The following is a 57,671-nucleotide window of genomic DNA, read 5'->3' on the forward strand; positions in this document are numbered from 1 at the left end:
GTCATCCACAGCGAATGCACGTGCGGGCAGATGTGCGCGGGCACGGCGGCGATCGGCTTGGCCGCGTTCGCCTGCGCGAGCGCGCGCTGTTGCGCCAGGCGCAGCTCCTGCGCCTGCTGCGCGTCCAGGCGCTGCGACTGTTCGGCCTGGGCCGCGCGCGCGGCGGCCAGACCGTCGCGCAGGCGCGGCAACGCCGGCGCTTGCGCGTCCACGCGCGCGAGCAGGTCCAGCATGCGCTGGGCTTCGTTCAGCTCGCCGCCGGCCATGGCCTGCTCGCCGGCGATCAGCACGTAGGGCTGCAGTTCCTGCAGGGCATTGGCGACCCGGGCGTCGGCGGGCGTCTTGTCGCGCAGCGCGAGGTAGTACTCGACCGCGTTGTCGCCCGCCGGCGCGTACATGCGCTGGTCGCGCAGGGACTGCGCGGCCAGCGCGCGCAGGCGTTCGGCGTCCAGGCTGGCCAGGGCCGGGCGCGCCGGGACGGCCTCCAGCGACGACGAGGACTGCACGCTCTGCGGCGGCCGCTCGCTGCCGCAACCGGCCAAGCACGCAAGCGCGACGAAGGCCGCGCAGGTCCGAACCCACTTCATGACACGCCCCCTGTAGACGAGGCGCGCAGTCTGGCCAGCGCATGTGACGCCCGTGCGGCACGCGCTGTGCCGGGTCGGCGCAATTGTGTATCGCCGCGCCGAGCCCGTACCCTAGCGCCCATGTCCGGCCTGCCGCCCCTGTCCTCGATCCTGCGCTGCCTGGTCTTCGGCCTACTCATGGCCATGGCCGTGCTGCGGCCGGCGCTGGCCTTCGCCGAGGAAGCGCGCGAGATCGCGACGATCGACGCCGCCCAGAGCGGTGCGAGCCTGGGCGAACACGGCCACGACCATCCGCCGGGCCAGCCCGGCTCCGGCGACGACAACGACAACCGCTGGCACCTGAGCCATTGCTGCGGCCAGCAGGCAGCGATGCTGCCGGCCTACGAACTGCGCATGATCGCGCCCGACGCGCGAGCGCCGATTCCGCCGCGCGCGTTCGCCTTCGTACCCGCGCCGCTGCCGGTACCGTTCCGTCCCCCGATCGCGGGCTGAGGCTTACGCCGGCATTCGCCGGCCGATCCTTCCTGTCTTCGATTCGGAGTACGTCCCATGTGGTTGCGTCCAGCGGCTTCGGCCGTCCTGGCGGCTGCGCTGTGCTTTCCGGCACGCGCGCAGTCGTCCTCTCCCGCCCCGGCCACGCGCCCGGCGGCGGCATTCACCCTCGACGACGCGCTCGCGCGCATCGATGCCTCGCATCCCGACCTGCGCCTGTTCGGCGGTCGCCGCGACGCGCTCGCGGCCGAACTCGACCGCGCCGGCCAGCGCCCGGCCCTGAGCGCCGGCGCGAGCCTGGAAAACGCCTTCGGCAGCGGCCGGCTCAGCGGCCTGGGCGGCGCCGAACTGTCGCTGACCCTGGCCTCGGTGTTCGAGCGCGGCGGCAAACTGGATGCGCGCCGCACCCTCGCGCAGAGCCGCATCGACGCGCTGGCGGTCGAGCGCGAAGGCCGGCGCCTGGATCTGCTGGCCGAGGCCGCGCGGCGTTATCTGGCCGTCGTCGCCGCGCAGCGCCAACACGCGGTCGCCGAGCTCGACATCGGCCAGCGCCAGCGCACCGTCGCCGCCGCGCGCCAGCGCCTGCAGGCCGGCGCCTCTCCGGAGTCGGTGGTGCTGACCGCGCAGGCGGCGCTCGCACGCGCCGAACTCGAACGCGAACGCGCCGCGCAACGCCAGGTCGCCGCGCGCCGGCACCTGGCGGCGCTGTGGGGCGAGCGCGATCCGGTGTTCGCCAGCGTCGCCGGCGATCCGCTGGCGCTGCCGGCGATCGAGGACTTCGACGCGCTCGCGGCGCTGCTGCAGCGCAGCCCCGAGCTCGCCCGCTTCGCCGACGAGGGCCGCATCCGCGAGGCGCGCTTGCAGCTCGCGCGCAGCCAGGCGACGCCGGATCTGGAGTGGCAGCTCGGCGTGCGCCGCCTGCGCGACGGCGACGACCAGGCCCTGCTGGGCAGCGTGTCCCTGCCGCTGGGCGCGACGCGACGCGCGGCGCCGGATATCCGCGCCGCCGAAGCCGAACTGGCGATGCTGGGGATCGAACGCGAAGCGCAGGGCCTGTCGCTGTACTCGACCCTGGCCGACGCGCACGGCCGCTACCAGGTCGCCGCGCTGGAAGTGCGGCGCCTGGGCGAGGAAGTGCTGCCCAAGCTCGCGCGCGCCGAAACTGCGGCCGAACGCGCCTACCGCGCCGGCGCCATCAGCTACCTCGAATGGGCGCAGCTGCAGTCCGAACGCACCAATGGACGCAAACAGCAGTTGGAAGCCGCGCTCGAAGCGCAGCGCGCCCTGATCGAAATCCAGAGGCTCACCGGCGAGGCCTTCGTCGCCGCGCCCGCCGCCTCCAACGCACAAGGAACCGCCCCGTGAACATCGCCCACCTCAGCGCCGCATTGGCCCTGACCCTGCTGCTGGCCGCGTGCGGCGGTGGTCCGACCGCGAGGACCGAACACGCGCACGGCGAAGGCGGGGAACACGCCGAAGCGCAAGCGCCGCGCAAGGGCGAACACGGCGGCCGCGTGCTCGAGCACGAGGGCTACGCCGTCGAACTGGCGATCGCCGAGGACGGCACGCCGCCGAAGTACCAGGCCTGGCTGTACCGCGACGGCAAGCCGCTGCCGGCCTCGGCCGGCAGCGTCGAAGTGCGGCTCAAGCGCCTGGGCGGTGTCGCCGAAACCCACGTCCTGAAACCTCAGGCGGACGGCAGCCTGATGGCCGCCAGCGTGGTCGGCGAACCGCATTCGTTCGATATCGATGTCGTGGCCCGGATCGCCGGCACCGCGCTGCGCTGGGCCTACCCCAGCTACGAGGGCCGCACCCGCATCGACGCCAAGATCGCCCACGACGCCGGCATCCGGGTCGCCCCGGCCGCGGCGGGCGTGATCGCCGACGAGCACGAAGTCCAGGGCCTGCTGACGCCGGTCGAGGGGCGCGTGGCCAAGGTCGCGGCACGTTTCCCGGGCCCGGTGCGGCGGCTCAACGCGAATGTCGGCGACGAGGTACGCGCGGGCCAGGTGCTGGCGAGCATCGAGAGCAACCTGAGCTTGACGACCTACACCGTCGCCTCGCCGATTCCCGGCGTGGTGCTGGCGCGCAACGCCGCGGTGGGCACGGTGGCCGCCGAAGGCGCGGCCTTGTTCGAAGTCGCCGACCTGTCCTCGCTGTGGGTCGATCTGCACGTGTTCGGCGCCGACGCCCAGCACATCCGTCCGGGCGTGCCGGTCACCGTCACCCGCATGAGCGACGGCGCCACCGTCGACACCACGCTCGAACGCGTGCTGCCCGGCACCGCCACCGCCAGCCAGAGCACCGTGGCGCGCGCGACCATCGCCAACGCCGACGGCCTGTGGCGGCCGGGCTCGGCGGTCAAGGCGCGCATCACCGTGGAACGGCAGCCGGCCAGGCTGGTGGTGCCGCTGGCGGCGCTGCAGAGCTTCCGCGACTGGGACGCGGTGTTCGTGCGCCACGGCGACGTCTACGAAGTGCGCCCGATCGAGCTGGGCAAACGCGATGCGCAACGGGTGGAGGTGCTCTCGGGCCTGAACGCCGGCGACCAGGTGGTGGTCGAGCAGAGCTATCTGGTGAAGGCGGACATCGAGAAGTCCGGCGCTTCCCACGATCACTAAGGGCGCCGCGGTCCGCTAGCGCGCCCTTGGCCAGCGGCCCGGCGCAAGCCGTCGCGTCGTTCGCGATGCCCGGCCCCGTATTCCGAGGAACTACTCATGCTCGAGAAAATCATTCGTTTCGCCATCGCCCACCGATGGCTGATGATCGCGCTCACCCTGGCCCTGGTCGGCGTGGGCGCGTGGAGCTTCACCAAGCTGCCGATCGACGCCACCCCCGACATCACCAACGTCCAGGTCCAGATCAACACCGCAACCCCGGGCTATTCGCCATTGGAATCCGAACAGCGGGTGACCTTCCCCATCGAGACCGCCCTGGCGGGCCTGCCGGGGCTGGACTACACCCGCTCGATTTCCCGCTACGGCCTGTCGCAGGTCACGGTGGTGTTCAAGGACGGCACCGACCTGTACTTCGCCCGCCAACAAGTGACCGAACGCATCCAGCAGGTGAAGTCCCAGCTGCCGGCGGAACTGGAACCGGGCATGGGACCGATCGCCACCGGCATGGGCGAGATCTTCATGTACACGGTCGACGCCAAGCCCGGCGCGCGCAAGAAGGACGGCACGCCCTGGACCGCGACCGACCTGCGCACCCTGCAGGACTGGGTGGTGCGACCGCAGCTGCGCAACACCCCCGGCGTGACCGAGGTCAACACCATCGGCGGCTACGCGCGCCAGATCCACATCACCCCGGATCCGGCGCGGCTGGTCGCGCTGGGCTTCACCCTGCACGACGTGGTCGCGGCGGTGGCCGCCAACAACCAGAACGTCGGCGCCGGCTACATCGAACGCAACGGCCAGCAGTTCCTGGTGCGCGCGCCGGGCCAGGTCGCCGACCTGGACGCGATCCGCGACATCGTGCTGGATCGCCGCGACGGCGTGCCGATCCGCGTGCGCGACGTGGCCCAGGTCGGCGAAGGCCCGGAACTGCGCACCGGCGCGGCCACCCAGGACGGCCGCGAGGTGGTGCTGGGCACCGCGTTCATGCTGATCGGCGCCAACAGCCGCGCGGTCGCCCAGGCCGCCGCCGAAAAACTGGCCGTGGCCAACAAGAGTCTGCCGGCCGGCGTGTCGGCCACCCCGGTCTACGATCGCACCGCGCTGGTCGATCGCACCATCAAGACCGTGGCCAAGAACCTGATCGAAGGCGCGCTGCTGGTGATCGTGGTGCTGTTCCTGCTGCTGGGCAACTTCCGCGCGGCCCTGATCACCGCCGCGGTGATTCCGTTGGCGATGCTGTTCACGATGACCGGCATGGTCCGCGGCGGCGTGTCCGGCAACCTGATGAGCCTGGGCGCGCTGGACTTCGGCCTGATCGTCGACGGCGCGGTGATCATCATCGAGAACTGCCTGCGCCGTTTCGGCGAGCTGCAGCACAGCCTGCAGCGCGCGCTGAGCGACGAGGAGCGCCTGGACGCGACCGCCTCGGCCACCGCCGAGGTGATCCGTCCCAGCCTGTTCGGCCTGGGCATCATCACCGCGGTGTACCTGCCGATCTTCGCCCTCACCGGGGTCGAAGGGAAAATGTTCCACCCGATGGCGATCACCGTGGTGCTGGCGCTCAGCGGCGCGATGCTGCTGTGCCTGAGCTTCGTGCCGGCGGCCATCGCCTTGTTCCTGCGCGGCCGCGTCGAGGAAAAGGAAACCCGACTGATGCGCTGGTCGCGCCGCGCCTACGAGCCCGCGCTGGCCTGGGCCCTGCGCCGCCGCGCCTGGGTGATCGGCGGCGCGCTGGCCGGCATCGCCCTGTGCGGCCTGCTGGCCACGCGCCTGGGTTCGGAGTTCATCCCCAGCCTGGACGAAGGCGACATCGCCTTGCATGCGATGCGCATACCGGGCACCAGCCTGGAGCAGGCGATCAAGATGCAGTCCACCCTGGAGGCGCGCATCAAGCAATTCCCGGAAGTGGAGCGGGTGTTCGGCAAGCTCGGCACCGCCGAGGTCGCGACCGATCCGATGCCGCCCTCGGTCGCCGACACCTTCGTGATGCTCAAGCCGCGCGAACGATGGCCGGATCCGCGCAAGACCAAGGCCGAACTGGTCGCCGAGATCGAAACCGCGGTCAAGCGGCTGCCGGGCAACAACTACGAGTTCACCCAGCCGATCCAGATGCGCATGAACGAGCTGATCTCGGGCGTGCGCGCCGATGTCGCGATCAAGCTGTACGGCGACGATCTGGAGCGCTTGCTGGAAACCGGCCAGCGCATCGAGGCAGTCGCCAAGGCCGTGCCCGGCGCGGCCGACGTCAAGATCGAGCAGGCGACCGGCCTGCCCTTGCTGACGATCGTCCCGGACCGGCAGGCCCTGGTGCGTTACGGCCTCAACCCCGGCGCGGTGCAGGACACGGTGGCCACCGCGGTCGGCGGCGAAGTGGCCGGCCAATTGTTCGAAGGCGACCGCCGCTTCGACATCGTGGTGCGCCTGCCCGAGCATCTGCGCCAGGACCCGGCGGCCTTGCAGGACCTGCCCATCCCGCTGGGCGGCAGCGACAACATCGACGAATCCAGCCGCGCCGCCGCCTGGATGTCCGGTGCGCCGCAGACGGTGCCGCTGCGCGAGGTGGCGAAGATCGAGACCGCCCTGGGCCCGAACCAGATCAACCGCGAGAACGGCAAGCGCCGCGTGGTGATCACCGCCAACGTGCGCGGCCGTGACCTGGGCGGCTTCGTCGGCGAGCTGCGCCAGCGGGTCGCGGCCGAGGTCGAGCTGCCGACCGGCTACTGGATCGACTACGGCGGCACCTTCGAGCAACTGATCTCGGCCAGCCGGCGTCTGGCGATCGTGGTGCCGGTGACCCTGGCGATCATCTTCGCCCTGCTGTTCTGGGCCTTCGGCTCGGCCAAGGACGCGGCGATCGTGTTCAGCGGCGTGCCGCTGGCGCTGACCGGCGGCGTGATCGCGCTGGCCCTGCGCGGGATACCGCTGTCGATCTCGGCCGGCGTGGGCTTCATCGCCCTGTCGGGCGTGGCGGTGCTCAACGGCCTGGTGATGATCGCCTTCATCCGCAAGCTGCGCGAACAGGGCGACCGCCTCGACGAGGCCATCGTCGACGGCGCGCTGGGCCGCCTGCGGCCGGTGCTGATGACCGCGCTGGTGGCCTCGCTGGGCTTCCTGCCGATGGCCTTCAACGTCGGCGCCGGCTCGGAAGTGCAGCGGCCGCTGGCGACGGTGGTGATCGGCGGCATCGTGTCCTCGACCCTGCTGACCTTGCTGGTGCTGCCGGTGCTGTACCGCTGGCTGCACCGGGAGGGCGAAACCGCGCCCGCCGCGACACGGGCCGGCTGATCGAGTCGATGCAGCGAAGCCCGCGGCGCCGTGCCGCGGGCTTTGATCGTTCGATACGCGCGGCCGTGGCGGGGTCGGCGGGCGTGAGGCGCGATTACATTCCCGCGGCCACGACGCCGCTGCGTGTCGCGATCGCGGCTTACGCCGCTCCCACAGGAAGCAAGGCGGTTTCGGCGGCCGGGCAGCTACGACGCCGGACAGGGGCCGCCGGCGTCGGCCCAGAGCTTGAACTGGGCGACGAATTCGTCGTGCGGCACCGGCACCGGCAGGCGGTTGCCGCCGGGCTCCCAGCCCCACAGCACCAGCTTGTCCTCGCTGACGTGCTTGAGCAGCGCGGCGAAGTCGCGGCCGCCGTTGCTGCGTTTGTCCTGGATCATTTCGCACAATTGTTTCGGCGGCAGACCGATCCAGGCCATCTTGTGATCCGGCGGCGGCAGCTGCCAGTGCGGCGCGCCCGGCGGCGCATTCGGGCCGTAGCTGGCCGGCAGGTTCTTCTCGCCGTGGCAGGTCGCGCAGGGCAGGCCCGCGGCGCCCTTGCCGTCGGGGCCGCGCACCACGCCCATCGCGTGCGGCAGGCCGGCGTCGAACTGCAGCGGCTGGTCGCCGGGAATGTGGCAGTTCTGGCAACGCGGGTGCTGGAACACCCGCTGCACGGTGGCGAAGGCCGCCACCGCTTTTTCGCGCTGCTCGGGGCTGGGGCGCGGGCCGCAGGCGGTCAGCGCGCAGACCAGGGCGATCGGTAACAGGATGCGCATGGCGTCGTCCTCAGGCCTTCAGTCGCAGCGGCAGTTCGCGCAGGCGTTGTCCGGTCAGCGCGAACACCGCGTTGGCCACCGCCGGCGCGATCGGCGCGGTGCCGGGTTCGCCGGCGCCGCCCATGCGTTCGGTGCTGGGCACGATATGGACCTCGACCTGCGGCATCTCGTGCAGGCGCAGCACCTGGTAGTCGTGGTAGTTCGATTCCTGCACGCGGCCGTCCTTGAAGCTCAAGGCGCTGTGCAAGGCCGCGCCCAGGCCGAAGGCGATGCCCGATTCCATCTGCGCGCGCACGCCCTCGGGGTTCACCGCCAGCCCGCAGTCGATCGCGCACACCACCCGGTGCACGCGGATCGCGCCGTTCTCGACCGAGACCTCGGCGATCTGCGCCAGATAGCTGCCGAAGGATTCGTGCACCGCCACGCCGCGGCCGCGGCCCTTGGCCGGCGCCACGCTCCAGCCGGCCTTTTCGGCGGCCAGGTTCAGCGCGGCGAGATGGCGCGGATGCGCCTTGAGCAGCGCGCGCCGGTACTCGACCGGGTCCTTGCCGGCGGCGTGCGCGAGCTCGTCGATCAGGCTTTCCATCACGAAGGCGTTGTAGCTGTGGCCGACCGAACGCCACCACAGCACCGGGATGCCGGTCTTGGGCGAATGCAGTTCGACCCGGTGGTCGGCGAGGTCCTTGAGATAGGGCGAATCGGCCACGCCCTCGACCGAGGTCGCGTCGATGCCGTTCTTGACCATCGCCGCCTCGAACGGCGTGCCGCCGAGGATGGACTGCCCGACCAGACGGTGCTGCCAGGCCACCGGATAGCCCTGCGCGTCGACCGCGATCTTCGCCTGTTGCAGGTACATCGGCCGGTAGTAGCCGCCGCGCACGTCGTCCTCGCGCGACCACACCGTCTTGACCGGCTTGCCCGCGGCCTTGGCCACCTGCACCGCCTCGGACACGAAATCCGAAGTCGGCGTGGCGCGCCGGCCGAAGCCGCCGCCGAGGAACATGGTGTGGATCTGCACCTGCTCGGGCTTGAGGCCGAGGATGCCGGCCGCGACCTGTTGATCCAGGGTCTGGAACTGGGTGCCGGTCCAGATTTCGCAGCGGCCGTCTTCGACCTTGACCGTGCAGTTCAAGGGCTCCATCGGCGCATGCGCGAGATAGGGCACGTTGTACTCGGCGTCGAAGGTCTTGCCGGCCTTGGCCAGCGCGGCGGCGGCATCGCCGGCCTGCGCGGCGACCGCGCCCGGGGTCGCGGCGAGCTTGCGGAATTGCTCGCGCAGCGCCGCGGTATCCAGCGCCGCGTTCGGGCCCAGGTCCCATTCGATCTGCAGGGCATCGCGGCCCTGCTTGGCGGCCCAGTAGTGATCGGCGATCACCGCCACGCCGGTCGGCACCTGGACCACGTCGCGTACGCCCGGCACGGCCTTGGCCTTGGCCGCATCGAAGGACGTGACCTTGCCGCCGAACACCGGCGCACGCGCGACCACCGCGGTCAGTAGGCCGTCGAACTGCACGTCCATGCCGAACTTGGCGCGGCCGGTGATTTTTTCCGGCGAGTCCAGGCGCTTGGTCGGCTTGCCGATCAGCTTCCAGTCCTTGGCCTGCTTGAGCACCGGCGCGGCCTTCGACGCCGGCAACTTCGCGGCCGCGTCGGCGAGTTCGCCGTAGCGCGCGCGCTGGCTGCCGGCGATGGCCACGCCGTTCTCGGTGCGTACGTCCGCCGCGGCCACGCCGAAGCGCTGCGCGGCGGCCGCGACCAGCAGCTGGCGCGCGGTCGCGCCGGCCTGGCGATAGCGGTCGAACTCCGACCAGGTGCTGGTGGAACCGCCGGTCATCTGCATGCCGAACGCGGTGTGCGCGTAGGCCGGCGCCGCCGGTGCGTGCTCGACCCGGATCTTCGTCCAGTCCGCGTCCAGCTCTTCGGCCACCAGCATGGCCAGACCGGTCCAGATGCCCTGGCCCATCTCCGAATGCGCGATCAGCACGGTCACGCTGTCGTCGTTGCCGATGCGCAGGAAGGCGTTGGGGACGAATCCGCTCGCGGCGGCGGCTTCGGCGGGCGCGGCGTACGCGAAGCGGCGCGCGCCGGGGATCGCGAAACCGATCACCAGTCCGCCGCCGAGCACGGCACCGGCTTTGAGGAACCGACGTCGGGAAGGCTGAGGCACAGCGTTCACGGCACACCTCCGTTATTCGTTGCGAAGCCCGCGGCCGCGCGAGCTCCAGGTCGGCTCAGACCTTGCCGATGCCGGCCGCGCGCTTCACCGCCGCGCGGATGCGCGGATAGGTGCCGCAACGGCAGATGTTGCCGGACAGGGCCTGGTCGATATCGGTGTCGGTGGGCGCCGGCACCTTGGCCAGCAGCGCGGCCGCGGACATGATCTGGCCGGACTGGCAGTAACCGCACTGGACCACGTCGAGTTCGGCCCAGGCGCGCTGCACCGGATGGCTGCCGTCGGGCGACAGGCCTTCGATGGTGAGGATGTGCTTGCCTTCCACGGTCGATACCGGGGTCACGCAGGACCGGCGCGGCGCGCCGTCGACATGCACGGTGCAGGCGCCGCACTGGGCGATGCCGCAACCGAACTTGGTACCGGTGAGTCGCATCAGGTCGCGCAGGACCCAGAGCAGGGGCATGTCGGGTGGGGCATCCACCTCGTGCTCGCTGCCGTTGACATGCAGTTTCATGGATCCCTCGCGGCGGCTGGGGAAAGCCGAACATACGCCTGGCGCCGGCTTTGCGCCATCCAGGGCGCGCGCGCCTGGCGCCTGCAAGAATCGCGCCCGCATTGCAGGCGTCATGCCCAGACCGCATGATCGGGCGGTCGTCCGCGCTCAGGGAACCGCCGTGCCAGACGCTGCGCCCGTTGCCCCCGTCCTGCCTGCCGCCGGCGGCGTGCGCGGCGCCCTGGAAGCCGCGGTGCGCGCGCAGGAGCGCGGCGACTCGGCCAGCCTGGCCGTGGTCCTGGAGAGCGAGGGTTCGACCTACGTCCATCCCGGCGCGCTGGCCCTGTTCGGCGCGCGCGAGGGCCAGGTCGGCTGGCTCAGCGGCGGCTGCATCGAACCCGAGATCGAGGGCCTGGCCGCGACCGCGGCGCGCTACGGCCGGGTCGAGTGGATGGACATCGACACCCGCAGCGACGAGGACCTGTTCGACGGTTCGGCGATCGGCTGCCGCGGGCGCCTGCGCCTGGCGCTGCTGCCGTTGGCCGCGCTGCGCGAACTGCCGGCGCTGGTCGACGAATGGCGGCGCGGCCACGGCGACCTGCGCCTGGACGTCAACATCAACGGCGCCCTGCGCGTGCGCGTCGGCGGCGAGCACCAGCCCTGGACGCTGCCGGTGGCGACGCCGCCGTGGCTGGGGCGCGGCGCCGACGCCTGGCTGCTGGAGATCGCGCGGCCGCCGTCGGTGCTGGTGTTCGGCGCCGGCCCGGAGTCGGCGACGCTGCTGCCGCTGCTGCGTTCCCTGGGCTGGATCACCAGCGTGGTCGAGCGCCGTCCGCGCTGGTCGGCGCAGGCCGCGCACGCCGACTATGCGATCGCGCGAACGCCCGCGCAGGCGCTGGCCGCCGCGCGTCCGCACGACGCCGCACTGGTCATGCACCACCACTTCGAACTCGACCGCGAAGCCCTGGACGCGTTGGCCGCGAGCGAGATCGGCTTCGTCGGCCTGCTCGGGCCCGGCCAGCGCCGCGACGATCTGTTCCGGGTCCTGCCCGAGGCCGCGCGTGCCGCGCTCGTGCCGCGCCTGCACGCGCCGATCGGGCTCAAGCTCGGCGGCGACGGCCCGGAAGCGATCGCGCTCAGCATCGCCGCGCAGTTGCAGGCGCTGCGCCACGCGCCGGCATGAGGCACGCGGCGCTGGTGTTGGCCGCGGGCGGCAGCCGCCGGCTCGGCCGCGCCAAGCAGCTCCTGTGCCGCGACGGCGAAAGCCTGATCCATCGCGCTGTGCGCCTGGCCGCGCAGACCCGGCCGCAACGCCTGCTGGTGGTCCTGGGCGCGCAGGCCGAAATCCTGCAGGCGGCGATCGCCGACCTGCCCGCCGAGATCCGCATCAACGCACAGTGGGAACAGGGCCTGGCCGGCAGCCTGCATTGCGGCGCGGCGGCCTTGGCCGCGCATGCCGGGCCGGTGTTGATCCTGGGCTGCGATCAGCCGGGCCTGGAAGCGCGGCACCTGCAAGCCTTGCTCGCCGGCGCGGCGCTGGCGCGTTCGGGCTGCGCGGCCACGCGCCACGGCGATGCGCCGGGCATCCCGGCGCTGGTGTCAGGCGAACTGATGGCGCAGGCGCGAAGCCTGCGCGGCGACCGCGGCTTCGGGGCGCTGCTTGCGCGCCGGCCGCAGGAGGAACTGGCCTGGCTCGACGAAGCCGCGCTGCGCTGGGACATCGACGTGGAAGCCGACATCGAACGTGCGGTCGCGTCGGGGCTGCTGGATCGCGGCGCGAGCGCCTGAGAGGCGCCCGCGCCGCCCGGAGCGCTCGTCCAACGTTCCGGGCGACGCGGGCTTCACGCGGGCCTAGGGGACCAGCGTGCCGAACACCGCCTGCGAGCGCGCGTCGTAGATGCGCAGCCACAGTCCGTTGCGCGATTGTTCCGCGTAGCGCTGCGCCAGCGGCAGCACCGCTTCCAAAGCGGCTTCGGGGCTGAGGTAGTCCTGCGCCAGCTCCGCGATCGCGGTGGTCAGGGCCCTGCCTTCGTTGCCGTCCCGCAGCTTCAATTCGACGCGAAACATGGCGCTTCCTTGCTCTGTGATGAGGCGTCCCCGGCCCAGCTTCGACATTCCCGTGTCTCGGCGTCCTTCTCCGTGGCGCGGCTCCTGCCGTTGCCTGAGGCCGTGCTGTCGGGGACGCGATCAATGTGCCCTTTTCGTGAGCCGGATACCGTCATCCGAGCGCTCGATCGTTTGTAGGATTTTTCCTACACGGCGCGCGCGGGACGGCCGTCCAGGCGCGGCTGCAGCTCCGCGAAACCGTCGCGCATCGCCTCCAGGAAGGCCTGCACCCGGGCGGTCCGGCGCAGGTCCGGGTGGGTCAGCAGCCACAGGTCCGAACGCAGTTCCGCAATCGGATCGCCGACCCGCACCAGGCGCGCGTCGTCGTCGCACAGATGGCAGGGCAGCACCGCCATGCCGATTCCGACCGCGACCGCGTCGCGCAGCGCGAGCAGGCTGTTGCTGCGCAGGACGGCACGCTCGTGGTAGCCGCGCTTGAGCCCCCATTGCGCCATCGCGATATGCGACAGGCTGTCGTCGGGCACCACCCAATCCTGGTCGCCGAGCTCGGCGCCCGCGCGCAGTTTGAGTGCGCGCGGCCGATACACCGCCGCCGCGATCGTCGCGATCTTGCGGCCGATCAGGCTGTCCGGCGGCTGCCCGCCGGGCCGCAGGGCCACGTCGGCCTCGCGCCGGCTGAGGTCGCGGGTGGCGTTGTCGGCGGCCAATTCCAGCACGATGCGCGGATAGGCCTGGCGGAATCGCGCCAGCAGCGGCGGCATCAGGCCGTACAGCAGCGCCTCGACCGTGGTCACGCGCAGGCTGCCGGCCGGGCGCGCGTCCAGGCCGGAAAGCCGGCGTTCGGTGGCCTCGATGCGCTGCTCGATCTCGGCCGCGACCCGCACCACTTCCTCGCCGGTCGCGGTCGCCGCATAGCCCTCGCGCGCGCGCTCGAACAGGCGCGTGCCGAGCTTGCGCTCGATCTCGTTGATGCGCCGGAACACCGTGGGGTGGCTCACGCCCAGGCGCTTGGAGGCGCCGTTGAGCGAACCGGCGCGGCCGACGGCGAGGATGTAGCGGTAATCGTCCCAGGACAGTGCTTGTTCATTCATGCAATCACCGCTTGCATCCGTATCGGAATGTGTTTCAGCGATGAACATCCTAACCTGCCGCTCGAACGCCCCCAGCGAGCGCCGCCTTCCCCCATTCGGAGTTCCACGCCATGTCGCAACGTCTCGACACCAACAGCCTGCTGCCCGCCGGCCTCCAGGCCCTGGCCGCCCTGCGCAGCGCGATCGAAGCCAGCGGCCTGGAAGCCTCGCTGATCGATCTGGTCAACCTGCGCGCCTCGCAGATCAACGGCTGCGCCTACTGCCTGTGGCTGCACACGCGCGAGGCCATCGCCCACGGCGAAACGCCCGAACGCCTGCAGCTGCTGCGGGTCTGGGACGAAGGCCCCTACAGCGAACGCGAACGCGCCGCCCTGGCCTGGACCGAGGCGGTCACCCGGGTGGCCGAGGCGCCGGTCGCCGACGCGGTCTACGAACGCGCGCTGGCCGCGTTCGGCGAACAGGGCCTGGGCGCGCTCAACTACGCGGTGATCGCGATCAACGCCTGGAACCGGCTAGCGATCCCGTTCCGCAAGGCGCCGCCGCCGGCGCGCGCGGCCAAGCCCGCGCACGCGGCGGCGTAAGGCCCGCGCGCCGAGCCACGCAAGGGCGCGTAGCGCGCCTCAGAACCGATAGCGCGCCATCCGCCCCAGCCGGCGCAGCCAGGCCCAGCGGTCGTAGGCGCGGTACAGCCAGCGCTGCCGCGCGGGCAGGCCGGCCACTTCGGGGCGCTCGGCCAGGCGCGCTTCGTCGACGAACGCCAGGCGCGGATGCCAGGCCTCCATCTCGCGCGGATCGTCGAAGCCCCAGTCGCCGAAGCGCGCGCCGGTGCTGCGCGCGACCCAGGAGCGCGCCAACAGGCGCAGGGCGAAACGGCTGTAGATGTCGCACAGCCATTCGCCGCGCGGGAAACGCTCGATCACGCGTTGCACCAGGTCGCGCGCATCGGCCTCCTCCAGATAGGGGAACAGGCCTTCGCTGATCACCAATGCCGGGCGCCCGCCCGCGATCGGCGCCAGCCAGTCCGGATCGGAGGCGTCCACCGCCAGCATGCGGTAGCTGCCGTAGCGCTCGGGCAGCAACTCGCGCCGCAGTTGGATCACCTCGGGATAGTCGATGTCGATCCAGTCCAGGTCCGAGGGCGGATTGATCCGGAACACGCGCGTGTCCAGGCCGCAGCCCAGGTGCAGCACGATGGTGTCGGGATGCTGCGCCAGCCATTCGCGCGCCCAGTCGTCGAGCACCTTGGCGCGCAACGCGATGCCGGCGATCTGGCCGGTGTTGAGCGGAAAGCGGCCGAAGTCGTAGTCGATCCGGCGCACGATCTCGTCGGCCAGTTCGTCGTGCAGCAGCGGCTGCGCCGAACGATTGTCCAAGGCCTTGGCGTAGAGCGTGATCAGCAGGGTCTGCTGGGCGCCTTGCAATTGCACGTCGTTCCTCCGGCCATGCGGCGAGGCCGCCGCCGCGCGTGCGTTCGCGTCGACATCCGCCTCATCGGCGATCTTGCGACCGGGCGTGTGAGGATCAGGCGTAGACGCGGCGGATGCGGACCGGCATGCGCAAGGCCCGCGCTTGTCCTCCATCGCCAACGCGATCGCGTTGTCGGCGCCTCGCGATCGGCGTAGCATGATGTCCAAGCCCAGGGACAGACCCGGGGCTACTCACCGTGAGGGAGCCTCATGGACTACGACTACCTGGTTTTCATCGGCCGTTTCGAGCCGTTCCACAACGGCCACGCCGCCGTCGCCCGCCTCGCCCTGAGCAAGGCGCGCAAGATCATCTTCCTGGTCGGCTCGGCCGACACCCCACGCACCGTCAAGAACCCCTTCACCGTGGCCGAACGCGCGGTGATGATCCAATCCGCGCTCGCCGACGCGGCCGAGCGCCTGATCGTGCGCCCGCTGCGCGACCGCCTCTACAACGAAAGCCGCTGGATCGCCGGCGTGCAGCGCGCGGTCGCCGAAGCGGTCGCCCAGGACGGCGGCGACGCGCAGGCGCGGGTGGGCCTGATCGGCCAGGACAAGGATGCCTCCAGCTACTACCTGCGCGAATTCCCGCAGTGGCCGCTGGTCGACGTGCAGCACACCGCGACCCTGTCGGCCACCGAACTGCGCCGCTACCTGTACGAAGCCAACCAGCTCGACAGCCACGGCGGCCTGATGCTGATCCGCGCCAACGTGCCCGGCCCGGTGTTCGACATGCTGGAGGCCTTCCGCAAGAACTCGCCGGCGTTCAGGCAACTGGTCGCCGAGCACCAGTTCATCGACACCTACCGCGCGGCCTGGGCCGACGCCCCCTACCCGCCCACTTTCGTCACCACCGACGCGGTGGTGGTGCATTCCGGCCATGTGCTGCTGGTGCGCCGCCGCGCCGAGCCCGGCAAGGGCCTGTGGGCGCTGCCCGGCGGCTTCGTCGGCCAGGACGAGAGCCTGCTCGACGCTTGTTTGCGCGAGCTGCGCGAAGAGACCCGGCTGAAGATACCGGTGCCGGTGCTGAAGGGGTCGATCCGCCACCAGCACGTGTTCGACCACCCCGATCGCAGCCAGCGCGGACGCACCATCACCCACGCTTTCCATTTCGACTTCCCCAGCGGCGAGCTGCCCGACGTGCGCGGCGGCGACGACGCCGACAAGGCGCGCTGGATACCGGTAAGCGTGGCCCTGGAAATGGGCCCGCAGCTGTTCGAGGACCACCTGCACATCCTCGAGTTTTTCCTCGGCCGCGGTTGAACCGCCGGCCGCACCCGCCGGCGGACAGACCGCCGGTTTTCCAGACGCGAAGGAGCTTCCCGTCATGCAATGCCTGAACAACCTGCTGCTCAACACCGACAGCTACAAGGCCAGTCACTGGCTGCAATACCCGCCCGGCACCGACGCCACCTTCTTCTACGTCGAATCGCGCGGCGGCGTCTACGACCGCACTGTGTTCTTCGGCCTGCAGGCGATCCTCAAGGAATACCTGGGCAAGCCGGTCAGCCATGCCGACGTCGACGAGGCGCGCGATCTCTATGCCGCGCACGGCGAACCCTTCAACGAGGCCGGCTGGCGCTACATCGTCGATCATCACGGCGGCCTGCTGCCGCTGCGCATCCGCGCCGTGCCCGAAGGCACCGTGGTGCCGACCCACCAGGCCCTGGTCACGATCGAATCCACCGATCCGCAGGCCTACTGGGTGCCGTCCTACGTCGAGACCCTGCTGCTGCGCCTGTGGTACCCGGTGACGGTGGCCACGATCAGCTGGCATGCCAAGCAGACCATCCGCCAGTTCCTGGAACGCACCAGCGACGATCCCGAAGGCCAGTTGCCGTTCAAGTTGCACGACTTCGGCGCGCGCGGCGTGTCGAGCGCCGAATCGGCCGCGCTGGGCGGCGTCGCCCACCTGGTCAACTTCATGGGTACCGACACCGTCGCCGGACTGCTCGCCGCGCGCACCTACTACCACGAGGCCATGGCCGGCTATTCGATCCCGGCCGCCGAGCACAGCACCATCACCAGCTGGGGCCGCGAGCACGAGGTCGACGCCTATCGCAACATGCTGCGCCAGTTCGCCAAGCCGGGCGCGATCGTGGCGGTGGTCTCCGACAGCTACGACATCTTCCACGCCATCCGCGAGCATTGGGGCAAGACCCTGCGCGAGGAGGTGATCGCCTCCGGCGCGACCGTGGTGATCCGCCCCGACTCGGGCGACCCGGTCGATGTCGTGCACCAGTGCCTGAGCCTGCTCGACGAGGCCTTCGGCCACACCGTCAACGGCAAGGGCTACAAAGTGCTCAACCACGTGCGGGTGATCCAGGGCGACGGCATCAACCCGACCAGCATCCGCGCCATCCTGGAACGCGCGACCAGCTACGGCTACGCCACCGACAACCTCGCCTTCGGCATGGGCGGCGCGCTGCTGCAGCGCCTGGACCGCGACACCCAGAAGTTCGCGCTGAAATGTTCGGCCGCGCGCGTGAACGGCGAATGGATCGACGTCTACAAGGATCCGGTCACCGACAAGGGCAAGGCCAGCAAGCGCGGCCGCATGACCCTGCTGCGCCACCGCGAGTACGGCCATTTCAAGACCGTGCCGGTGCCGGCCGAAGCGGCCACGCTGGAGGACCTGGCGCGGCCGGCCGGCTACGACGACGCCATGGTCACGGTCTGGGAGAACGGGCGCCTGCTGCGCGACTGGCGTTTCGACGAGGTGCGCGCGCTGGCCAACGCCGCGCGCCTGTAAAGGCCGCCCCGCAGCCTTGCGCGGCGTGCCAGCCGCGCAACGCTGCTTCTTTCCGGCGCCGATTGCGCGCCGCCGGGGCAGCGCCGACACTGCCGGCCTGGCCCGCGCGCTGCCGCGCGGGCCGCCGCGCGAGGCCCCCATGGACATGCTGCTGCACCTGATCGAAAGCTACGGCCTGTTCGTGGTCTTCGCCGCCGTGCTGCTGGATCAGGGCGGCGTGCCGGTGCCGGCGTATCCGCCGATCATCGTCACCGCCGCGATCGCGGTGGACCGCGGCGAGAGCCTGCTGGCGATCGTGCTGGTGGCCTCGGCGGCGGCGGTGATCGCCGATTGGCTGTGGTTCGTCGGCGGCCGCCGGTTCGGCAACGCCCTGCTGCGGCTGATGTGCCGGCTGTCGCTGTCGCCGGATTCCTGCGTGCTGATGACGCGCGGGGTGTACGCGCGCTGGGGCGCGCCTTCGCTGATCGTGGCCAAGTTCGTGCCCGGCTTCGCCGCGGTCGCGACCACCCTGGCCGGCGACACCGGCACCAGCACCCGCCGTTTCCTGCTGTTCGACGCGGTCGGCGCGCTGCTATGGGCTTCGGTCGCGGTGGCGGTGGGCGCGGTGTTCCATCGGGCGGTCAACGAGGTGCTGGAGCGCCTGGAAGCGTTGGGCCAGTACGCGCTGCCGGCGCTGCTGGCGCTGATCGCGGCCTTCGTGGCCTACAAGTGGCTGCGCCGGCAGTGGTTCCTGCGCCAGCTGCGCATGGCCCGGATCACGGTCGGCGAGCTCTATCGCATGATCGAGGACGGCACCGGCCCGACCATCCTGGACGTCCGCCGCGCCGAGAGCCGCGCCGAATCGGGCTGGATCCCGGGCGCGATCCTGGTGGCCACCCTGTCCGACGCGCCGTTGGTGCCGGCCGACGAAGTGATCGTCTACTGCGACTGCCCCAACGAGGCCTCGGCCGCGGTGCTGGCGCAGGAACTCAAGCGGCGCGGCTACAAGCGCGTGCGTCCGCTCGCGGGCGGTTTCGCGGCCTGGGCGGCCGAGGGCCACACGATCGCGCGCGACTGAAACGCGCGGCTCAGTCGGCGGCGCGCTCGTACAGCTCCAGCGGCAGTTCGTCGGGATCGGCGAAGAAGGTGTAGCGGCGGCCGGTGTACTCGTCCACCCGCACCGGCTCCACGCTCACGCCATGGCCCTGCAGCGATCGCACCGCGGCCTCGATGTCGTCCACCTCGAAGGCCAGATGGCGCAGGCCGCGCGCCTCCGGATAGGACGGCCGCGGCGGCGGATCGGGAAACGAGAACAGTTCCAGCTGGCTGCCGTCGGGCAGGGCCAGGTCGAGCTTGTAGGAGTCGCGCGCCGCGCGGTAGGCCTCGGCGATCACGCGCAGGCCCAGCACCTGGGTATAGAAGTGCTTGGAGCGCGCGTAGTCGGAGCAGATCAGCGCAACATGATGGAGGGCGGCAATCTGCATGACGGCGGTCGCGATCGGGTGTCCGCCATTCTAGGACGCGCGCGGGCGGCGTCCGGTGAAGCCGGCCTTCACGCCACGATCGGCATGCCGCGCCGGCCGCGCGCGCGTCGCCGTTTGCGACCGCGTCGACATTCCGACTGCCGCGATCTGACACAATTCGCGCAGGACGAGCCGCATCCCCCCGACATCGCCCGACCCTGTTTCGAGACACAGGCTGTCGCAATGCCGTCCAGCACCTTCGCCGCCGAACTGACGCAATCGCGCCTGCGCTTCATCCGGCGCATCCGCCGCATGCGCAGCATCGGCCTGGGGCTGGGACTGCTGTGCGTGGGTTCGGGCCTGTACGCCGCGCAGGCGCCGCCGCCGGCCTGGGCCCTGCTCGCGTTCAATGGCCTGGTCTGGCCGCATCTGGCCTATTCGATGGCGCGCCGGCACGCGCACCCGGACCGGATCGAGTTCCGCAACCTGACCGTGGACTCGGCCATGGGCGGGGTCTGGATCGCGCTGATGCAGTTCAACCTGCTGCCCTCGGTGCTGCTGGCGGTGATGCTGACCATGGACAAGCTCAGCGTCGGCGGCCCGCGCTTCGCCTCGCGCGCGCTGCTGTGGATGATGGCCTGCTGCCTGGTCGTCGCGGCCTTGAACGGCTTCGCGTTCGCGCCCGCCAGCGGGCAGATGGAAATCCTGGGCTCGCTGCCGCTGCTGATCGCCTACCCGCTCGCCATCGGCATCGCGACCTGGGAGCTGGGCCACAAGGTGCGGGTGCAGAACAAGCTGCTGCGCGAGGTCGCGGTGGTGGATTTCGCCTCCGGCCTGGCCAACCGCCGGCATTGGCTGGAAGTGGTGCGCGACGAGCTCGCGCGCCACCAGCGCACCCAGCGCCCGGCCACCTTGATGATGATCGACATCGACCACTTCAAGCAGATCAACGACAGCCAGGGCCACACCGTCGGCGACCAGGTGATCGAGGAATTCGCCGCCCTGCTGCAGCGCTGCCTGCGCGAGACCGACACCGCCGGCCGCTACGGCGGCGACGAATTCGCGGTGGTCCTGCCCGGTTCCGATCTGGCCGAGGCCCGGCACATCGCCGAACGCGTCCTGGCGCAGGTGCGCGAGCGCCTGTTCGCGCAAAGCCTGCACTGCTCGATCAGCATCGGCGCGGCCGAAGCTGGGCCGAGCACGCCCGACGCCGGCGCCTGGATCCGCAAGGCCGACAGCGCCCTGTACCGGGCCAAGGCGGCCGGCCGCGACCGGGTCGAGTTGGCGCAGTAACGCCGCCCTTGGCGGATACTGTCGGCCTCCCCCACCGGAACGCGCATGAGCGTCTACGTCGACGATGCCGTCTGGCCCTGGCGCGGCGAACGCTGGGCCCATCTGATGGCCGACACCCTGGACGAGCTGCACGCCTTCGCGCAGCGGCTGGGGATCCCGCGGCGCGCGTTCCAAAACAAGGCCAGCGGCGCTCACTACGACGTGAACGCCGCGCTGCGCGAGCGCGCGATCGCCCTGGGCGCGACCGCGATCTCGCGCCACCGCGACCGCGAACTGGTACGTGCGGTGATCGCGAACGCCAAGGCGCAGGGACGCGGCGAGCGGCCTTGAGGGGGCAGGTCGGCGCGGCCGCCCGCGCGTTCAGGTCTTGAGCTTGTAGCCGGTGCGGAAGATCAGCCAGATCGCGAACAGGCACAGCAGCAGGAAGGCCGCGGTCATGCCCACGCTGACCGCGATGCTGACGTCGGACACGCCGTAGAAACTCCAGCGGAAGCCGCTGACCAGGTACACCACCGGGTTGAACAGCGAGAGCTTCTGCCACAGCGGCGGCAGCATGTGGATGGAATAGAAGCTGCCGCCGAGGAAGGCCAGCGGCGTGACGATCATCATCGGCACGATCTGCAGCTTCTCGAAGCCGTCGGCCCATACCCCGATGATGAAGCCGAACAGGCTGAAGCTGACCGCGGTCAGGACCAGGAAGCCGACCATCCACAGCGGGTGCGCGATCTCGAACGGCACGAACAAGCGCGCCGTGGCCAGCATGATGACGCCCAGGACCACCGACTTGGTCGCCGCCGCGCCGACGTAGCCCAGCACCACCTCGACGAAGGAGATCGGCGCCGACAGGATCTCGAAGATGGTGCCGGTGAACTTGGGCATGTAGATGCCGAAGGAGGCGTTGGAGATGCTCTCGGTCAGCAGCGCCAGCATGATCAGGCCCGGCACGATGTAGGCGCCGTAGCTGATGCCGTCGATGGCGACCATGCGCGAACCGATCGCCGAGCCGAACACGATGAAGTACAGCGAGGTCGACAGCACCGGCGAGGCGATGCTCTGCATCAGGGTGCGCCAGGTGCGGTGCATCTCGAAATAGTAGATGGCGCGGATCGCGTGCACGTTCATGCCTGCGCTCCGCGGCCGTTGGAGCGCACCAGACTGACGAAGATCTCCTCCAGCGAGCTCTGGGTGGTCTGCAGGTCCTTGAAGTCGATGCCGTGCTCGCCCAGGCAGCGCAGCAGGGCGGCGATGCCGGTCTCCTCGGCCTGGGCATCGAAGGTGTAGACCAGCTCGTTGCCGTCGGCCGACAGTTCCAGGGGCAGGCCGGCCAAGGCCTCGGGCAGCCGCTGCAGCGGCGTCTGCAGGTGCAGGGTGAGCTGCTTCTTGCCGAGCTTGCGCATCAGCGCGACCTTGTCCTCGACCAGCACGATCTCGCCGCGGTTGATCACGCCGATGCGGTCGGCCATCTCCTCGGCCTCCTCGATGTAGTGGGTGGTCAGGATCACGGTCACGCCGCTGGCGCGCAGCGCCGACACCATGGTCCACATGTCGCGGCGCAGTTCGACGTCGACGCCGGCGGTGGGCTCGTCCAGGAACAGCACCTTGGGCTCGTGCGACAGCGCCTTGGCGATCAGCACGCGGCGCTTCATGCCGCCGGACAGGGCCATGATCTTGGCGTCCTTCTTGTCCCACAGCGACAGATCGCGCAGCACCTGTTCCAGGTAGCGCGGATTGGGCGGCTTGCCGAACAGGCCGCGGCTGAACTTGACCGTGTCCCAGACGCTTTCGAAGGCGTCGGTGGACAGCTCCTGCGGCACCAGGCCGATCTTGGCGCGGGCGGCGCGGAAGTCGCGCAGGATGTCGTGGCCGTCGACGCGCACCGTGCCCGAGCTTGGATTGACGATGCCGCAGACGATGCTGATCAGGGTGGTCTTGCCGGCGCCGTTGGGGCCCAGCAGGGCGAAGATCTCGCCCTGGCGTATCGCCAGGTCCACGCCCTTCAAGGCTTGGAAACCGCCGGCATAGGCCTTGGTCAGGCCGACGATGGACACGATGGCTTCGGCGGATGCGTGGTCGGGCGCTTTCGCGGTCGAGGGCATGGCAACTCCGTCAGGATCGGGGCGGTGGCGGGCCACGCCCGCCGCCGAGCGTGGCCACTCTACCCGACCCCCCGCGTGCGGGCTGTGCAGCACGCGTGGCGATCGCGTTCACGCCGCGGTCGCCAATGCCTCGCAACGCTGGCGCAAGGCATGCGCCTGTGCGGCCTGATCCTGCATAGCGCGCCCCTGCAGAGCACGATCGAGCAGGCTGCGTTCCAGCACGGCCAGTTCGAACGGCACCCGCTCCGGCGCGAGCGACGCCGACGCGACCGCAGGCTGCGCCGGCGGCGGCGCCCGCAGACAGCCCATGCCGTACAGGGTGTCGCGCACCGCAGTGTCGAGATCGGTGCGCGGCTCCTCGCCGAGGAAGGCCAGCAGACGGCGGTTGTCCAGCCGCACCGGCTGCATCCACAGCCGGCGCTGTTCGGCGATGTCGCGCAGCATCGGCAGCAGCGGCGAGCTCATCCGCAGCAGGGCCCAGGGAAAACGTTTGACGCGCAGGTTCGGCCGATCGAGCGCGCGCGCGATCGCCGCGGTCATGGCGCCGCCGTCGGCGTCCCAATGCCCGCCGACGTGGAAGCTCTCGTAGGCGTCCAGGCGCTCCTCGTTCTCGATCAGGCGCATCATGGTCTCGGCCAGGTCCGGTTGGTAGCACCACTGATGGCCGATGCCGCTGCGGCCGGGATAGCGCAGGCCGCCCGCCTCGCGCCCGGGTTCGAGCAGGCCCTGCGAGAACCAGCTGTGGCCCGCGTACGGCCCGAAGTGATCGCCGCTGCGCACGATCAGGGCGCGCGCGCCCTGGGCGACCGCCTCGCGCAGGCGCCGCTCCATCTCCACCCGCAGCGCGCCGCGCCGCGTCTGCGGCCGCTGCGGCGCGTCCTCGGCCACCGCCGGCGAGGGGCCGTAGTTGCAGGCCGCGCCCGGCAGCAGCAGGCGCGCGCGTCCGGCGATCGCGGCGTCCAGGCTGTGCTGCAGCATCGGCAGCGATTGGGTGTCGCCGTCCTGATAGATGCTGGGCTGCACCGCGTGCACGATCAGCGTAGCGCCCTTGGCGGCCTGCATCACGTCGTCGCGGTTCAACGCGTCGCCGCGCCACCAGTAGATGCCGTTGCCGCGGCGTCCGCCCATGCGGCTGCGGTGCTGCAGCGCATGCACCTCCCAGCCGCGCTGGACCAGGCGCACCGCGACTTCGCCGCCGATGCCGCCGCTGGCGCCCAACACCAAGGCGCGTCTGTTCGAGTTCATGCGGCCCTCCCTTGCGTATGCCGGTCACGCTGCGGCTTGGCGACTACCTTGGCAGCGCGCCCGCAAGCGCGGAATTGACGAATGTCATCCGCTGCGCATCGCATGGCGCACGAGTTCGCGCGGCGTCGCCGGTCGCGGCCGGCGACGCCGCGCCCGGCTCAGGCCGCCTGCGCCAACCGCGGCAGCGTGTCGGCCAGGGCGATCTCGCCGCGGAAGCCGCCGGCGCCGACCGCCGCCTCCTGGCGCTCGATCGCATGCGCGAAGGCGACCGCCGGGTCGGCCTCCAATGCCTCGTACAGGCGCTGCAGCTTGGGGTAGTCGCGGCGGTCGACGGCATCGTGGTAGCGGGTCCAGCGCGCGATGCCGATGAAGTAGGCGTCGGCGACCGTGCGCTGCTCGCCCAGCAGCCAGGGGCCGTCGCCGATCATGGCTTCGAGCTCGGCATGCGCCTTCTCGACCCTGGCCCGGCCGTACTTCACCAGCGCCTGCTTCTCGGCCGCCGGCAGCTCGTGCTCGAGCACGTACCACAGCGGTGCGAAGGCGCCGAAGAACGTCGTGTTGAGGTAGGCCAGCATGCGGTTGAGGCGGTCGAAATCGCGGCTGCCTTGCGGGTAACCCAGGCCGCGATCGATGCCGCGCGCGGCGATGTGGTTGAGGATCGCCATGCTCTCGCTGAGCGTGTGGCCCCGCGCGTCCAGCAGCGCCGGGGTCTCGCCGACGGGATTGACGCGGCGGAACGCCTCGCCGGTCACGACTTCGGGCATTTCGATCCGGCTCAGCGCGTAGGGCTGGCCCAGCCATTCCAGGGCGACGATGGAACCGAAGGAGCAGCCCGAGGGCACGCCGTAATAGAGGATGGGGAGCGGATTCATAGGGGTCTCCAGAGTGGGGATAGGGACCGGTTCGGCCCTGGAGAAAGCCTATGAGCGTGGACTTAGCCTGAGTAGACTGAGTTTCGTGGACCCATCGTCCACGCATGTGGACTTAATATGCTCAATCTGAACGATCTGGTCCTGTTCGCCGCCGCGGTCGAGGACGGCGGTTTCGCCGCCGCCGGGCGCCGCCTGGGGGTGCCCAAGTCCACCGTCAGCAAGCGCGTGGCCGAACTCGAAGCCGGCCTGCAGGCGCGCCTGATCCAGCGCACCTCGCGCAGCTTCAGCCTCACCGAGGTCGGTCGCGACTTCTACCAGCACGCGCGCGCCGCCCTGATCGAAGCCGAAGCCGCCGAGGCCAGCGTGCGCCGGCGCGTCGCCGAGCCCAGCGGCGCGGTGCGCATCACCGCCTCGGTGCCGACCGCGCAACTCTACCTGGCCGAGCACCTGCCGCGATTGGCGCAGCGCTACCCCAAGCTGCAGTTGCAACTGGACGTGAGCGATCGCTTCGTCGACCTGGTCCAGGAGGGCTACGACATCGCCCTGCGCAGCCATTTCGCGCCGCTGCCGGATTCGGGCCTGGTGCAACGCACGCTGGCGGTGGAAACCGTCGTGCTGGTCGCCGCGCCCGCGTATCTGCAGGCGCAGGGCAGCCCCGATGCGCCCGCGCAGTTGTCCGAGCACGACGGCCTGCTCACCGCCGCCCACGCGACCGTCTGGGGCCTGCACCACCGCGACGGCGGCCAGGCGCAGGTCGCGCCGCGCGCGCGCATGAGCGCGAACGAATCGGTGGCGCTGATGCGTGCGGCCTGCGCCGGCCTGGGCATCGCCTGCGTGCCGGAAGGTTTCTGCCGCGAGGCCCTGGGCGACGGCCGTCTGCGGCGCGTGCTGCCGCAATGGAACGCCGGCCGCGTGACCACCAGCCTGGTGATGCCGCATCGCCGCGGTCTGCTGCCGGGCGTGCGCGCGACGGTCGAGTTTCTCGCCGACTGCCTGCGCGCTGCGCCGGAGCCGGCACCCTGATCAGCGGCGCGCGCCGCGCTCGAGCAGATAGCGCCGCACCGTGTCGGCGCGCGCCTGATTCAAGGGCGAGCGCCACACCGGCGCGGCGCCGGCATGCGCGCGCACCGATACGCCCAGATTGACGTCGGCGCCGCGCTCGACCAGGTAGGCGACCGCCGCCAGGTCGCCGCTGCGCGCGGCGTTGATCAGCGGGGTCTCGTCGTCCTCGACGACGGCGTCGACATCCGCGCCGGCCTCGACCAGGCGCCGCAACACCGCCAGGTTGTCGCGCTGCGCGGCGGCCGCGATCAGGGCGTTGCCGTCGCCGCGCACGCTGCGGTCGACCTGCGCGCCCAGCCGCAGCAGTTCGGCGACCAGGGCCGGGTCGCGACGGCGCGCGGCCTGGATCAAAGCGGTGCCGTCGCCGGGCACGGCGGCGTCGATGTCGGCGCCGCGCGCGACCAGCTCGCGCAGGGTATCGAGGCGACCGGCACGGACCGCATCGATCAGGGCCGCGCCCTGGTCGACGGTGGCGCGGGCCGGCTTGAGCAGCATGGCCGACAACAGGCCCAGCACCAGGGCCGCGTAGAGCGCGGCGCGGATCGGATAGCGAATGCGCATGCGGGAACTCCGGAACTGGGCGCTCAGCGGCGCGGACGGTTGGGGTCGTAACCGGCGTCGAGCAGCACGCGTTGCACCGCGCGCTGTTCGTCGGGCGTGGCGGCCTGGTGATAGAGCTTCATCACCACGCCTTCGTTGGAAGCGACCAGCAGGCTCTTGAGGACTTCCTCGCGCAGCTGCGGCGCGCTGCGCACGTTCGGATACAGCGCCAGCAGGTCGCGGGTGGCGTTGGCCGTGCCCAGGGCCTGGATCGCCGCGATCCGGGTCGCCGCGTCGGCCGAACTGTTGGCGACCTGGGCCAGTACTTCGCTCTGTCCGGCCACACCCAGCGCCTGCAGCGCGGCCTGGCGCAGGGCCAGGTTCGGATTGCGGCGCGCGACCTCGGCCAGGTCCTCGTAGCTGCCGGCCACGCCCATGGCCTTGAGCACCAGCAGCTTGCGGTCCAGCTGCGGCACGGCCACATAGACCTGCCGCAGCTCGTCGCCGGCGTTGGCCACCGCCAGCATGCGCACCGCGCGCTCGGCCAGCGGGCGGTCGTTGCCGCGCGCCACCACCGCCACCTGCGCCAGCGCGCCGGCGTCGTCCATCTGGCTGAGCAGGAACAGCGCGCGTTGTTTCAGGCGCGGCGCGCCCTTGCCGCCGAGGATGGCCACCAACTTCGGGATCGCCTGCGCCGGCGGCTGCTGCAGCATGCCGGTCAGCGAATCGTCGCCTTCGACGACGGGCGTGCGGTTCTTGCCGTGCAGCAGTTGCGCGGCGTCGCGGTTCCAGCGGCTGCGCGGGAACTCGCCGCGCAGCCGCTTGACCAGCGCGGTCGCCTCGTCGTCGCGGCCGGCGCGCATCAGCGCATAGGCCTGCCAGTAGATCGCCGCGTCGACCGCATTGGGTTCGTTCTGGCGCAGGCGCCGTTCGAGGTCGGCGAAACGCAGCTGCGCGGCCTTCCAATCGCCGGCGCCCAGGGCGCTGTGGCCCTGCCAATACAGGGCGTTCATGTCGCCGCCCGGATCCAGCGGCGCGGCCGCCAGGGGCGCGGCGAACAACAGCGTCGCCAGGGCCAGCGCGGCCAGGCGTGGACGCACGGGGGTATACCGGATCATGTCGTCGCTCCTTCCTGCGTGGCGGCGGCGCCGCTGCGCTGTTGCAAACGCGCTTCGACCGCGCGCACCTGGAACACCAGATCGCTGCCGTCGACGTAGTCGCGCAGCGCGTTTTCTTGTTCGACGCCCTCGGCGGGCGCGCGGTTAGCCAGTTCGATCAGGGTCGGCTCCAGCGAATCCAGGAAACCGGCCAGGGCGCGGTCGCCGCGCTCGGCGGCGGCGGCGGCGTAGAGGCGGTTGTCGTCGACCAGATCGCGCACATAGCCCGGATCCATCGGCGCCAGCGCGCCGCCCTCGTTGTTGACCACGCTCAGCAGCAGGCCTTCGGTGCTGCGCAGATGGCCGGCCACGTAGGCGTCGAGCACGCGGTCGGCGGACGCCTGGCCGGCGCCGGCCCGCGCCGGGGCGGCGGCGGGCGCGGCCGGTTGCGCCGCGATCGGCGCGGCCGGCGGCGCCGGCTCGCGCCGCGACAAGGGCAGATAGAGCGCCAGGGCCAGCACCGCGGTCGCGGCCAGGCCGGCGCCCCAGGCGCGCAGACGGCGGCGCGGCCGCGCATGCGCGCGCGTGCTCGCACGCGGCGGCGACGCGCCCGTCGGCGCCGACGCGTCCGCCAATCGCGGCTGCAGGCGCTGCCACAGCCGCGCCTCCAGATCGGGGTCGTACGGCGGCAGCGCATCGGCGTCCGCCGCGGCCAGCAGCTGACGCAGCGTCTGATAGCGCGCGGCCAGCTCGGGCGAGCCGGCCAGCGCGGTCGCGATCTCGCGCAGGCGCTCGGGCGCCAGGCCGTCGCGGTAGTGGTACAGGATCAGGTCGTCGTCGCGGATGGACATGGCTTACCTCAGTGTTTCCAGTGCGTCGCGCAACTTGCGCACCGCGCGGAAGATGGCCTGCTTGCATTGGCCGGTGTTCATGCCCAGGGTCTCGGCGATCCGCTCCAGCGGCTCGCCCTCCCAATGGCGCAGAACGAAAGCGGCGCGCTCGGACGGACTCAGGCGCTGCATCTGGCGATCGATGCGCAGGCCGATCTGCACGCCGGAGGCGCGCGCCTCCGGATCCGGCGCGTCGTCGGGCAGGGTCGCCAGGAAGTCCGCGCCGTCCTCGTCGTCGGTGTGCGCGGGCGGGCCGTCCTGGCGATGGCGGGCGTCGCGGCGCAACTGCTCCAGCGCCGCGTTGACCGCGATCCGGTGCAGCCAGGTCGAGAACGCGGCGCGGCCGTCGTAGCCCGCCAGCCCGCGCCAAGCCTTGTAGAACGCCTCCTGGACCGCGTCCTCGGCCAGGGCCGCATCGCGGGTGATGCGGAAGCACAACTGGAACAAGGGCCGCGCGTGCGCCTCCACCAGCCGGCGGAACGCGTGTTCGTCGCCGGCGCGCGCGCGTGCCACCGCCGATTGCGCTGCGCTGTCCAAGGGTGGGTCGCCGCCGTCCATCCTCCTAGGATGCACGCAGTCCGCGATCGGTTAGCCCGGATGTTCGCGGCGGCATGCGAAAACCGGCCCGGCCTAGAACCGGTAACGGATCTTGGCCAGCAGCTGGTCGGCGTCGCGCAGTCCCAGGGCGTCGTCGAACAGCTCGCCGCCGCCGATCCCGTCGCGCTCCTGGAGCCGGTAGCCGCCGCGCGAATAGGCCAGGAACACGTCCGATTGCGGCCCCAGCAGGTAGCGGTAACGCAGCTGCAGGCCGAAATTGTTGACGTCGAAGTCCGGTCGCGCCTGGCCGCTGGCGAGCAACTGGCCCGAGGGCTGCAGCCGGTAGCGCTCGCCCTGGCTGCCGCGCACCGCCACCCACTCCGACTTCAGGCGCAGCTCATGGCGCGGGCCCGGGAACCAGCTCAGGCCCAGGCTGGCGAAGTCGCCGCGGCGCCGGTAGCGGCCGAAGTCGCGCCCGCCCTCCCAGATCAACCAGTCCCGGCCGCGGTCGGGGCCGAATTCGAACGAGGCGTTGAAGGCATCGTCGGGGTACCAGTTGGCGCTGAGCACCAGCTCCTGGGTCGGCCGCGCGCCCAAGCCCCGCGGGTCCACCGACACCGAGGCGCCCAGCGACCAGTCGCCGTAGCGGCGGCTGGCGTAGCCGACTTCGGCGTCGTAGCGGCCGGAGCGGCGCCACAGGCCGTTGCCGCGCGAGATCAGATCGTCCCAGCCCGCGCCGATCAGGCTGGCCTCCAGGTAGATCAGGTCGCCGTTGCGGAAGTTGAGGTTGCCGCCCAGCAGCAGATAGGTCGGCAGGCGGTCGCCGTGGTCGTTGCTGCGCGCCTGCAGTTCGGCCGACCAGCGCGTGCTGCCCAGCCTGGAGTCTGCGTCCTCGATCCGGTGCAGGTAGACGCCGGTCAGCTCCATCTCGTTGAGGCTGGCGCGGCGCTGGAAACCCAGGTCGTTGAAGTCGAGGCGGTCGCCGAAATGGGTGAGTTCCAACTCGTAGCGCCAGCGGTTCGACGGCGTCCAGTTGATCCGCAGCCAGGCGCCGTTGCCGTCGCGGCTGCGGCCGGCCTGGTCGATGAAGCTGGCCAGGGCCTGGGCGTTGACGATCAGCCGCTCGTTCGGCTTCCAGCTCAGGTCCAGCGCCTGCACCTGCGCCTCGCGGTCGCGGTAGGGGCGCTGCACCAGGCTGCCCAGCCAGCCCAGGTTGAGCCCCGGGCGCAGCGGGTACTGCAGCCGCGCCGCGTAGAAATCGCGGCCGGCGGCGCCGTCCTCGCTGGCCGCGAGCAGGCCGTAGCCGAGCGCGCCCACCGAACCGTTGAGCTTGAGCGCGGCGTCGATGTCGCTGGCGCCGGAACCGTCGTCGGCGTCCGCGCCGATGCGGCGGGTGTGGATCAGCCGGCCCGAGTCGGGCGTGGTCAGGGCGAAGATGCCCTGGTTCTCGGTGAAGAACGGGCGGCGGTCGCTGTAGAAGGTCTCCACCGCATCGAAGTTGATCACCAGATCGTCGGATTCGACCTGGCCGAAATCCGGATTGACCGTGGCGCTGAGCTGGAAGGTCGGCGACGGCTTCCAGAACACGTCGACGCCGGCGTTGTAGCGGGTGCGGCCGTCGATCAAGTCGTGGTTGGCGGTCAGGTAGGGCCAGAAGTGCAACAGCGGCTTGCGGTACTGGGCGATCTCGATGGGCTCGAAGCCGGACACGAAGCGCCCGCGCGACGGCGCCACCGCCGGATAGGCCTGGCGCTCGCCGTTGCTGCCCAGGGTGCGGCTGAAATAGACCTTGACCTCGCGCGTGGCGGTGTCGGTGCCGCGCATGGTCGCCACCGACCATGGGATCAGCAGCTCGGCCTGCCAACCGCCCTCGCTCTCGCTCACCGCCCAGGACCAGTCGGTGTCCCAGTCCGGATTCAGCACGTTCTCGTTGGCGATCACGCCGTCCTGCACCGAGCCCGACAGATCGACGCTGAAGCTGTAGGCGCTGCGGCCGTCGCCGTCGAAATCGATGCTGAGGTTGACCCGGTCGGCGGCGCGGTCCTGGTCGCGCTCCAGGCGCGGCTTGACCCGCGCGAACGCGCCGGATTGCTCCAGCTCGAACGCCACCGCGATGCCGTCGGGCGTGGACAGCAGCCGCGCCTTGGTGGCCGAACCGGCCGCCGGCGCGCTCAGGCGGTAGGGCTCGGTGACCTTGAAGTCCTGGTAGACGCGCGCCTGCTGCCACTCGGGCTCGTCGACCTTGCCGTCCACCACGATCGCGGCCTGCGCGTTCGCGCACAAACCCAGCGACAACACTATCCCGCCGCATGCCTGGGCATGCGTTTTGAATGTTCGCGTTCGCATTGCAGTCCCTTCGTCGATCGCATCGTCGACCTAAGGACTTGGACGCGCCGATCGCGCGGCGGTTAGGCGCGAAACGCTTCGGCGCAAACGCATGCGCCAGGCCGTTGGACCTGGCGCATGCGCGGTACGCGGCGGCGGCGGGGACGCTACTGGAACATCGAGTGCTTCTGCGTCTGCTGCTGCGGGTTCTGCTGGGTCGCGTTGATCTTGGCCAGGTCCTGGGTGCTCTGCTGGATCGAATGGTTCACCGCGACCGAGGTGGCGACCTGTCCGTAATGGTGCAGCCCTTTCAGGTCGCCCTGGACCGCGAACAGGTTATTGCCGTCGGTACTGCGCGCGACCACGTCGATCGTGGACAGATGCGCGGCCTTGGCCGCCACCACCAGGGCGCCGGAGGCGTTCTCGCGTTCCTGCGGGTTCATCTTCTGGCCGATATCGGTCTTGGACAGCCCGTTCATGGCCAGGTTGTACAGCTTGTTGTCCGGATGGTCGGCGTCCTTCAGCAGGATCGGGCGCCCCGGCTCGTAGGTGCGCGCGAGGTCGCGAATCTCCTTGCGCATCGAGTCGCTAAGTTGCTGGCCATCGTCGACCAACCAGTTCTTGAACTCGTTGCGGCGCTCGGGTTTTTCCTTGTCGCGGAACTCCATCTGCTCGTTGAGCTCGAACTCGTGCGAGCTGTTGACGCTGCGGCCGACCAGGCGCAGGTTGCTGGTCTCGTTGTAGGCGTCCAGGGCGTTGGCCTTGGTGGCGGTGCCGTCGGAGGTGTGCTTCATCATCGCCTTGGCCAGGATCTCGAACGGCAGTTCGTGATCGATGTCCAGGGCGTCGCGCGTGCACAGCTGGCCGGAGGCGGCGCAGCGGAACAGATGCACTTGCTGCTTGTCTCCGGTCTTCGGGTGCGTGGCCTCGACCGTGCAAGCGTACTGACTCTGCAGCTGCGCCTCGTACCACTTGCCTACCACTCCGGCGTCGAAGCTCAGACCCTTGCGGCCGTCCTCCGGCTCGTATCCCTGCCCCATCGTGGTCTTGGTGCGCCGGGCCAGGTCGCGTTCGTCGTCGAAGGCCGGATGATTGGCCTTGGCGTCGAAACCGAAGCGCTCGCTGACCCATTCCTTCCACTGCGGAGAATCCGCGCCGTAGGTCTTGAACACGTTGTCGGCGCTGTCGCGCGCGCGGTTCACCACCGCCGGCAGCATGCGCAGGTTGCCGACGTCGTTGTAGGCCATGTGCGCGTCGGCGTGGGTCTTCACGCCCAGCGCGGTGAAGTGTTCCTTCCACGGCTTGATGTGGTCGATGTCCAGGGCGTCGGTGGAATGCCAGGTGTTGCTGTCGCGGTTGTGGTACAGCATCACGTTGCCCTGCGGCGTCTCGAAGCCCTGCGGCGACATGAATTTCTCGGCCCAGTCGTTGCGCATGAACTCGACGGTGGAATCGTAGAAGCCGACCTTGGAGCGCGTGTCGGAATCCTTCCAGGGCTTGTTCTGCAGTTTGCTGCCGTGCTGGGTCGGCGATTCGTCCTCCCAGCTGACCAGGGTCACCTGCTTGCCGCTGCTCAAGGTTTCCTGTTCGAAGGTGTGTCCCATAACCGCCTCTCCTTGTCGATGAGCTCAGACTTGCGTTCGTTCCGATCCGCGGCCGCGCAGGCCGTCGGGACTCCATGCCCGCCGGGCTAGCCGTGCGTCACTGCACCAGTCCGCGGTTCTGCTGCTGCGCCTGCTGCCAGCCCTGCTGGCTGGGCGCGGCCACATTGGCGATTTCCTGGGTATTTTGCTGGATGCTGCGGTTGAGCAGATTCTGTTCGGGGTGATGGATCACGTCGCGCGCGCCGCTGAAACCGTGATCGCGCACCGCGTACAGGCTGCCTTCGTGGCTCACCACGCGCGAGATCTCGGGCATGTGGTTCTGCTTGGCGAACAACGCCACCGACGAGGCCAGCACTTCCTGCTGCTGCGGCATCAGGCTCGTGTATTCGGCCTGCACGCACTGGAGCGCATTGCGGAACAGCGGATTGTCCGGGTGGCGGCCGTCGTTTAGCAGGACCGCCTGCTGCGGCTGCGGTACGCCGAACGGCACCTGCCCGCCGAAGCCGCCCTCCTGCATGCTGCCGATGCCGCCGTAGGTCTGGCGCACGGTATCGCGGATCTGCTGGCGCATGCCGTTGGGCAGTACCAACTGGTCCTCGCGGTAGTCGCCGGGCAGCGGCTTGATCTCGACCTTGTCGCGGTACTGGCCGTGCCGGTCCAGCTCCCACTCGTGGCCGCTGTTGGCGCTGCGGCCGACCAGCCGCAGGTTGCTGGTTTCGTTGTAGGCGTCCGCGGCGTGGGCCTTGGTGATGCCGCCGTCCGGCGCGTACTTCATCATTTCCTTGGACAGGATCTCGAACGGCACCCGGTGGTCGATGTCCAGGGCGTCGCGGGTGAGCAACTGGCCGGAGGCGTCGCACTTGAACAGGTGCACGTCGCTGATCTTTCCGGTGGTCGGGCTCTTGAGCTGCACCGTGGTCGCGTAGGCCTGCTCCAACTGCGCCTCGTACCACTTGCCGGCGACCTTGGCATCGAAGCTCAGGCCCTTGCGGCCTTCGTCGGCCGACCACGGCGTTTCCATGGTGGTCTTGTGGCGGCGCGCCAGATCGCGGTTCTCGTCGAAGCCGGGATGCTGGGCGCCGGGGTCGAAGCCGAGGCGCTCGTCCACCCACTTCTGCCATTGCGGCGAGTTCGGCCCGTGCGTGTTGTAGACCAGATCGGCGCTGTCGCGGGCGCGGTTCACCACCGCCGGCAGCATGCGCAGATTGCCCACGTCGTTGTAGGCGCGGTGGGCGTCGGCCTGGTTGGTCACGCCCTTGGCCAGGCAGTGCTGCTTCCAAGGCGTGGCGTGGTCGATGTCCAGCGCGTCGGTGCTGTGCCAGGTGTCGGTGCTGGCGTTGTGGAACAGCGCGACCCGCCCCTGCGGCGTCTCCACCAGCTGCGCATGCATGTTCTTGAACGCCCACTCGTTGCGCATGTACTCGATGGTCGAGTCGTAGAAGGCCAGCGACTCGCGCGTGTCCTGGCCGGTCCAGGGCGTGGTCTGCAGGCGGGGACCGTGCTGGGGCGGCGTCATGTCGCCCCAGCTGACCAGGGTCACGTGGTGTCCGCTTTGCAGGGTGACGTCTTCGAACGGCATGGCTAGGCTCCTTGGCGGCGACGCATCGGCGTCCTTGCGGTCGTAGTGCGGCGGGTTCGTCAGTACTTCATGGGTTGCGGCGTGCTTTGCCCTTGCGCCTGGGCCTTGGCCGGAGTGGGCAACTTGTCGATGACCGAGGTGTTCTGCTCCACACTGCGCTTGATCGCCAGATCGGCCATGGCGAATGCGACCTGGCGCGCCGGGGAGCCCGGGTTCTGCACCGCGTACAGCCTGCCGTCGCTGAGGGTTACCTGGTCGATGGCGGTCATCTGGTTGGCCTTGGCCACCCAAGCCAAAGACGAGGCCGCATTTTGCTGCTGGGTCGCGTTCAACTGGGCGCCGGGCCCGGTCTGCAGGCCCCGGAGCGCCTGCGCATACAGCGGATGATCGGGATGACGGCCATCGCTCATGAGGGGCGCGACCGGCGCGGCCGTTCCCATGAGCGGCGGTGCGGCGTAGGCCGGCGCCGATTTCGCCGCGGCGCCGAACGGCGAAGGCGATGGCGCGTGTTGCGCCGGCTGCGGCGCGGCGAACGCGAACGACGGCGATGCGGGCCCGGTACCGAACGGCATCGACGGTGCGTACGGGGTGGCGACCACGAACGACGGCGATGCGGGCGCGCTACCGGACGGCAAGGACGGCGCCTGCGATAGCGCCTGAGACGAGCCGAAGGCGAACGACGGCGCAGCGGGCGCGGCGCCGAACAACGAGGACGGCATCTGCGGCGCGGCGACCGCCAACGGCGGCGACGACACCGCGGACGGCACGGCCCGCAGTGGCGCGCTCGCGATCGCCGACATGGCGGGCGCTGCCTTGGCGCCGGCCTTCATCCCGGCATCCAGACCGGAGCGGTCGATGAAGTCGTCGAACTCGCCCGGCCGCTCCGGCTTCTGTTTATCGCGGTAGCCGCCGGACCGGTCCAACTCCCATTCGTGCGAGCTGTTGGCGCCGCGCGCGACCAGGCGCAGGTTGCTGGTCTCGTTGTAGGCGTCCGCCGCATTGGCCTTGCTCAACTTGCCGCCCTCGGCGTACTTCACCATCTCCACGGCCAGGATCTCGAACGGCACGCGATGGTCGATGTCGAGCGCATCGCGCGTGCACAACTGCTGCGACGCGCCGCAACGGAACAGCGGCACGTCGGTGACCTGGCCGGTGGTCGGGCTGGTCATGCGGACCGTGGCGGCATAGCTCTGCTTGAGTTGGCCGTCGTACCACTTGTTGAGCACGCCGGCGTCGAACTTCAGGCCCTTGCGGCCCTCGCTGGGATCCCATTCGCGGTCCGTGGTGGCGGCGGTGCGGCGCGCGAGATCGCGCTCTTCATCGTAGGCCGGACGCGGGGCGTCGGGATCGAAGGCGAAGTGCTTCTTGACCCAGGCCTTGCTCTGCGCGGAATCGCCGCCGTGCGTCTCCAACATGGTCTCGAAGCTCGCGCGCGCGCGATTGATCGGCGCGGGCAGCAGCCGCAGGTTGGTCACGTCGTTGTAGGCGCGGTTGGCGTCGGCGTAGTTGTCGACCCTGAGCGCGCTGAGGTGGTCCTTCCATTGGCGTGCATGGTCGATATCCAGCGCATCCGACGAATGCCAGGTGTCGGTGGCGGCGTTGTGGAACAGCAGCAGATCCTGCTTGCCCACCGACACGTGCGTGGGCGACATATGGGCCTGGGCCCAGTCGTTGCGCATGTACTCGACGGTGGAATCGTAAAAGCCCACGCCCTTGCGCGGATGGCTGGGGTTCCAGGCCTTGGCCTGCAGTTCGGCGCCGTGCTGCGGCGGCGCCTCGTCTTCCCACTTGACCAGTACCACTCGACCGCCGCCGTGCAACCGGGTCGGAATGAACTCGTGCGCCATGCTGCCTCTCCCTGTCGATGGAGCCGACTTCCTTGATGACTGGCGGTTCGCCGGCCGGCGCCTGCCCCAGGCGCCGGTCGGGCCCGGGCCGAGCGGGGCTCGGGGCGGGCACGGCGGCGAGGATACCGCTCGCAGGCACCCTCATGACACTTTTTTTGCTCAGCTCAGGCCGCTACGGCGACCGTCCGTCGCGTGGCGGCGCGGGGACGGCCCGCGGACCGTCCCGGGGGATCGGCTTGCCGCGGCGCGGCCTCAGATCGTGCCGGCCGGCACCCGCACCCAGCCTTCCATCAGCACGCGCGCGCTGCGGCTCATCGTGGCCTTGGTCACGGCCCATTCGCCCTCGACCTGGCGCGCTTCCACGCCCACGCGCAGCGTGCCGGAGGGGTGGCCGAAGCGCACCACGGCGCGGTCCGTGCCGCCGCCGCCGGCGGCCAGGTTGACCAGGGTGCCGGGCACCGACGCGGCGGTGGCGATCGCAACCGCCGCCGTGCCCATCATGGCGTGGTGCATCTTGCCCATCGACAGCGCGCGCGCGAGCAGGTCGATGTCGCTGGCGGCGATGCGCTTGCCGCCGGAGGAGGTGTAGTCGCGCGGCGGCGCCACGAACGCGACCTTGGGCGTGTGCTGGCGCTGCACCGCGTCGGCGACGTCGGCGATCAGGCCCATGCGCACCGCGCCGTGGGCGCGGATGGTCTCGAACTTGGCCAGCGCGGCGGGATCGCCGTTGATCGCGTCCTGCAGCTCGGCGCCGGTGTAGCCCAGGTCGGCGGCGTTGAGGAAGATGGTCGGCACCCCGGCATTGATCATGGTCGCGCGCAGCGTGCCCACGCCCGGCACGTCCAGATCGTCGACGATATTGCCGGTGGGGAACATCGCCGCGCCGCCCTCGCCTTCGCCTTCGTCGGCCGGATCCAGGAACTCCAGCGCGATCTCGGCGGCCGGGAAGGTCACGCCGTCGAGTTCGAAATCGCCGGTCTCCTGCACCTGGCCGTCGCTCATCGGCACGTGGGCGATGATGGTCTTGCCGATGTTGGCCTGCCAGATGCGCACCACCGCCACGCCGTCGCGCGGCACCCGCGCGGGGTCGATCAGGCCGGCGGCGATCGCGAACGGACCCACCGCGGTGCTGAGGTTGCCGCAGTTTCCGCTCCAGTCGACGAAGGGCTGGGCGATCGAGACCTGGCCGTAGAGATAGTCCACGTCGTGGTCGGGCACCGCCGACTTGGCGATGATTACGGTTTTGCTGGTGCTGGAGGTGGCGCCGCCCATTCCGTCGGTGTGCTTGCCGTAGGGATCGGGCGAACCGATCACGCGCATCAGCAGCGCGTCGCGCGCCGGCCCCGGCACCTGGGCGGCGACGGGCAGGTCATCCAGACGGAAAAACACGCCCTTGCTGGTGCCGCCGCGCATGTAGGTGGCGGGAATGCGGATCTGGGGGAGGTGCGACATGGTCGATGGCGTCCGTGGAACGGGTGGATCCGGAATGGATGGGCTGGAATCGCCGCGCGCCGGGCGCGGCGATGCGCGGGCTCAGGCCGCCTGCGCGGATTCCAGGAAGTCGTTGGCGAAACGCTGCAGCACGCCGCCGGCCTCGTAGATCGACACTTCCTCGGCGGTGTCCAGGCGGCAGGTCACCGGCACCTCGACGCGCTCGCCGTTGCGGCGGTGGATCACCAGGGTCAGGCTCGCGCGCGGCGTGCGCTCGCCGACCACATCAAAGGTTTCGCTGCCGTCGATGCCCAGGGTGTTGCGATCGGTGCCGGGCAGGAATTCCAGCGGCAGCACGCCCATGCCGATCAGGTTGGTGCGGTGGATGCGCTCGAAGCCTTCGGCCGCGATCGCCTCCACGCCCGCCAGGCGCACGCCCTTGGCCGCCCAGTCGCGCGAGGAGCCCTGGCCGTAGTCGGCGCCGGCGACGATGATCAGCGGCTGGCGACGCCCCATGTAGGTTTCGATCGCCTCCCACATGCGTGTGACCTGGCCTTCCGGCTCGATCCGCGCCAGCGAGCCCTGGCGCACCTTGCCGGTTTCTTCGCGGACCATCTCGTTGAGCAGCTTGGGATTGGCGAAGGTCGCGCGCTGGGCGGTGAGGTGGTCGCCGCGGTGGGTGGCGTAGGAATTGAAGTCCTCTTCCGGCACGCCCATCTTGGCCAGATATTCGCCGGCCGCGCTGTCGAGCATGATCGCGTTGGACGGCGACAGGTGGTCGGTGGTGATGTTGTCGCCCAGCACCGCCAGCGGGCGCATGCCGCGCAGCGTGCGCTCGCCGGCCAGCGCGCCTTCCCAATACGGCGGGCGGCGGATGTAGGTGCTCTGCGGGCGCCAGGCGTAGAGCGGATCGATGCTGCCGCCGACCGCGCCGTCGGAGCGGAACATCGGTTCGTAGACCTGGCGGAACTGCTCCGGCTTCACGCTGCGCGCCACGATCGCGTCGATCTCCTCGTCGCTGGGCCAGATGTCCTTGAGCGTGATCGGCTGGCCGTCGGCATCGAAGCCCAACGCGTCCTTCTCGATGTCGAAGCGCACCGTGCCGGCGATCGCATAGGCGACCACCAGCGGCGGCGAGGCCAGGAAGGCCTGCTTGGCGTAGGGATGGATGCGGCCGTCGAAATTGCGGTTGCCCGACAGCACCGCGGTCGCGTACAGGTCGCGCTCGATCACTTCCTTCTGGATCGCCGGATCCAGCGCGCCGCTCATGCCGTTGCAGGTGGTGCAGGCGAAGGCGACGATGCCGAAGCCCAGCCGTTCGAGCTCCGACAACAGGCCGGCCTCTTCCAGGTACAGCTGCACCGCCTTGGAACCGGGCGCCAGCGAACTCTTCACCCACGGCCGGCGCGCCAGGCCGCGCGCGTTGGCGTTGCGCGCCAGCAGGCCGGCGGCGATCACGTTGCGCGGATTGCTGGTGTTGGTGCAACTGGTGATGGCGGCGATGATCACCGCGCCGTCGGGCATCTGGCCCGGCACGTCGTCCCAGGCGCCGGCGATGCCGCGCGCGGCCAGCTCGGAGGTCGGCAGGCGCTTGTGCGGATTGGACGGGCCGGCCATGTTGCGCACCACCGTCGACAGATCGAAGTGCAGCACGCGCTCGTATTCGGCGCCGGCCAGCGCGTCGGCCCACAGGCCGGTCTGCCGGGCGTAGGTCTCCACCAGCTTGACCTGGGCGTCCTCGCGGCCGGTCAGGCGCAGGTAGTCGATGGTCTTGTCGTCGATGAAGAACATCGCCGCGGTGGCGCCGTACTCGGGCGCCATGTTGGAAATCGTGGCGCGGTCGCCCAGGGTCAGCGCGGACGCGCCCTCGCCGTGGAACTCCAGGTAGGCGCCGACCACCTTGGACTGGCGCAGGAACTCGGTCAGCGCCAGCACGACGTCGGTGGCGGTGATGCCCGGCTGCGGCTTGCCGCCCAGGCGCACGCCGACGATCTCGGGCAGGCGCATCCACGAGGCGCGGCCCAGCATCACGCTCTCGGCCTCCAGGCCGCCGACGCCGATCGCGATCACGCCCAGCGCGTCCACGTGCGGGGTGTGGCTGTCGGTGCCGACCAGGGTGTCGGGGAAGGCCACGCCGTCGCGCGCGTGCACCACCGGCGACATCCGCTCAAGATTGATCTGATGCATGATCCCGTTGCCCGGCGGGATCACATCGACGTTGCGGAACGCGCGCTTGGTCCAGTTGATGAAATGGAAGCGGTCCTCGTTGCGGCGGTCCTCGACGGCGCGGTTCTTGGCGAACGCGTCCTTGTCGAAACCGCCGTGCTCCACCGCCAGCGAGTGGTCGACGATCAGCTGGGTCGGCACCACCGGATTGATCTGCGAGGGGTCGCCGCCGCGCTCGGCGATGGCGTCGCGCAAGCCGGCCAGGTCCACCAGCGCGGTCTGGCCGAGGATGTCGTGGCAGACCACGCGCGCCGGGAACCAGGGGAAGTCCAGGTCGCTGCGGCGCTCCACCAACTGGGTCAGGTAGGCCGCGAGCATCGCCGGCTCGGCGCGCCGCACCAGGTTCTCCGCATGCACGCGCGAGGTGTAGGGCAGGCGGTCGTAGGCGCCGGGCGCGATCGCCTCGACCGCGGCGCGTGCGTCGAAATAGTCGAGCGTGGTGCCCGGTAGCGGCTTGCGATAATCAGTGTTCATGGCTGGCGGCTGCTTTCGTTGCGAAGGGCGGTGGTGCGGACGGCGCGCCGGCATGGCGCGCCTGGCCGGGCCCGCGACCTGCGGCCATGCGGTAGCCAGGAAGGCGGCGACGCCGGAACCGGGCGTCGCCGGCGCCCGCGATTATCCCGCAATTGCCCCGGCGCCGGGGCGGCGCGGTTGCCGCGACCGCCTGCCGCGGCGGCGGCGTGCCGCGCGCGCGCTGGCGCGCCCGCCTCGCGCGGGCCGCGCAGCCTGCCCGTGCCCGCCGCGGCGGCGTTGACCGGCCCGGCCGAAACGGGCAATCCTCGGCTCCCCTTCGACGCCGGCCCGAACACGATGAACCGCATGTTGCCGGGCACGCGCGCGCTGCGGACCTTCGAGGCGGCGGCCCGGCATCTGAACTTCAGCCGCGCCGCCGCGGAACTGGGCCTGACCCCGGCCGCGGTCAGCCATCAGATCAAGGAACTCGAGGACCAGCTGGACCTGGTGCTGTTCGCGCGCGGCGGCCGCAATCTCCAGCTCACGCCGGCCGGCATGCAGCTGTTCGAGGCCGCGGCCGCGGCATTGGAATCGCTGCGCCGGGCGGTCGCCCGCGCGCGCGGCATGGCGCGCGGTGCCACCCAGTTGCGGATCTCCCTGAGCGCGCGCTTCGCCAGCAACTGGCTGCTGCCGCGGCTGCCGCAGTTCCAGGCCGCGCATCCGCAGCTGGAACTGAGCTTCGACATCGGCGACGCCTTGCGCGACTTCGAGGCCGACGACATCGACCTGGCGATCCGCTTCGGCCGCGGCGGCGGCGCCAACCTGTGCGCCGAGCGCCTGTTCGGCACCATGGTGGCGCCGGTATGCAGCCCGCGCCTGATCGCCACCGGCGCCAGACTGGAACAGCCCAGCGACCTGTTGCGGCACAGCCTGTACTACGTCGACTGGAAGACCGACGGCATGGTCTGGCCGAATTGGCGGATGTGGATGGCCGCGGCCGGCATCGAGGATTTCGACGACCGCCGCTGCGTGGGCTTCGCCGATTCCAGCCACGTGGTGCAGGCGGTGATCGACGGCGACGGCATCGGCCTGGCCGATCTGGAGATGATCGGCAACGACCTGGCCCAGGGCCGCCTGCAACGGCTGTTCGATATCGCCGTGCCGGTGGCGCTGGACTACGCCTATCACCTGGTCTATCCGCAGCGCAGCCGCGAAGACCCGCGCATCCTCGCGTTTCGGTCCTGGCTGCTGGAACAGGCGGGCGCCGCCGCCACCTGAGTTCGTGCGGGCAGACCCAGCGGGTTTGGCGATAGCGGCCGGCGCCGCCGATCCAGGCCCTCGCGCCGCCACGCCTGGCGGCGACGCGATGCAGCCGCGGCCGGCCTCAGTACTTGGCGTCGAAGGCGAAGATCGGCTTGCGCGACTTCCACAGGCCCTGGGTGAAGTCCGGGAAGTCCAGGGTCTGGTAGCCCTGCGCGATCGACTGTTCCGACAGCGGCGTGATCGCGCTCCAGGCCACCGCGTCGTAGATGTCGATCGGCATCGGCGCTTCGGCCTTCACGGCCTCGACGAAGGCGTGGATCACGAAGTAGTCCATGCCGCCGTGGCCAGCGCCCTCGGCGTCCTTGGCGTACTTGCGCCACAGCGGATGGTCGTACTGGTCCTGATAGGTCTGGAACGGTTCCCACTTGTGCGGCGGGCTGCGGCCTTCGATATGAATGGATTGATTGAGGTCCATCCACAACCCTTTCGTGCCCTGCACGCGGAAGCCCAGCGAATACGGGCGCGGCAGCGAGGTGTCGTGCTGCAGCAGGATGGTCTCGCCGTTCTCGCAGGCCAGGGTGGTGGTGACCACGTCGCCGAGCTTGAAGCTGGCCTGGGTGCTGGGATGGGCGGTGCCGCCGCTCTTGGCCACGGTGTATTCGTGCAGGCCGCGCGCCTTGCTGGCGAAGCTGTTGATGCGGGTGAAACGATTGCCGCGGTTGATGCCGGTGTACATCGCGCAGGGGCCGATGCCGTGGCTGGGATAGAGCTCGCCGTTGCGGCGCACCGAATGCTCGGTGCGCCAGCGCGCTTCCGACCAGCCCTTGGGTCCGAACTCCACGCCGCTGCCGTAGGGCTGGTCGGGATCGCCGGAGTTGAACTTCACCGCGCGCAGATCGTGCTGGTAGCCGCCCTGCAGATGCACCAGCTCGCCGAACAACCCTGCCCGCACCATCTGCAGCGCCGCCATCACGTCGCGCCGGTAGCACACGTTCTCCAGCAGCATGTAGGGCGTGCCGGTGCGCAGCTGGGTGCGCAACACCTGCCAGTGATCGTCCAGGGTGACGCCGGCGACCACCTCGCAACCGACCGCGACCTTGGCCTCCATGGCGTCGATCGCCATCGGCGCATGCCATTCCCAGGGCGTGGCCACGATCACCGCGTCCAGGCCGCGCTGTTGCAGCAGGCGCCGGTAGGCGTGGGTGTCGCCGTCCTCGCCGTAGGCCCTGGGCGCGGGCTTGCCGGCCTTGCTGGCCATGTCCAAGGCGCGCTTGAGCACGATCGGCTCGATGTCGCACAGCGCCACCACCTCGACGTCGTCGCGGCGCAGCAGCTCCTTCAACAACACCTGGCCACGCATGCCGGTGCCGATCAGGCCCAGGCGGATGCGGCGGTTGGCGGCCCAGGACGGCGTGCTGGGCAGCAACGCGCTGGCGCCGATCGCGGCGCCGGCCAGGATGAAATCTCTACGGTTCATTTTTTGCTCCTACGCTTCCGCGGCCGGTCCGCCATCAGCTTGCCACGCGCGGTTCGGGTGAATGCGAATCCGGCCGGATCCGCAAGGTGGGGTCAAGGCTTCAGGTGCCAGCGTTGGTAACCGTTGCCCAGGCAGGTGTAGGTACGCAGCCAGGCGCCGCGCACCGCGCCGCTCATCGGGTCCAGGCACTGACGCGCGCCGACGTTGTAGACCTCGTTGGAGCCGGGGATCGGCATCCAGCGCTGGCGCGAGCCGGCTCCGCAATCGGTCAGACGCACCTTGCCGTCGGCGTCGGCCTGCAGGCACTTGCTGCGCGAGCGCATCAGCATGCGGAAACCGTCGTCGCGCTCGATCTGCTGATTGGCGTTGGCGGCGCAATCCCACAGGCCCGCCTGCGTGCCGCCGGACAAAGTGTCCAGGCAGTAGCCGCTGTGCTCGTTGAGCAGGCGCTGCGGACTGCCCAGAGTGCCGTACACGTTGGCCGCGGCGATGCAATCCTGCTCGGCCGTGCAGGCCGCACGGGCGATGGTGGCGCAGATGCCATAGGTGGTGGCGGTGCTGGACACCGGCGCCACGCTGCCCTGCTCGGCGGTCGGCGCGTGCAGCACCGCGCTGCTGGCCGGCACCGCGGCGCAGCTGGCACGCTGCTGGTCGCCCTGCGCGTAATCTTCCAGGAAGGTGTTGGTGCGGTTGGTCAGGCCGCCCCAGGCCGTGGGCACGTGTATGGTCGCGACCTTGCGCTGCGTGCCGCTGGCGGTGTCGACGATGTAGGCCGCCCAGCGCGCGGGCGCCTCGGCGACGATGCGGATATCGTAGGTGACGCGCTGGCGCCAGGCGTAGTCGACCCAGCACTGCACGCCGCTGCCTTCGTGGTCGAAGTAGGCGCACTGGGTGCCGGGCTCGGCGGTCCAGGCGGTCGCCTTCCAGATCGAGAAATTCAGCGCCTTGTTGTGGCCGTCGCGCTGCTGCAGGCCGACATAGCCGCCGTCGCCGCCCTTGAACCAGAACTGGTGCGCCCAGTAGGTGTAGCCGTCCTTGCCCGGCTCGTCGGTGATGGTGGTGGGGAAACGCAGGTCCAGATAGCCCAGCTCGGTGGCCGGCCATTGGCGGTCGATGGCGACCATGCCGCCGGCGACCAGGGCGAAGGCATTGGACGAAAGCATCAGGCACAGCAACAGCACGGCGTAGCGGATGGTGCGCATGGGAACCCTCCTGCGGAAGACGTGGCGCCCTGGCGGACGCGGCTGGGCGCGCGGCGGCCGCCCCACGGGGAGCGGCCGCCGCGCGGTTGGCATCAGAACTTGTAGCCCACGGTCACGCTGAAGATGCGGCCGAAGTTGTTGGTGTAGCCGGGGAAGGTCATCCAGTCGTTGGGGTCGTAGAACGGACGGCGGTCGAACAGGTTCTTCACCGTCGCACCGACCGTGAGCTTCTCCGTCGGCCGCCAAGTCACGCCCAGGTTCGCCGTCCACCAGGCCGGCGCGCCGTCGCACTTGCTCGGCTGCACCGACACGTAGCTGCCGGTGCAGGTTTCGGCGTTGTTGTCCTGCTCGTCGATGCGGTCGTAGGCCCACTTGGTCTTGCCGACGTAGTTGACGTAGAAGCTGGTGTTCCAGTCGCCGTAGTTCCAATCGACGTTGAAGGTCGCGCGCAGGCGCGGGTTGTTGTAGTAGCCCACGGTGTTGCCGTACAGCCAGCCCGAATCGTCGCCGGCGTGGTACATGTTGCGGCGCGCGATGGTCGCGGCCACGCCGACGTTCAAGCGGCCCCAGTCGCCCAGGTCGAAGCGGCTGCGCGCGTCGATGTCGAAGCCGTCGACCAGGGTACGGCCGCGGTTGCGGTACTGACCGATGACGCTGGAGATGTTGCCGATGCTGTAGCCCGGCAGCGTGCCCGGACAGGTCACGCCGCTGGCCGGATCGGCGCACATCGCGGCCAGGGCGGCCAGGTTGGCGCGGTCGGCGTCGGTGATGCCGAAGCGCGTCATCGCCAGGATGTCCTCGGGCTTGCTGTAGTCCGGCGCGACGATCTCGTTGCGGCGATAGATGAACCAGTAGTCGGCCGACACCGACAGCCAGTTGGTCGGCTCGTACACGAAGCCCAGGGTGGCGATCTTGGCCTTCTCCGGCTCCAGGTCCTGGTTGGGCTGGGTCAGGCGCGCCACGTTGCGGCTGCAGTCGGAATTGCGCAGCGTGCGGCCCAGGTCCACGTCGCCGGGGCGGGCGGACTGCAGCAGCAGGTTGGCGATGGCATTGGTTTCGTTGCAACGGATTTCGTCGCGATAGCCGCCGATCTGGGCGAACACGCCGCCTTCGCCGGACTCGGCCAGGCTGGGCGCGCGGAAGCCTTCGGAATAGGTGCCGCGCAGCAGCAGCTGATCGAAGGCCTGATACTTCAAGCCGATCTTGGGCGCCAGGTTGGCATTGAAGTTGGGGTACTTGTCCAGACGTGCGGCGAACTCGAGTTCCAGCTTCTCGGTGATCGGCGCCACCGCTTCGCCGAACAGCGCATAGGTGGTGCGCTTGCCGTCGAACCAGGAGCCGCCCTGCTGGGTGATCAGGCCGTTGGCCGCGTCGGGGTTGCCGGGCGTGTAGAAGGTTTCGCGGCTGAGGTTGAAGCCGAACGCCGCGCGCACCTCGCCCGCGGGCAGCGAGAACAGCGGCCCTTCGATCTTGCCGTCGAGGGTATGCAGGCGCGTCCAGGACTCGATGTCGAAGGTCGGGTAGGCCTCGCGCAGCAGCCTGGCGTTGGCCTCGCTGATCTCGCCGAACTTGTAGGCCGGATTGTCCGAAATGATCACCCGCCCCGTGCCCGGGTCGACGGTGAACGGACCGAAGGCGCGTTCGAAGCCCTCCAGGTTGACGTTGACCGTCTGGTAGGTGACCGAATGCGAACCGGCGGTGGTGAAGGCGCTTTCCCAGCTCCAGTCGCCGAGGCTGCCGCGCAGGCCGAACATGCCGCGGTAACTCTTGTCGGTATTGCGCTGCCCGAAGTGGTCGCCGCCCACGTCCTGCAGCAGATACTGCAGCCCGACCACGCCGCCGTTGATCGCGCGCAGCGCGGGGCTGGCCTTGTTGTAGACGTTGTTGGGGCCGAGGTAGGGATAGAAGAACTGGTTGACGCTGTTGCCGGTGTTGCGCGAGAACCAGCTGGTCGGATTGCCGGTGGTGGTGCCGTAGGCGCGCGGCGTGCCGCCGTTGGCGCGCAGGTCGATGTCGGTATAGGTGGCCTCGGCGAAGGCCTCGGTGGTGTCGCCGATCAGGAAGCGCGCGCTGACATAGGCGGTGGCGCGCTCGGACTGCGCGCCGCCGTCGATCTCGTTGTTCAGCCAGGTCTGCCAGATGCAGCGCGGCCCGGCGGCTTCGACGACCACGTTCTGGCAGCCGGGCGCCGCCTCCTGCGTGCGCCGGCCGGTGACGGGGTTGATCGCGAAGTAGCTGCCGGGATTGAACACGCCCGGCGCGCTGCCGGTGCCCAGGCGCAGGTTGTTGATGTAGTTCGGGTTGTTGACGTAGAACTGTTCGGGCTTCTTGTCGTACCACTCCGACAGCGGAATCGGGTCGCGCCGATACAGGTTGACCGAGCCGTAGACGTTGTAGCGGTCCTCGTCCAGATCGCCGAAGCCGCCGGTGAAGCTGAGCTGGTGCTCGCCGTAGGAATCGAAGCGCGGGGCGAAATCGGTGGTGAGGCTGATCTCGGCGCCGCGGTATTCGCGCTTGGTGATCACGTTGATCACGCCGGCGACCGCGTCGGTGCCGTACACCGCCGAGGCGCCGTCGGTCAGCACTTCCATGCGCTCGATCGCGGCGGCCGGGATCGAGTCGATGTTGACGAACTGGGTCTGGAAGCCCGCCGGCGCGCCGTAGTACGACAGGCGGCGGCCGTTCAACAGCACCAGCGTGCCCTGCGCGCCCAGGCCGCGCAGATTGGCCTGCGAGGCGCCGTCCGATCCGGTGAACAGCGACTTGGAATCCACCTGCGCCGGGCGCGCCGCCGGCAGGTTGTCGAGCACCTGCAGCAGGGTGCGGGCGCCCATGTTCTCGATGTCCTGCTTGCTGATGATCTGCACCGGCGAAGCGGTTTCCACATCGGTGCGCTTGATGTTGGAGCCGGTGACCTCGATCCGCTCCAGTTCGGTGGCCTTCTCCTTGGCCTCGGCGTCCGCCGCGGCGGTGTCGGCGGTCTGCGCGTGGACCGGGCCCGCCAGAGCGGCGGCCAGGGCGACGGACAGCGCGGTGACGGGGATGCGGCGATGGCGACAGCGTTGGCTTGAATGCAACATCTTCGGCTCCATTTCGATCGGCAGCGCCGGGCGCTGCGCGGGCGGGTTGGCTTGCGTGAGGCAACAAAGCTCCGGTGCCGCGGCCGTCGGGCCGCAGTCGGAAGGCGGGTGCTGGGAATGACGCTGGCTTAGGGCGTGGCGATGGCGGCGGTATCGCCCTCCTGTCCGATCAACACGGCATTGGCCCAGTTGGCGCAGACCTGCGTCGGGCGTGCGCCTTGCGCGCCCAGGGTGCGCAGGCTCAAACGCTTCAGGCCGCGGATATCCAGTTCGGGCTTGACCACCGCCGGCGCGCGCACCAGGCCGCTGTCGAACAGCAGGCGCTGGTCGCCCCAGACCTGGAATTGCAGGCCGCCGGCCTCGCGGCAGCGGTCGTCGATGCCGAGATCGGCGCGCAGCAGGCGCCAGTCGCCCTGCAGTTGCAGGTCGACGCGGCTGTTCGCGCCCACGCCCAGGCCGCGGCGGAACTGCAGGCCGTTCATGCGCATCTCGCCGTCGCCGCCGTAGGCGCGGTCGCGCGCGATATCGGCCGCCAGCGGCAGTTCCGACAGATAGCGCTGCTGGGCGGGGCGCTCGGGCGCGCGGTGCTCGAGTATGCGGAAGGTGGACAGCGCGATCGGGCCGACGTCGCGCGGACGCAGCGCATCGACCACGCGCGCGGCGCCGGCCTGGGCCGCCGACACCATCGGATCGCTGCCGCTGGCGGAGTCGCCGTCCGGGTTCTGGGTGCTGAGCACGCGGAAGCGCAGCAGGCGGCCGGCGCGCGGCGCGAACTCGATGCGTTGCAGGTCCTGCTGCAACTTGAGCTGCCCGCGCGCGATCGGCTCGCCCCATTCGCCGTTGCTGTCGGCCAGGTAGACCTCGTAATCGCGGACCTGGCCGTGCTTCCAATGCTGATCGTTGCGCGGCGCGATCTCGATACCGTCGATCAGGCTGCGTTCGCCGAAGCCGATCGTCCATTCGTGCGCGCCGGTGCGCACCGCCTGGTTGCGCACGCTGCGGAACCAGGTCGCCGGGTCGTCGTCGAAGGCGTTCTCGAGCGGATGGCCGGGTTCCTCGGCCGGGCGATTGACCACCAGCAGGCTGTCGGGCGGCAAGGCGCGACCCTGCGCGGGCGCGGGCGGGAACTCGTCGTCGGCCGCCGCGGGCGCGGCCGGCAGATCGATGCGGAACGCGAGCGCGCTGCGGATATCGACGGGCGCGGTGCGCACGTGCAGGCTGCCGCGGCGTTCGGCCGCATCGAAGTACCAGCCCTCGTCGGCGGCCTGCAGCGCGGCGCGGTCGGCCAGCGCCGGCAGCGCGCGGCCGTCCAGTTCGACCGCGCGCGGACGCTGGCGGCTGAGCAGGCGCAAAGCGTAGCGGCGTTGCGGCAGCTGGCCGGCGTAGCGGCCGCGCTGGCCTTCGATGCGCACGCGCACTTCGCCGTTGCCCTGCGCCGGCGCCTGCATCGCGATGGTCTGCTCGCTGAACTCGCCCTGCTGGTAGCGGCGGGTGTTGCCGTCGTCTTCGTACAGCGTGTAATGCGATTCGCCCTGCGGGTACAGATCCAAGGTCAGCTCGTCGAGCGGTTTTTCGCCGTCGTAGAGCATGGCCGGGTACATCGGCAGGATCGCGCCGGCGCGTACGAACACCGGCAGCGTGGCCAGGTCGACCTGGCGATCGAGCTGGCGGCCCTGCGCGCCGGCCTGCAACTGGCGGCCGTCCCAGTAGTCGATCCAGCGCCCGGGCGGCAGATGGATGTCGCGCCGCCAGCCGCGGCTCGCCGCCTGGCTGCGGTACACCGGCGCCACCAGCAGCTCGCGGCCGAGCAGGAACTGGTATTTGTGCGCCTCGGTGTAGGCCTGCGGATCCTGCGGGTAGTCCCACATCAGCGCGCGCAGCGGCGGCGCGCCGCTGAGTTCGGCCTCGCGAGTCAGGCCGTACATGTACGGCGTCAGGCGCATCTTGAGCTTGAGGTAGTCGCGGTTGATGCTGCGGTAGGGCTCCTCGTACCACCACGGATGCTTGCGCCCGGCCGAGGACCAGCCGGACATGCCCATCAGCACCGGCGTGAACGCCTTCCACTGCAGATCGCGGGTGTAGGTTTCGGCGCTGCCGCCGAAGATGCCGTCGACGTCGCCGGTGGCGTAGGCCAGCCCCGACAGGCCCGAACCGATCAGGGTCGGGATATGCCAGCGGATGTAATCCCAGCTGCCGCTCTGGTCGCCGGTCCAGGCCACCGCGTAGCGCTGGATGCCGGCCCAGCCCATCACCGTCCACAGGAACGGGCGCGAATCAGAATTCTTCAAGATGCCGTCGTAGGCGGCGTGGTTGGCGTCCATCGCGAACTGGTAGCCCTTGCCGGTCCAGGCCACGTCCAGCTTCTGCACGCGACTGCCGGCGGTGCCGACCTCCCAGGCGATCTTGTCGACGCCGTCCTCGGTCCACAGCCCGGTGCGGAAACCGTAGCGGGCCAGGCCCTGCACCACTTTCGGCAGGTCCTTGTAGCCGCAACCGTAGCCGTCGTTGGGCAGGATCCAGCCGCCGGGCATGTCGTGTTCGCGGTATTGGCGCGCGACGCTGTCGACCACGTCCGGGGTGCCGCCGCTGGGGCCGTCGCTCCAGCCCTCGGGCACGGTGCCCGGCTTCTTCTTGTTGTCGCCGTCGTTGTAGCAATCGGCGTCGCCGTAGGACAGCGCCCAGCGCGGCAGCAGACCGGCGCGGCCGGTCAAGGCGGTGTAGCGGTCCAGCAATTGCGGCAGGCCGGCGCCGACGAAGTAATAGGCGTCGAAACGGTCCTCGCGATGCAGCAAGGTGGCCTGGTCGGGTTGGCGCAGATCGTAGCTGCCGTCGCTCCAGGTATTGCGCAACATGCCCCAGCCGCGCGAGCTGAGCAGCATCGGCGCCGGACTCGGGCGGTCGCCGTCTTCCCAACCGCCGGAGTAGGAAATCTCCAGCTCGCGGCCCTTGAACTCGAAGCGGCCGTTCTGCTGGCCGCCGCCGTAATAGTGTTCGCCCGCATCGCTGGACAGCACCTGCACGCTCTGTTCGGCGGCCAGGTCCAGCGGCTGCAGCTCGCGCCACAACGCGATCGCGCGGCCGGCTTCGATGCGCTCCAGCGACAAGCGCAGCGGCTGGCGCTGGATATGCAGCACCAGCGCCTGGGTGCGGATGCGCACTTCCTTGGCGTCTTCTTCGTACGTGTGCTCGACCTGGCCCGCGGGCTGGGCGGGCACGATGGCGGTGGCCTTGTCGCCGTTCGCGCTCAACTTGCCGCGGCGGCCCGCCTGCACGCGCAAAAGATCGGCGCGCAGCAGGTCGATGCGCAGGCGCGCGCCGCTGGCGGTGGTGAGTTCCCAACTCGGGGCCTGCCCGGACGAGGAGCCGGGCGCGATCGCGCGCAGATCGCCCACGGGCTCGGCCAAGGCCGGCGCGGCAGATAGCAACAGCCAGGACATCGCTGCGATGAGCAGGCGGCCATGGCCTCGTGCGCTGGTTTCCACCTTGCCCCCAAGCCCGCCTTACACGGGATCCGAAACGCTTGCGACCGACTCTAGGGCAGCCCGTCGAAATATGTCAACAAATTGCAAAGGAAAAAGAAGGATATTTTCCTCATATCGAAAGATTGTGCAAAGCACAACTTTCATATAGCAGCACGAAATGATCGAAACTTGCGCTGGAACCCCGGAATTGCTGCGTAGCAACACGATCCGTCGTACGGCCGCTGGAAACCCAAGCCCGACGCCAGAATCTTTCAATTAGCTTTCGATGTTTGACATTTCGAAAGAAAACGCAGATCGTGAGCGCGCCCAACAGGAACCATGAATGGACGCTCCCCTGCTTCCCGATTTGTCCGCCTGGCAGCGCCTGGGCGGAGCCCACACCGCCGAAGAAATCGCCCAGCAGCCCGCGCTGTGGGAAGAGCTGGCGCAGGTGCTGGAGCAGACGCGCGCAGGCATCGACGGCTTCCTCGGCGACTGGCTGCGCCAGCCCGGGCATCGGGTGATCTTCACCGGCGCCGGCAGCTCGGGCTTCATCGCCGAAATGGTCGCCGACCAGATCAATGCGCAGTGGCCGGCCGAGGTGCGCGCCCTGCACACCACCACCCTGCTCACCCATCCCTCGCTGTACCTGCAACGCGATCGCCCGACCCTGCTGGTGTCGTTCGCGCGCAGCGGCTCCAGCCCGGAAAGCAGCGCCGCGGTCGATCTGGTGCGCGAGCGCGTCGCCGAGGCGCGTTTCCTCGACATCACCTGCAACGGCGAGGGCGCGCTCGCGCGTCGCGGGCGCGACCGCGCCGACACCCTCACCCTGCTGATGCCGCCGGCCAGCTGCGACCGCGCCTTCGCCATGACCAGCAGCCTGAGCTGCATGCAGCTGGCCGCGCTGGCGGTGTTCGACACCGCGCCGTGGCCGCAGCGACTGCAGCGCCTGCCGCTGCTCGCCGCGCATGCGCGGCGCGCGCTGAGCGACTGGGACGCCCCGGTGACGGCGCTGGCGCAAGCGCCGTACTCGCGCGTGATCTATCTGGGCAGCGGCCCGTTGGAAGCGCTGGCGCGCGAAGCCGCGCTGAAATTGCTGGAGCTCACCGCCGGCCGCGTGCTGGCCCTGGCCAACACCCCGCTGGGCTTCCGCCACGGCCCCAAGTCCACGCTCGACGGCGAGGCCCTGGTGGTGGTGCTGCGCAGCGCCGAAGCGGTCGCGCGCCGCTACGAACAGGACCTGCTGGACGAACTGCGCCGCGACGGCATCGCCGGCCGCGTGCTGTCGGTGGGCCCGTCCGCCGGCGACGGCGACGACGGCGATTTCGTCCTGGACGCGCCGGCCCTGCCCGATCCCTGGCTGGCACCGCTGTGGCTGAGCATGGCCCAGCGCTACGCCCTGCTGCGCTCGGCCGCGCTCGGCCTGACGCCGGACAATCCCTTCCCCGACGGCAGCGTCAACCGCGTCGTCCAGGGCGTGACCATCCATCGCCATGACTGACGCCGGCGCCAGCGCGCAGACCTACTACGGCCTGGACATCGGCGGGACCAAGATCGAACTGGTCGCCTGCGACGAGGCCATGCAGGTGCGCTACCGGCGCCGCATCGCCACCCCGACCCAGGACTACGACGCCTTCCTGCGCGCACTGACCGAACTGGTGCAGGCCGCCGATGCCGAGCTCGGCGGCAGCGGCGCGGCGGTCGGCCTGGGCGTGCCGGGCGTGGTCGATCGCGACAGCGGGCGCCAGCTCAGTTCCAACGTGCCGGCCCTGACCGGCCAGCGCGTCGGACAGGATCTGCGCGCGCGCCTGCAGCGTCCGCTGTACCTGGGCAACGACTGCCAGTGCTTCGCGCTGTCGGAAGCCCAGGGCGGCGCGGCCGCGGGCTACGCCAGCATGTTCGGCGCCATCCTCGGCACCGGCGCCGGCGGCGGCTACTGCCTGGAAGGCCGCCTGATCGCGGGCTACAACGGCATCGCCGGCGAATGGGGCCACTGGAGCGTGCCGGCCGCGCTGCTGCAACGCCACGGCCTGCCCTTGCTGGACTGCGCCTGCGGCCTGCGCGGCTGCATGGAGCGTTACGTGTCCGGCAGCGGCCTGGCCCTGATCCACCAGCGGCTCGGCGGCGACGCGATCGATGCCGGCGCGATCGCGCAGCGCGCCGGACAGGGCGATGCCCACGCGGACCGGGCGCTGGCGATCCACCGCGACCTGCTCGGCTACGGCCTGGCGGGCCTGGTGCTGAGCCTGGACCCGCACGTGATCGTGCTCGGCGGCGGGCTGTCCAAGCTCGATGCCCTGTATCGCGACCTGCCCGCCGCGGTGGCCGCGCATCTGTTCGGCGGTCCGCGCGTGCCGCCGATCCTGCCGCCGGTGTTCGGCGATGCCGGCGGCGCACGCGGCGCCGCCCTGCTCGCACGCCAGCGCCACCGAACCGCCTGATCCCTATCCGAGACCCGTCCATGTCCGCCGTCCAAACCCTGATCGCCGCCCACCGCCGCGGCGAGCGCGTCGGCCTGTACAGCGTGTGCTGCAGCAACGAGCAGGTGCTGCTGGCGGCGATGCAGGTCGCGCAGGACTACGGCAGCCTGCTGCTGATCGAAGCCACCTCCAACCAGGTCGACCAGTTCGGCGGCTACACCGGCATGACCCCGGCGCAGTACCGCGACTACGTGCAGGCGCTGGCGCGCGCGCAGGGCTTCCCCGGCGAACGCCTGATCCTGGGCGGCGACCACCTCGGCCCGAACGCCTGGCAGCAACGCCCGGCCGCCGAGGCCATGGCGCATGCGCGCGAGCTGATCGCCGCCTACGTCGCCGCCGGCTTCCACAAGATCCATCTCGACTGCAGCATGTCCTGCGCCGACGACCCCACGCCCCTGCCCGACGAGACCGTGGCCGCGCGCTCGGCGGAGTTGGCGCGCATCGCCGAACGCAGCGCCGTCGACGCCGGCCTGCCGCCGCCGGTCTACGTGATCGGCACCGAAGTGCCGGTGCCCGGCGGCGAAGCCTCGCTGGCCGGCGGCGTCGCGGTCACCCGCCCCGACGCGGCCGCGCGCACCCTGGAGATCCACCGCCAGGCCTTCCTCGCACCCGATCTGGCGCCGGCCTGGGAGCGCGTGATCGCGATGGTGGTGCAGCCCGGCGTCGACTTCGACCACAGCAGCGTGCAGCACTACGATCCGCGCGCCGCGCGTGCGCTGTCGGCCTTCGTCGAGGAGCAGCCGCGCATCGTCTACGAGGCGCACTCCACCGACTACCAGACCGAGACCTCGCTGCACGCGCTGGTGCGCGACCACTACGCCATCCTCAAGGTCGGCCCGGCCGCGACCTACGCCTACCGCGAGGCCGTGTTCGCGCTGGCGGCGATCGAACGCGAACTGCTGCCGGCCGCGCAGTGCTCGGACCTGGTCGAGGTGCTGGACCGCTGCATGCGCGAGCGTCCCGCGCATTGGCGCAAGCACTACCACGGCGACGAGCGCCTGCTGCGCCTGCTGCGCGCCTACGCGCTCAGCGACCGCAGCCGCTACTACTGGGGCGAACCCGAGGTGCAGGCCGCGCTGCGGCGATTGATCGACAACCTGCGCGCCAACCCGCCGCCGGCGATCCTGCTCAGCCAGTTCATGCCCGAGCAACAGCGCGCGCTCGAAGCCGGCCGCCTGGCGGCCGAGCCGCTGGCCCTGATCCGGCACAAGGTCCACGCCCGCCTGGCCGAGTACGCGCGCGCCTGCGTGCGCAACCGGGCCGGCGCGGCGGACGCAAACGAAACCTCCGCAGCCACCGCGCTTTCGGAACGGTAAGCTCACGCTTCCGTTCCGAACCCCAGAGCCCGTCATGCGAAACACCCGCCAACGCCGGCAACAGATCCTGCAGCTGCTGGTCCAGCACGGCAACGTGCAGGTCGCGGACCTGGTCGAACGCTACGGCGTGTCCTCGGTGACGATCCGCGCCGACCTCAGCCACATCGAGTCGCAGGGCCTGGCCACGCGCAACCACGGCGGCGCCACCCTGGTGCGCACGCCGCCGCAGGAACAGGACATCCACGAGAAGGACGCGCTCAACCTGCCGCTGAAGGAATCCATCGGCGCGCACGCCGCGCGCCTGGTCAAGGCCGGCGACAACATCATCATCGATTCCGGCTCGACCACGATGACCCTGGCCCGCCATCTGCGCCAGCACCGCGACGTCACCGTGATGACCAACGGCCTCAACATCGCCTGGGAACTGGCCAACGCGCCCGGCGTGGAGCTGCTGCTCACCGGCGGCCTGCTGCGCAAGCAGTCGCTGTCGCTGCAGGGCAGCCAGGCCGAGGCCAGCCTCAATCCCTACAGCTTCGACGCCGTCTACCTGGGCGTGGACGGCCTGGACCTGCAGTTCGGGCTGACCACCCACCACGAGGCCGAAGCCAGCCTCAACCACCGCATGGTCGAACACGCGCGCCGGGTCGTGGTGCTCACCGACGCCTCCAAGTTCGGACGCGTCAGCCTGCACCGCATCGCCCGCCTCGACCAGATCCACACCGTCATCACCGACGACGGCATCAGCAGCGAGTACCGCGAGGGACTGCAGCGGCTGGGCATCGAGGTGATCATCGCCGAGCCGCCACCTTGACCACGCCACGCGTATTGCACGGCCGCATCCTCACCGCGACGGGGTGGCTGCGGGGGGACATCGAATTCGACCAACGCGTGCGCCGCATCCGCGCCACGCACCCGGACAGCGGCGGCGACGACGGCCCGCTGATCCTGCCCGGCTTCATCGACCTGCACGTCCACGGCGCCGCCGGCGTCGACCTCATGCAAGGCGGCGACGCCATCGCGACCATCGCGCGCACCCACGCGCGCCACGGCACCACCGCCCTGCTGGGCACCACCATGACCGCGCACGAGGACGACATCGTCCAGGCCCTGCGCGGGCTGGCGCCGGCGATCGCCGCGCGCGCGCCGGGCGCGGCGCGGGTGCTGGGCGTGCATCTGGAGGGCCCCTACATCAGCCTCGAACGCCTGGGCGCGCAGCCGCCGCTGGTGGTCGAAGCGACCTTGGCGCAGGTGCGGCGCCTGCACGCGCTGGCGCCGATCCGGGTGCTCACGCTGGCCCCGGAGATCGGCGCGCATCGCCGGTTGATCCCGCAACTGGCGGCGCTGGGCATCCGCGTCCAGCTCGGCCACAGCGCCGGCAGCTACGAAGACGGCGTGGCCGCGCTGGAAGCCGGCGCCGCCGGTTTCACCCACCTGTTCAACGGCATGACCGGGCTGGATCACTATCGGCCGGGCATCGCCGCCGCCGCGCTCGCGCATGCGCAGTACGCCGAGCTGATCCCCGACCTGCAGCACGTGCACCCGGGCGCGATCCGCGCCGCGCTGCGCGCGATCCCGCGCCTGTACTGCGTGACCGATGCGACCGCCGCCACCGGCATGCCCGACGGCGAGTACGCGCTGGGCTCGCAGCGCGTGCACAAATGCCTGGGCTGCGTGCGCCTGTCCAGCGGCTCGCTGGCCGGCAGCGCGCTGACCATGGACCAGGCACTGCGCAACCTGGTCGCGCTGGGTCTGGACCTGGCCGACGCCTCCAACCGCCTGTCGCTGTACCCGGCCGACTACCTCGCATTGCACGACCGCGGCCGCCTGCAGGCCGAGGCCTGGGCCGATCTGGTGGTGCTGGACCCGCAACTGCGGCTGCAGCAGGTCTTCGTCGAGGGAGACGAAATCGCGCTGACCTGATCGCGCTCGAACCCGTTCCTTCGTATCCGCACGCACCGCCCTCGCCCATCCGCCGCGCAAGCGCGGCGCACGGCGCCCACCCGCACCCAGGATCGGCCCGATGAACGACGCTTCCGCCGCCATGCCCATGCCCGCCAACGCCGACACGCCGCGCTGGAGCATCCGCTACCTGTTGTTCATCGCCGGCATGGGCGGCCTGCTCTACGGCATCGACATCGGCATCATCGCCGGCGCCCTGCCTTACCTGGAGGCGACCGCCAGCGCGAGCTGGCACCTGAGCAGCCAGCAGCTCGGCTTCGTGGTCGCCGCCGTGCTGCTGGGCAGCGTGCTGTCCTCGCTGTTCGCCGGCGCCGTCGCCGACCTGATCGGCCGGCGCGGCGCGATGCTGCTCGCCGGCGTGCTGTTCACCCTCAGCATTCCGGTGATGGCGCTGGCCTCGGGCTATCTGCCGCTGCTGCTGGGCCGGCTGCTGCAAGGCATCAGCGGTGGCCTGATCGGCGTGGTGGTGCCGCTGTACCTGGCCGAAGTGCTGAGCCCGGAACGCCGCGGCCGCGGCGCGGCGATGTTCCAGCTGCTGCTCACCGTCGGCCTGGTGCTGGCCGCGGCGATCGGCCTGTACCACGCCCATGCGGTCGACGCCGCGACCGCGTCGGTGCAAGCGCTTTCCTCGGCCGAACAGCAGCGCGTGCTGTTCGCGGTCAAGGACCACGCCTGGCGCACCATCTTCTGGAGCTGCCTGCTGCCCGGCCTGATCTTCAGCGCCGGCGTGCTGCTGCTCAGCGAGTCGCCGCGCTGGCTGGTGCGGCGCGGCCGCATCGAGCGCGCACGCGCCGCCCTCCAGCGCACCGTGCCCGCGGCCCAGGTCGAGAGCACTTTGCAGCAGATGCAGACGCCGGCCACCTCCCCGAGCGGCGGCGCGCAACCGCGCGATCGCCTGCTCAGCCGCCGCTACGTGTGGCCGTTCCTGCTCGCCTGCGCGATCCTCGCCTTCACCCAGGCCACCGGCATCAACTCGGTCCTGGCCTACGCGGTCAACATCCTCAACCAGGCCGGCCTGCCCGGCGCGGCGGCCAACTGGGCCGACGTTTCGATCAAGCTGCTCAACGCGGTGATGACCGTGGTGGCGCTGGTGCTGGTCGACCGCAAGGGCCGCAAGT

General features: G+C 70.4%; 45 protein-coding genes and 1 pseudogene (1 of these 46 running past the window's edge). 20 read left to right on the top strand and 26 right to left on the bottom strand.

Going from position 1 to position 57,671, the window contains the following annotated elements; translation table 11 throughout:
- Positions 1 to 587: pseudogene (locus V1318_RS15245) on the bottom strand (energy transducer TonB); the annotation flags it as partial.
- Between the two features lie 120 nt (positions 588 to 707).
- On the opposite strand from V1318_RS15245, the gene V1318_RS15250 reads away from it, so the two are divergent.
- The 4 genes from V1318_RS15250 to V1318_RS15265 all read left to right on the top strand — a co-directional run bounded on the left by V1318_RS15250 (position 708) and on the right by V1318_RS15265 (position 6,982).
- A complete protein-coding gene (locus V1318_RS15250) occupies positions 708 to 1,079 on the top strand; it encodes a hypothetical protein (protein WP_332940568.1) in 372 nt (123 codons plus the stop codon).
- Between the two features lie 57 nt (positions 1,080 to 1,136).
- A complete protein-coding gene (locus V1318_RS15255) occupies positions 1,137 to 2,444 on the top strand; it encodes a TolC family protein (RefSeq protein WP_332940569.1) in 1,308 nt (435 codons plus the stop codon).
- 35 nt (positions 2,445 to 2,479) lie between these two features.
- Positions 2,480 to 3,700, top strand: coding sequence for an efflux RND transporter periplasmic adaptor subunit (locus tag V1318_RS15260; RefSeq protein ID WP_332940681.1), 1,221 nt, complete (start codon positions 2,480 to 2,482; stop codon positions 3,698 to 3,700).
- Positions 3,701 to 3,796: 96 nt separating this feature from the next.
- Positions 3,797 to 6,982: a CusA/CzcA family heavy metal efflux RND transporter gene (locus V1318_RS15265; RefSeq protein ID WP_332940570.1), complete on the top strand. Its 3,186-nt coding sequence runs from the start codon at positions 3,797 to 3,799 to the stop codon at positions 6,980 to 6,982.
- A 185-nt stretch (positions 6,983 to 7,167) separates the two neighbouring features.
- Here V1318_RS15265 and V1318_RS15270 read toward each other — a convergent pair whose 3' ends face one another.
- From V1318_RS15270 to V1318_RS15280, 3 genes are read right to left on the bottom strand one after another with little or no spacing between them, the layout of a single operon-like run.
- A complete protein-coding gene (locus tag V1318_RS15270; RefSeq protein ID WP_332940571.1) occupies positions 7,168 to 7,737 on the bottom strand; it encodes a hypothetical protein in 570 nt (189 codons plus the stop codon).
- 10 nt (positions 7,738 to 7,747) lie between these two features.
- Positions 7,748 to 9,913, bottom strand: coding sequence for a xanthine dehydrogenase family protein molybdopterin-binding subunit (locus V1318_RS15275; protein ID WP_332940572.1), 2,166 nt, complete (start codon positions 9,911 to 9,913; stop codon positions 7,748 to 7,750).
- Positions 9,914 to 9,968: 55 nt separating this feature from the next.
- Positions 9,969 to 10,424 carry a (2Fe-2S)-binding protein gene (locus V1318_RS15280; protein WP_332940573.1) on the bottom strand — a complete coding sequence of 152 codons (456 nt, stop codon included), beginning with the start codon at positions 10,422 to 10,424 and terminating at the stop codon, positions 9,969 to 9,971.
- A 160-nt stretch (positions 10,425 to 10,584) separates the two neighbouring features.
- Here V1318_RS15280 and V1318_RS15285 point away from each other — a divergent pair, with 160 nt between their 5' ends.
- Together V1318_RS15285 and V1318_RS15290 are read left to right on the top strand one after the other, a co-directional pair.
- On the top strand, positions 10,585 to 11,586 hold the full coding sequence (locus V1318_RS15285) for an XdhC family protein (protein WP_332940574.1): 1,002 nt from the start codon (positions 10,585 to 10,587) through the stop codon (positions 11,584 to 11,586).
- Positions 11,583 to 12,191, top strand: coding sequence for a nucleotidyltransferase family protein (locus V1318_RS15290; RefSeq protein ID WP_332940575.1), 609 nt, complete (start codon positions 11,583 to 11,585; stop codon positions 12,189 to 12,191). Before V1318_RS15285 ends, V1318_RS15290 begins: the two co-directional genes overlap by 4 nt.
- A gap of 63 nt (positions 12,192 to 12,254) precedes the next feature.
- Here the strand turns inward: V1318_RS15290 and V1318_RS15295 are convergent, their stop codons facing one another.
- Both V1318_RS15295 and V1318_RS15300 read right to left on the bottom strand, forming a co-directional pair.
- Positions 12,255 to 12,470 carry a hypothetical protein gene (locus tag V1318_RS15295; protein WP_332940576.1) on the bottom strand — a complete coding sequence of 72 codons (216 nt, stop codon included), beginning with the start codon at positions 12,468 to 12,470 and terminating at the stop codon, positions 12,255 to 12,257.
- Between the two features lie 185 nt (positions 12,471 to 12,655).
- A complete protein-coding gene (locus V1318_RS15300; protein ID WP_332940577.1) occupies positions 12,656 to 13,561 on the bottom strand; it encodes a LysR family transcriptional regulator in 906 nt (301 codons plus the stop codon).
- A 110-nt stretch (positions 13,562 to 13,671) separates the two neighbouring features.
- Between V1318_RS15300 and V1318_RS15305 the strand changes: the two genes are divergently transcribed.
- Positions 13,672 to 14,142 carry a carboxymuconolactone decarboxylase family protein gene (locus tag V1318_RS15305; protein WP_332940578.1) on the top strand — a complete coding sequence of 157 codons (471 nt, stop codon included), beginning with the start codon at positions 13,672 to 13,674 and terminating at the stop codon, positions 14,140 to 14,142.
- A gap of 39 nt (positions 14,143 to 14,181) precedes the next feature.
- On the opposite strand, the gene V1318_RS15310 is transcribed toward V1318_RS15305, so the two are convergent.
- Positions 14,182 to 14,988 carry a class I SAM-dependent methyltransferase gene (locus V1318_RS15310; protein WP_332940579.1) on the bottom strand — a complete coding sequence of 269 codons (807 nt, stop codon included), beginning with the start codon at positions 14,986 to 14,988 and terminating at the stop codon, positions 14,182 to 14,184.
- Positions 14,989 to 15,237: 249 nt separating this feature from the next.
- Between V1318_RS15310 and V1318_RS15315 the strand changes: the two genes are divergently transcribed.
- From V1318_RS15315 to V1318_RS15325, 3 genes are all read left to right on the top strand, one after another.
- Positions 15,238 to 16,287 carry a bifunctional nicotinamide-nucleotide adenylyltransferase/Nudix hydroxylase gene (locus V1318_RS15315; RefSeq protein WP_332940580.1) on the top strand — a complete coding sequence of 350 codons (1,050 nt, stop codon included), beginning with the start codon at positions 15,238 to 15,240 and terminating at the stop codon, positions 16,285 to 16,287.
- Positions 16,288 to 16,351: 64 nt separating this feature from the next.
- Positions 16,352 to 17,776, top strand: coding sequence for a nicotinate phosphoribosyltransferase (locus V1318_RS15320; protein WP_332940582.1), 1,425 nt, complete (start codon positions 16,352 to 16,354; stop codon positions 17,774 to 17,776).
- A 139-nt stretch (positions 17,777 to 17,915) separates the two neighbouring features.
- Entirely contained in the window at positions 17,916 to 18,833 is a 918-nt protein-coding gene (locus V1318_RS15325) for a rhodanese-like domain-containing protein (protein WP_332940583.1), read from the top strand.
- A gap of 10 nt (positions 18,834 to 18,843) precedes the next feature.
- On the opposite strand, the gene V1318_RS15330 is transcribed toward V1318_RS15325, so the two are convergent.
- A complete protein-coding gene (locus V1318_RS15330) occupies positions 18,844 to 19,239 on the bottom strand; it encodes a VOC family protein (RefSeq protein WP_332940584.1) in 396 nt (131 codons plus the stop codon).
- A gap of 222 nt (positions 19,240 to 19,461) precedes the next feature.
- On the opposite strand from V1318_RS15330, the gene V1318_RS15335 reads away from it, so the two are divergent.
- Positions 19,462 to 20,511 carry a diguanylate cyclase gene (locus V1318_RS15335; RefSeq protein WP_332940586.1) on the top strand — a complete coding sequence of 350 codons (1,050 nt, stop codon included), beginning with the start codon at positions 19,462 to 19,464 and terminating at the stop codon, positions 20,509 to 20,511.
- Positions 20,512 to 20,556: 45 nt separating this feature from the next.
- Entirely contained in the window at positions 20,557 to 20,841 is a 285-nt protein-coding gene (locus V1318_RS15340) for a DUF4031 domain-containing protein (RefSeq protein WP_332940587.1), read from the top strand.
- Between the two features lie 30 nt (positions 20,842 to 20,871).
- On the opposite strand, the gene V1318_RS15345 is transcribed toward V1318_RS15340, so the two are convergent.
- From V1318_RS15345 to V1318_RS15360, 4 genes are all read right to left on the bottom strand, one after another.
- Positions 20,872 to 21,633, bottom strand: a complete 762-nt coding sequence (locus tag V1318_RS15345; RefSeq protein WP_332940588.1) for an ABC transporter permease — start codon at positions 21,631 to 21,633, stop codon at positions 20,872 to 20,874.
- Positions 21,630 to 22,607: an ABC transporter ATP-binding protein gene (locus V1318_RS15350; protein WP_332940589.1), complete on the bottom strand. Its 978-nt coding sequence runs from the start codon at positions 22,605 to 22,607 to the stop codon at positions 21,630 to 21,632. Before V1318_RS15350 ends, V1318_RS15345 begins: the two co-directional genes overlap by 4 nt.
- Positions 22,608 to 22,715: 108 nt before the next feature.
- Entirely contained in the window at positions 22,716 to 23,852 is a 1,137-nt protein-coding gene (locus V1318_RS15355; protein ID WP_332940590.1) for an NAD-dependent epimerase/dehydratase family protein, read from the bottom strand.
- A 158-nt stretch (positions 23,853 to 24,010) separates the two neighbouring features.
- Complete coding sequence (locus tag V1318_RS15360; RefSeq protein ID WP_332940592.1) at positions 24,011 to 24,724, bottom strand: glutathione S-transferase family protein; 714 nt, start codon at positions 24,722 to 24,724, stop codon at positions 24,011 to 24,013.
- A gap of 117 nt (positions 24,725 to 24,841) precedes the next feature.
- Here V1318_RS15360 and V1318_RS15365 point away from each other — a divergent pair, with 117 nt between their 5' ends.
- On the top strand, positions 24,842 to 25,747 hold the full coding sequence (locus V1318_RS15365; protein ID WP_332940593.1) for a LysR substrate-binding domain-containing protein: 906 nt from the start codon (positions 24,842 to 24,844) through the stop codon (positions 25,745 to 25,747).
- Here V1318_RS15365 and V1318_RS15370 read toward each other — a convergent pair whose 3' ends face one another.
- The 10 genes from V1318_RS15370 to acnD form a co-directional block, all read right to left on the bottom strand.
- Positions 25,748 to 26,347 (bottom strand): ankyrin repeat domain-containing protein, encoded by a 600-nt coding sequence (locus V1318_RS15370; protein ID WP_332940594.1) that lies wholly within the window; start codon positions 26,345 to 26,347, stop codon positions 25,748 to 25,750. It lies immediately after the preceding gene.
- A 23-nt stretch (positions 26,348 to 26,370) separates the two neighbouring features.
- The gene (locus tag V1318_RS15375) at positions 26,371 to 27,444 is read right to left on the bottom strand and encodes a hypothetical protein (RefSeq protein ID WP_332940595.1); all 1,074 of its coding nucleotides are present in this window, start codon (positions 27,442 to 27,444) and stop codon (positions 26,371 to 26,373) included.
- Entirely contained in the window at positions 27,441 to 28,274 is an 834-nt protein-coding gene (locus V1318_RS15380) for a hypothetical protein (RefSeq protein ID WP_332940596.1), read from the bottom strand. Before V1318_RS15380 ends, V1318_RS15375 begins: the two co-directional genes overlap by 4 nt.
- 3 nt (positions 28,275 to 28,277) lie before the next feature.
- Entirely contained in the window at positions 28,278 to 28,826 is a 549-nt protein-coding gene (locus tag V1318_RS15385; RefSeq protein WP_332940597.1) for an RNA polymerase sigma factor, read from the bottom strand.
- Between the two features lie 117 nt (positions 28,827 to 28,943).
- Positions 28,944 to 31,145, bottom strand: coding sequence for a DUF5916 domain-containing protein (locus tag V1318_RS15390; protein ID WP_332940598.1), 2,202 nt, complete (start codon positions 31,143 to 31,145; stop codon positions 28,944 to 28,946).
- A gap of 197 nt (positions 31,146 to 31,342) precedes the next feature.
- Positions 31,343 to 32,779: an XVIPCD domain-containing protein gene (locus tag V1318_RS15395; RefSeq protein WP_332940599.1), complete on the bottom strand. Its 1,437-nt coding sequence runs from the start codon at positions 32,777 to 32,779 to the stop codon at positions 31,343 to 31,345.
- Between the two features lie 97 nt (positions 32,780 to 32,876).
- The gene (locus V1318_RS15400; protein ID WP_332940600.1) at positions 32,877 to 34,358 is read right to left on the bottom strand and encodes an XVIPCD domain-containing protein; all 1,482 of its coding nucleotides are present in this window, start codon (positions 34,356 to 34,358) and stop codon (positions 32,877 to 32,879) included.
- Between the two features lie 59 nt (positions 34,359 to 34,417).
- Positions 34,418 to 36,205, bottom strand: coding sequence for an XVIPCD domain-containing protein (locus V1318_RS15405; RefSeq protein ID WP_332940601.1), 1,788 nt, complete (start codon positions 36,203 to 36,205; stop codon positions 34,418 to 34,420).
- Between the two features lie 252 nt (positions 36,206 to 36,457).
- Positions 36,458 to 37,657: a 2-methylaconitate cis-trans isomerase PrpF gene (prpF, locus tag V1318_RS15410; RefSeq protein WP_332940602.1), complete on the bottom strand. Its 1,200-nt coding sequence runs from the start codon at positions 37,655 to 37,657 to the stop codon at positions 36,458 to 36,460.
- Positions 37,658 to 37,738: 81 nt separating this feature from the next.
- On the bottom strand, positions 37,739 to 40,336 hold the full coding sequence (gene acnD / locus V1318_RS15415) for a Fe/S-dependent 2-methylisocitrate dehydratase AcnD (protein WP_332940603.1): 2,598 nt from the start codon (positions 40,334 to 40,336) through the stop codon (positions 37,739 to 37,741).
- Between the two features lie 336 nt (positions 40,337 to 40,672).
- Between acnD and gcvA the strand changes: the two genes are divergently transcribed.
- Positions 40,673 to 41,593 (top strand): transcriptional regulator GcvA, encoded by a 921-nt coding sequence (gcvA, locus tag V1318_RS15420; protein WP_332940604.1) that lies wholly within the window; start codon positions 40,673 to 40,675, stop codon positions 41,591 to 41,593.
- 106 nt (positions 41,594 to 41,699) lie between these two features.
- On the opposite strand, the gene V1318_RS15425 is transcribed toward gcvA, so the two are convergent.
- The 4 genes from V1318_RS15425 to V1318_RS15440 all read right to left on the bottom strand — a co-directional run bounded on the left by V1318_RS15425 (position 41,700) and on the right by V1318_RS15440 (position 50,774).
- Complete coding sequence (locus V1318_RS15425; RefSeq protein WP_332940605.1) at positions 41,700 to 43,055, bottom strand: Gfo/Idh/MocA family oxidoreductase; 1,356 nt, start codon at positions 43,053 to 43,055, stop codon at positions 41,700 to 41,702.
- A 92-nt stretch (positions 43,056 to 43,147) separates the two neighbouring features.
- On the bottom strand, positions 43,148 to 44,257 hold the full coding sequence (locus V1318_RS15430; RefSeq protein ID WP_332940606.1) for a ricin-type beta-trefoil lectin domain protein: 1,110 nt from the start codon (positions 44,255 to 44,257) through the stop codon (positions 43,148 to 43,150).
- 92 nt (positions 44,258 to 44,349) lie between these two features.
- Positions 44,350 to 47,337, bottom strand: a complete 2,988-nt coding sequence (locus V1318_RS15435) for a TonB-dependent receptor (RefSeq protein WP_332940607.1) — start codon at positions 47,335 to 47,337, stop codon at positions 44,350 to 44,352.
- A gap of 128 nt (positions 47,338 to 47,465) precedes the next feature.
- The gene (locus V1318_RS15440) at positions 47,466 to 50,774 is read right to left on the bottom strand and encodes a TIM-barrel domain-containing protein (protein WP_332940608.1); all 3,309 of its coding nucleotides are present in this window, start codon (positions 50,772 to 50,774) and stop codon (positions 47,466 to 47,468) included.
- 367 nt (positions 50,775 to 51,141) lie between these two features.
- Between V1318_RS15440 and V1318_RS15445 the strand changes: the two genes are divergently transcribed.
- The 6 genes from V1318_RS15445 to V1318_RS15470 all read left to right on the top strand — a co-directional run.
- Complete coding sequence (locus V1318_RS15445; RefSeq protein ID WP_332940609.1) at positions 51,142 to 52,299, top strand: SIS domain-containing protein; 1,158 nt, start codon at positions 51,142 to 51,144, stop codon at positions 52,297 to 52,299.
- Entirely contained in the window at positions 52,292 to 53,239 is a 948-nt protein-coding gene (locus V1318_RS15450; RefSeq protein ID WP_332940610.1) for an ROK family protein, read from the top strand. Before V1318_RS15445 ends, V1318_RS15450 begins: the two co-directional genes overlap by 8 nt.
- Before the next feature lie 20 nt (positions 53,240 to 53,259).
- Positions 53,260 to 54,594 (top strand): D-tagatose-bisphosphate aldolase, class II, non-catalytic subunit, encoded by a 1,335-nt coding sequence (locus V1318_RS15455; RefSeq protein ID WP_332940611.1) that lies wholly within the window; start codon positions 53,260 to 53,262, stop codon positions 54,592 to 54,594.
- 34 nt (positions 54,595 to 54,628) lie between these two features.
- Positions 54,629 to 55,405 carry a DeoR family transcriptional regulator gene (locus V1318_RS15460; RefSeq protein ID WP_332940612.1) on the top strand — a complete coding sequence of 259 codons (777 nt, stop codon included), beginning with the start codon at positions 54,629 to 54,631 and terminating at the stop codon, positions 55,403 to 55,405.
- Entirely contained in the window at positions 55,402 to 56,514 is a 1,113-nt protein-coding gene (locus V1318_RS15465; protein WP_332940613.1) for an N-acetylglucosamine-6-phosphate deacetylase, read from the top strand. Before V1318_RS15460 ends, V1318_RS15465 begins: the two co-directional genes overlap by 4 nt.
- A gap of 100 nt (positions 56,515 to 56,614) precedes the next feature.
- Positions 56,615 to 57,671, top strand: partial view of an MFS transporter gene (locus V1318_RS15470; RefSeq protein WP_332940615.1) — the 5' portion only. The gene runs 749 nt beyond the window's last position; the window shows 1,057 of its 1,806 coding nt (coding positions 1-1,057); the start codon lies at positions 56,615 to 56,617; its stop codon lies off the right edge, out of view.

It is taken from the genome of Lysobacter sp. CCNWLW3, assembly GCF_036697405.1.
Classification (GTDB): Bacteria; Pseudomonadota; Gammaproteobacteria; order Xanthomonadales; family Xanthomonadaceae; genus Lysobacter.

Bases quoted from the DNA above. Each gene is read 5' to 3' on its own strand.
- V1318_RS15300 (WP_332940577.1), bottom strand. From the start codon at position 13,561: ATGAATGAACAAGCACTGTCCTGGGACGATTACCGCTACATCCTCGCC.
- V1318_RS15380 (WP_332940596.1), bottom strand. From the start codon at position 28,274: ATGTCCATCCGCGACGACGACCTGATCCTGTACCACTACCGCGACGGC.
- V1318_RS15330 (WP_332940584.1), bottom strand. From the start codon at position 19,239: ATGCAGATTGCCGCCCTCCATCATGTTGCGCTGATCTGCTCCGACTAC.
- V1318_RS15455 (WP_332940611.1), top strand. From the start codon at position 53,260: ATGTCCGCCGTCCAAACCCTGATCGCCGCCCACCGCCGCGGCGAGCGC.
- gcvA (WP_332940604.1), top strand. From the start codon at position 40,673: ATGAACCGCATGTTGCCGGGCACGCGCGCGCTGCGGACCTTCGAGGCG.
- V1318_RS15425 (WP_332940605.1), bottom strand. From the start codon at position 43,055: ATGAACCGTAGAGATTTCATCCTGGCCGGCGCCGCGATCGGCGCCAGC.
- V1318_RS15450 (WP_332940610.1), top strand. From the start codon at position 52,292: ATGACTGACGCCGGCGCCAGCGCGCAGACCTACTACGGCCTGGACATC.
- V1318_RS15395 (WP_332940599.1), bottom strand. From the start codon at position 32,779: ATGGGACACACCTTCGAACAGGAAACCTTGAGCAGCGGCAAGCAGGTG.
- V1318_RS15295 (WP_332940576.1), bottom strand. From the start codon at position 12,470: ATGTTTCGCGTCGAATTGAAGCTGCGGGACGGCAACGAAGGCAGGGCC.
- V1318_RS15375 (WP_332940595.1), bottom strand. From the start codon at position 27,444: ATGATCCGGTATACCCCCGTGCGTCCACGCCTGGCCGCGCTGGCCCTG.
- V1318_RS15255 (WP_332940569.1), top strand. From the start codon at position 1,137: ATGTGGTTGCGTCCAGCGGCTTCGGCCGTCCTGGCGGCTGCGCTGTGC.
- V1318_RS15370 (WP_332940594.1), bottom strand. From the start codon at position 26,347: ATGCGCATTCGCTATCCGATCCGCGCCGCGCTCTACGCGGCCCTGGTG.
- V1318_RS15290 (WP_332940575.1), top strand. From the start codon at position 11,583: ATGAGGCACGCGGCGCTGGTGTTGGCCGCGGGCGGCAGCCGCCGGCTC.
- V1318_RS15405 (WP_332940601.1), bottom strand. From the start codon at position 36,205: ATGGCGCACGAGTTCATTCCGACCCGGTTGCACGGCGGCGGTCGAGTG.
- V1318_RS15280 (WP_332940573.1), bottom strand. From the start codon at position 10,424: ATGAAACTGCATGTCAACGGCAGCGAGCACGAGGTGGATGCCCCACCC.
- V1318_RS15445 (WP_332940609.1), top strand. From the start codon at position 51,142: ATGGACGCTCCCCTGCTTCCCGATTTGTCCGCCTGGCAGCGCCTGGGC.
- acnD (WP_332940603.1), bottom strand. From the start codon at position 40,336: ATGAACACTGATTATCGCAAGCCGCTACCGGGCACCACGCTCGACTAT.
- V1318_RS15340 (WP_332940587.1), top strand. From the start codon at position 20,557: ATGAGCGTCTACGTCGACGATGCCGTCTGGCCCTGGCGCGGCGAACGC.
- V1318_RS15350 (WP_332940589.1), bottom strand. From the start codon at position 22,607: ATGCCCTCGACCGCGAAAGCGCCCGACCACGCATCCGCCGAAGCCATC.
- V1318_RS15315 (WP_332940580.1), top strand. From the start codon at position 15,238: ATGGACTACGACTACCTGGTTTTCATCGGCCGTTTCGAGCCGTTCCAC.
- V1318_RS15360 (WP_332940592.1), bottom strand. From the start codon at position 24,724: ATGAATCCGCTCCCCATCCTCTATTACGGCGTGCCCTCGGGCTGCTCC.
- V1318_RS15345 (WP_332940588.1), bottom strand. From the start codon at position 21,633: ATGAACGTGCACGCGATCCGCGCCATCTACTATTTCGAGATGCACCGC.
- V1318_RS15325 (WP_332940583.1), top strand. From the start codon at position 17,916: ATGGACATGCTGCTGCACCTGATCGAAAGCTACGGCCTGTTCGTGGTC.
- V1318_RS15305 (WP_332940578.1), top strand. From the start codon at position 13,672: ATGTCGCAACGTCTCGACACCAACAGCCTGCTGCCCGCCGGCCTCCAG.
- V1318_RS15335 (WP_332940586.1), top strand. From the start codon at position 19,462: ATGCCGTCCAGCACCTTCGCCGCCGAACTGACGCAATCGCGCCTGCGC.
- V1318_RS15365 (WP_332940593.1), top strand. From the start codon at position 24,842: ATGCTCAATCTGAACGATCTGGTCCTGTTCGCCGCCGCGGTCGAGGAC.
- V1318_RS15270 (WP_332940571.1), bottom strand. From the start codon at position 7,737: ATGCGCATCCTGTTACCGATCGCCCTGGTCTGCGCGCTGACCGCCTGC.
- V1318_RS15430 (WP_332940606.1), bottom strand. From the start codon at position 44,257: ATGCGCACCATCCGCTACGCCGTGCTGTTGCTGTGCCTGATGCTTTCG.
- V1318_RS15400 (WP_332940600.1), bottom strand. From the start codon at position 34,358: ATGCCGTTCGAAGACGTCACCCTGCAAAGCGGACACCACGTGACCCTG.
- V1318_RS15435 (WP_332940607.1), bottom strand. From the start codon at position 47,337: ATGTTGCATTCAAGCCAACGCTGTCGCCATCGCCGCATCCCCGTCACC.
- V1318_RS15440 (WP_332940608.1), bottom strand. From the start codon at position 50,774: ATGTCCTGGCTGTTGCTATCTGCCGCGCCGGCCTTGGCCGAGCCCGTG.
- V1318_RS15265 (WP_332940570.1), top strand. From the start codon at position 3,797: ATGCTCGAGAAAATCATTCGTTTCGCCATCGCCCACCGATGGCTGATG.
- V1318_RS15250 (WP_332940568.1), top strand. From the start codon at position 708: ATGTCCGGCCTGCCGCCCCTGTCCTCGATCCTGCGCTGCCTGGTCTTC.
- V1318_RS15355 (WP_332940590.1), bottom strand. From the start codon at position 23,852: ATGAACTCGAACAGACGCGCCTTGGTGTTGGGCGCCAGCGGCGGCATC.
- V1318_RS15460 (WP_332940612.1), top strand. From the start codon at position 54,629: ATGCGAAACACCCGCCAACGCCGGCAACAGATCCTGCAGCTGCTGGTC.
- V1318_RS15320 (WP_332940582.1), top strand. From the start codon at position 16,352: ATGCAATGCCTGAACAACCTGCTGCTCAACACCGACAGCTACAAGGCC.
- prpF (WP_332940602.1), bottom strand. From the start codon at position 37,657: ATGTCGCACCTCCCCCAGATCCGCATTCCCGCCACCTACATGCGCGGC.